The sequence below is a fragment of the Pseudomonas parafulva NBRC 16636 = DSM 17004 genome (genome assembly GCF_000730645.1).
GTDB classification, from domain to species: Bacteria; Pseudomonadota; Gammaproteobacteria; order Pseudomonadales; family Pseudomonadaceae; genus Aquipseudomonas; species Aquipseudomonas parafulva.
The window spans coordinates 57672-115342 of the sequence record NZ_BBIU01000013.1; the positions used below are offsets into that span (position 1 = coordinate 57672).

Below are 57671 nucleotides of genomic sequence, written 5' to 3' on the forward strand. Positions count from 1 at the left end.
AACAGATGCCGGGCCAGTAGCCCGGCGTTGCTGTCCGCATGTTCGACCGGCACCCAGCGCTCATCGGCCAGGCTGACCGTGACGTTGTTCCAGTCCAGAGGCTGGCCGGCCAGTTGTTCCAGGAAAGCCACCGGGCTGCGCCCACCCGACAACACCACGCAGGCATGCCCGTTGGCGGCAATGGCGGCGCGCAGGCGTGCAGCCACGTCTTCGGCCAGGGTGGCAGCCAGGGTACGGGCATCTGCCAGGGCGTGCGCTGTAGCGCTCGCGGGCAGTTGCAGTTCAGATATTGCCTCAGATGTCGCCATACCAGGCCCTCCCATCGCGTGTGATCAATGCAATCGAGCTCATCGGCCCCCAACTGCCGGCCGCATAAGGCTTGGGGGCGTCACCGGCGTTACGCCAGCCGGCGATCAGCTGGTCGCACCACTGCCAAGCGTGCTCGATCTCATCCTTGCGCACGAACAGGTTCTGGTTGCCACGCATCACTTCGAGCAACAAGCGCTCGTAGGCATCCGGAATCCGCGCACTGCGCCAGGCATCGGAAAAATTCAGCTGCAACGGGCCGCTGCGCAATTGCATGCCCTTGTCCAGCCCCTGCTCCTTGGTCATGACCCGCAACGAAATGCCTTCGTCAGGCTGCAGGCGAATGATCAGCTTGTTCCCCACCTGCAAACGTTGTTCCGGGGCAAAGATATAGTGGGGCGTCTCCTTGAAGTGGATGACGATCTGCGACAGTTTTTGCGGCATGCGCTTGCCGGTACGCAGGTAGAACGGCACACCCGACCAGCGCCAGTTGCGGATGTCGGCGCGCAAGGCCACGAACGTTTCGGTGTCGCTCTGGGCGTTGGCGTTGTCTTCTTCAAGGTAACCGGGTACCGGCTTGCCATCGCTGTAGCCGGCAATGTACTGGCCGCGCACCACACGGGTGCTCAGCCCATCGCCGGTGATCGGGGCCAGTGCCTTTAGCACCTTTACCTTCTCGTCGCGGATAGCGTCTGCAGACAGCTCGCTGGGTGGGTCCATGGCGATCAGGCACAGCAGCTGCAGCAGGTGGTTCTGAATCATGTCGCGCAGCTGCCCGGCCTTGTCGAAGTAGCCCCACCGGCCTTCGATGCCGACCTTCTCGGCCACGGTGATTTCCACGTGGGAGATGGAGTTCTGGTTCCACTGGGTTTCGAACAGGCTGTTGGCAAAGCGCAGGGCAATCAGGTTCTGCACCGTTTCCTTGCCCAGGTAGTGGTCGATGCGGTACACGCGGTTCTCCGGGAAGAACCGCGCCACGGCGTCGTTGACCCGGCGCGACGACTCAAGGTCGTGCCCGATGGGCTTTTCAAGCACCACACGGGTGCGCGCACTGAGGCCTGCGTTGTCCAGGTTTTCGCAGATCGCCCCGTACACCGCGGCGGCAGTGGCAAAGTAGGCAATCAACGGCTGCTCGCCCGGCACCTGCTCGGCCAGGGCCTGATAGCCCTCGGGCTGAAGAAAATCCAGGTGCTGGTAATGCAGCCGGGCCAGGAAGCGTGCGAGTGCCACCGGCTCCAGGTCCGCTTGCGCCACGTGCTGGCGCAGGTGCGCTTCGATGGTGCTCAGGTGGTCCTGGGCGCTGCCCGCCTCACGAGCCAGCGCCAGCAGGCGCGTCTGGGGGTGCAGCAGGTTGGCCCGGTCGAGTTGGTACAGCGCAGGAAACAGCTTGCGCAGCGCCAGGTCGCCCAAGGCGCCAAACAGGGCAAAGGTGCAAGGTTCGACACTGATTGCAGCCATGATGTTGGTTCTTTCCTAAAGTTGGACTAGGAATACCGCTTTCACATACGGTTTTCAAGGGCTAATGTAGTAAAAACCATAACATTAGACAGAAGTACGACAGACAAGTGGTGCGCAACCCGCACCGCCAGTACGATAGACGACCGTGCAAAAGGCCTGCTGCTCCCACAGCCGCCTGTCTTCCCGACCCAAGGACACCCCATGGACCGCGTGAGAAACCTCCTGGAACAGATCCAGGGACGCCTCGACGAGCTGAACAAGGCCGAACGCAAAGTCGCCGAAGTCATTCTGCTCAACCCGCAACAAGCCACCCGTTTCAGCATCGCTGCACTGGCCCAGGCGGCCAAGGTCAGCGAGCCTACCGTCAACCGCTTCTGCCGTTCGTTCGGCGTCAGCGGCTACCCCGAACTCAAGCTGCAACTGGCGCAGAGCCTGGCCAGCGGCGCCGCCTATGTCAGCCGGGCGGTGGAGGCCGACGATGACCCGGCGGCCTATACCCAGAAGATCTTCGCCAGCGCCATCGCTTCGCTCGACAGTGCCTGCCAGCAGCTCGACTCGCAGCAAGTCAGCCGCGCCGTGGACATGATGATCCAGGCCCGGCAGATCCATTTCTTCGGCCTGGGCGCCTCTGCCCCGGTGGCACTGGACGCCCAGCACAAGTTCTTCCGCTTCAACCTGGCCGTGTCGGCCCACGCCGACGTGCTGATGCAACGCATGCTGGCCTCGGTGGCGCATACCGGCGACCTGTTCGTGATCATTTCCTACACCGGGCGTACCCGCGAACTGGTCGAGGTGGCGCGTCTGGCGCGGGAAAACGGCGCCTCGGTACTGGGCCTGACTGCTGCCGGTTCGCCGCTGGCCAATGCCTGCAGCCTCAGCCTGCACATTCCACTGCCCGAGGACACCGACATCTACATGCCCATGACCTCGCGCATCATCCAGCTGACCGTACTCGACGTACTGGCCACCGGCATGACCCTGCGCCGCGGTGTGGACTTCCAGCCGCACCTGCGCAAGATCAAGGAAAGCCTCAACGCCAGCCGCTACCCCATCGAGGACGACGAGCTCAACTGAGCCGGTGCGCCTGCAGGCTCAGGTGCGCGCGCTGCCCCGGTGCCAGGCTCAGGCCTTCGTCACTGCCGCTGGCCGCTTCGACGCACACGAAGCGCTGGCACTCGCGGCCCGTCACACCCAGTAAAGGCCGGCTGCCCGGGTGCCAGACCACCGTGTCATCGCTGTCACCGGTGTCGATGCACAGCTCGCGCTGCCAGGCCGGGTCCTGCAACTGCACACGGGGTATGCCCGGGTACACCCGCTGGCAGCCGCCCTTGAGCTTCAAGGCGCCACCCTGGCGGCAGGCCTGACGGCTGAGCCGGTCATAACCTTCGATGTCTTCCAGCCCGGACAGCGCTATCTCGGACACGTCACTGATACGCCAGTACGCCAGCAGCGCATGGCTCAGTTGGCAAGGCTCGCTGTCCTGGTGCTCGGTACTCAGGCTCAGCTCCATGCGGCTGCCCAGCCGGGCGTGCAGGTCCACCTGCCAATCGCACAGTTCCAGCCGCCACCTGAGGCTGACCCCCTGCTCGTCCTCCTGGCTGTCTATCAGCTTCCAGTCCAGCAACCGCGCCCAGCCATGGGCTGGCCACAAATCCTCGCTAGGGTGGCGGCCATACCACGGCCAGCACACCGGCACACCGCCGCGGATGGCACCCACCTGCGGCCACTGCTCGGCGCACCACAGCCAGGGCCGCTCGCCTGCCGGTTGGAAGTGCAGCAGTTGCGCGCCCTGGCGGCTGAACACCGCCTGGCAGCGGGGATGATCGATGACCAGCACATCACGCTGCTGGTAACGCTCCCACTCGAACGTCGGCCGCGGCCGCTGCGAGGCAAAGAAGCGATGAAGCGGATGTTCCGGCATGGTTCAGGGCTCTTGTTGTTTGAGGTAGCGCTGTCTCGGCCTGTCCCCGCCACCCACTGCTGGGCAGTGGGTATGGGGCGCCAAAAAGGGATTGGCGTAAATTTACAACAAATGGCGTCAGAATGACGACTGAATCTTCAGGCCTGCGACCAGCGCGTTATCCACTTCGTCCACCCCGCCCGGGCTCTTGATGTACTGCAGGTTGGGGCGCACGGTCAGCCAGTTGGTCACGTGGAAACCGTAGTACAGCTCGGCGTTGTACTCGGTGCGCTGCAGCGGCACGAAGCCCGGGTTGTTGTAATCGTCGATGCCGCTTTGCGCGTTGAGCTGCTGCGCGCGCTTGCGCACATCGTCGTTGACATGGATACGCGCGATACCAAAGCCGATGTCGTCTTTGGGGCGTGCATCGAACGCGCCTTTGTACACCATGCCCACCTGCTGGTAGTTGTCCACCACGTTGGTGGCCTTGTCATGCACGGTGAAGTTGGCGAACAGGCTGAGGCCACGGTTGACGTCCCCGGCCTGGGCCGTGACTTGCTGCTGCGCCACCACCCACCAGCCATGCTTGCTGGAATGGGACTTGAAGCCCGACCCGCTGATGCCCTGGGCATTGCCGTTCACGTCCTTGTAAACGTCCTGGGCGTCGGCAGTGCTGTAGTAGTAACCCAGGCGGTACTCGCCCGGCAGACCGTTGACCTTGGGCGACCAGACCATTTCCACCGGCAGGATCGCCCCCTTGGTGCCGCTGCCGCTGAGCTTGAAGCCATTGCCGGTTTCCAGGTTGGAGGGGTTCTGCTCGTACGCGCCTACCTGCACGAAGAACTCCGGCGTGATGTTGTACTTGACCCGCAGCGCCCACTGGCTCACCGGCCAGTTGTACCAGATGCCGCCCACCCAGTTACCCACCTGCGAGCCGCAGAACGACAGGTTCTGGAAGTCGCACGGGAAGCTGTTGAAGTCCTCGCCCTCGCCAAACCGGCCGAATTTCACGTCCAGTGCGCCATCGAAGTACTTCTGCTTGACCCACATCTGGGTCAGGCGCCAGGTCTGGCCACGGCCCCATACTTCCTGCACCGAGCTGAACTGCCCGGCACGCGGGTCGCTGATGCGGTCGTTGGACAGGTTGCGGCCGCTGCGCTCGGTGATCGCCAGCTTGAACTCGGCATCGTGCCAGCCAAGAATCTTTTGCAGGTCCAGGTGTGCGCCCAGGGCAAACTGATCGCTGTAGCGCGCCGTCTTGTCGTGGTTGTAGCCGCCGCGCAGGTTACCGGCCACCTCCCCCACGTAGTCGACGGTGAAGTCGTAGCCCTTGTCGAGCAGCTCGGTACGGGTGCCACCCCAGTCCCCGGTCATCCATTTGGATTCACTGGAAAAGGCCTCGGCAGCTTGAGCGGCAGTGCTGCAGGCCATTGCCAGCGGTGCCAACAGGGCCAGTGAGCCCCAGGCGGTGGTGCGTTTGCGCTGTTCCATCCCTTTACGTCCTCTTTTTTCTTATTTGATGGTGTTGACGAGTCAACGGCCCGTACTGGCAGCCGCGTTGTCCATTACGCTTGCGGTGGTGCTGGCCAGGCGCAGCCGTTCGCCGCTTGCAGCGTCGAACAGCAGCACCCGTGCCGGGTCGAATTGCAGGGCAAGCGTGTCACCCACCCGGCACGCCACATCCGGCGCCAGTCGGCAACACACCTTGGTCTGGTTGAGGGTGACGAACACCAGCAGGTCGGGGCCGGTGGGTTCGGTAACCTGTACCTCGGCGCGGATGCCGGGCAGGCCATTGCCCTGCGCACCGCCCAGGGCGATCTGCTCGGGGCGGATACCCAATATGACCTCGCGCCCTTCCAGCTCGGCAGCAGCGCCGGCCAACGGCAATTCGCAACGCGCCTGGCCACTGTCCAGCACGGCCACCAGGCAGCCGCTCTGCGCCGTCACCCGCACGGGCACGAAGTTCATAGGCGGCGAGCCGATGAAGCTGGCGACGAACTGGTTGGCCGGGTCGTTGTAGATCTGCTGCGGGGTGCCGAACTGCTGGATGATGCCGTCCTTCATCACCGCCACCTTGTCACCCAGGGTCATGGCCTCGATCTGGTCGTGGGTGACATACACGGTGGTGGTCTTCAGGCGCTGGTGCATCAGTTTCATTTCGGTGCGCATCTCTACGCGCAGCTTGGCATCGAGGTTGGACAACGGCTCATCGAACAGGTAGATCTTTGGCCTGCGCGCCAACGCACGGCCCATGGCCACCCGCTGCTGCTGGCCGCCCGACAGCTGCGCGGGCTTGCGCGCCAGCAGGTGCTCGATCTGCAGCAGCTTGGCCACCCGCGCCACCTCTTCGTCGATGGCCGCCTGGGGCATCTTGCGGATCTTCAGGCCGAACTCGATGTTTTCCCGCACGCTCATGGTGGGGTACAGCGCATAGGACTGGAACACCATGGCGATGTCGCGGTCCTTGGGGCTCATGCCGCTGACGTCCTGCTGGTCGATCAGAATGGCGCCGCCAGTGATCTGCTCAAGGCCAGCGATGCAGTTCATCAGCGTGGATTTACCGCAGCCTGAAGGCCCTACCAGAATCAGAAACTCCCCGTCCTTGATGGCCAGCTGAATGTCCTTGAGGGTGTCCGGCAGGCCGCTGCCGTAGGTCTTGTTCACATTGCGAAGTTCGAGCGTTGCCATGACTTACCCCTTGACTGCGCCGGCCGTAAGCCCGCGCACGAAATATTTGCCTGCCACCACATAGACCAGCAGCGTCGGCAGCCCCGCGATCATTGCCGCGGCCATGTCGACGTTGTATTCCTTGGCCCCGGTGCTGGTGTTGACCAGGTTGTTCAGGGCCACGGTGATCGGTTGCGAGTCGCCACTGGAAAACACCACGCCAAACAGGAAGTCGTTCCAGATCTGGGTGAACTGCCAGATCAGGCAGACCATGATGATGGGCGTGGACATGGGCAGGATGATGCGCCGGAAGATGGTGAAGAACCCGGCCCCGTCCAGCCGTGCGGCCTTCACCAGTGCATCAGGGATGCTCACGTAGAAGTTGCGGAAGAACAGTGTGGTAAACGCCAGGCCGTAGACCACGTGCACCAGCACCAGCCCGGTGGTGGTGCTGGCCAGGCCCAGCTTGCCCAAGGTAAACGAGGCCGGCAGCAGTACGGTCTGGAACGGCAGGAAGCAGCCGAACAGCAACAGCCCAAAGAACAGCTGCGAGCCGCGGAACCGCCACATCGACAGCACGTAGCCGTTCAGCGCACCGATGGCAGTGGAAATGGCCACCGCCGGCACGGTGATCAATATCGAATTCCAGAAGTAGCCACTCACCGTGCCCCAGGCCTTGACCCACCCCACGGTGGTGATCGCCGTCGGCCAGCTCAGCAGGTTACCGGTGCCGATGTCTTCGGGGGTTTTGAAGCTGGTCAGCAGCATCACCACCAGCGGTACCAGGTACAGCAGTACCGCCACCAGCAGCACGGCATGGATGGCCAGCCGCGCCGGGCTCAAGGCCGGTTTGTCGACAGCGCTATGCATGGCGTTTGCTCCGCAGTTCGGAATACAGGTAGGGCACCAGGATGGCCAGCACGGCGCCCAGCATCAGAATGGCACTGGCCGAGCCCATGCCCATCTGCCCACGGCTGAAGGTGAACGAGTACATGAACATGGCCGGCAGGTCGGACGAATAGCCCGGGCCGCCTGCGGTCATCGCCGCCACCAGGTCGAAGCTCTTGATGGCAATGTGCGACAGGATCATCACGGCGCTGAAGAACACCGGGCGCAGGCTGGGCAGCACCACCTTCCAGTAAATGCGCGGCAGGCTGGCACCGTCGATCTGCGCCGCACGGATGATCGACGGGTCGACGCCGCGCAAACCCGCCAGGAACATCGCCATGATGAACCCGGAGGCCTGCCACACCGCCGCAATCACCAGGCAGTACACCACGCGGTCAGGGTCGATCAGCCAGTCCAGGCGAAACCCCTCCCAGCCCCAGTCGCGCAGCAGCTTGTCCAGGCCCATGCCCGGGTTCAGCAGCCATTTCCAGGCCGTACCGGTGACGATCATCGACAATGCCATGGGGTACAGGTAAATGGTGCGGATGAAGCCTTCGCGGCGGATGCGCTGGTCCAGCAGCACCGCCAGCAACACGCCGATGGCCAGGCTGATGGCGATGAACAGGCCACCGAACACCAGCAGGTTCTTGCTCGCCACCCACCAGCGGTCGTTGTCGAACAACCGCGCATACTGGGCCAGCCCCGCCCACTTGTAAGTGGGCAAGAAGGTCGAGGTGGTGAAGGACAGCACGAAGGTCCAGAGGATGTAGCCGTAGAACCCTACCAGCACGATGAACATGCTGGGCGCCAGTACCAGTTTAGGTAGCCAGCGCTGCAAGGCGTCCAGGGGGGATGCCCGCAGTTTCGCGGTTGCTGTAGTCATGGTGTGATTACCCGGGGCCTGGGCAGCCCCTTGTACAAGTCAGTACCGGCCCTGCCGCCAGCCAGCCCGCGCCACACAGGCATGCCTGCAGGCGCCGGCTGGCCGGCGAAACGGCCCTGAGGGCGTTACTTGGCCGCTTTGATCGCCGCCGCCAGCTTCTTCGCCGCATCGGCCGGGTCGGCCTTGGGGTCGTTGATGTAGTTGGTCACCACATCGAAGAAGGCCCCCTGCACGGCCAGCGTGGTGGCCATGTTGTGTGCCATGCTTGGCTGCAGGCCGCCATTTTTGGCGTCGGCCAGGAAGTCCTTGGCCGATGTCTGGGCGCAGGCATCGAAACCGTACTTGCCCATGTCGGCGAGCATGTCGTTGCGCACCGGGATGGACCCCTTGTTGGTGCTGAACACCTTCTGGAATTCCTCACCCATGACCTTGCGCGCGATGTCCTGCTGGCCTGCGGCGGTGCCGGCGTCCTTCTGCTTGAACACCACCAGCGAATCGATATTGTAGAGGAAGGCCTTGTCGGTACCCGGGAAGGGTACGCACTGGTAATCCTTGCCGGCGGTTTTCTTCGCCAGGGTCCACTCGCTCTTGGCCCAGTCGCCCATGATCTGCATGCCGGCCTTGCCGTTGATGACCTTGGCGGCCTCCAGGTTCCAGTCCTGGCCTTTGCCGTCCGGGTCCATGTAGGTGGCAAGCTTCTTGAGTTCGGCCAACGCCTTGATCATTTGAGGCCCGGTGAGGGTGGCGTTGTCCAGGTCGACGAAGGCCTTCTTATAGCCATCCGGCCCCATTACCGACAGCACCACGGTCTCGAACACCGTGCTGTCCTGCCAAGGCTGGCCGCCGTGGGCGAGCGGGATGATGCCGGCGGCCTTGAGCTTGTCGGCGGCTGCGTAGAATTCGTCAAGGGTAGCGGGCGCCTTGTCGATACCGGCTTTCTTGAAGGCTTCGGGGTTGATCCACAGCCAGTTGATGCGGTGGATGTTCACCGGCACGGCCACATAGTCACCGTCGTACTTGACCGTGTCGGCGACTTTTTTGTCGAGCAGCGAATCCCAGTTCTCTTGCTTGGCAACGTCCTTGAGCACGTCGCTGTCCAGCAGCCCGGTGGCGGCCCAATCCTGGATGTCCGGCCCCTTGATCTGGGCCACGCCCGGCGGGTTGCCCGCTACGGCACGGCTTTTCAGCACGGTCATGGCGGTGGCACCACCGCCACCGGCAACGGCGCCATCCTTCCAGGTGAAACCGTCTTTTTCGACCTGGGCCTTGAGCACATCGACGGCGGCTTTTTCACCCCCGGACGTCCACCAGTGCACCACTTCGACAGTGCCTTTGGCGTCGGCAGCTTGGGCAGAAAGGGGGGTTAGCGAGGCCAGCGAGATAGCGGCAGCGAGACGAAGGTAGGAAGTCATTGAAACACCTTATTGTTGTTATGCCGTGCAAGTCGGTCGCTTGCGTTGCATGGAGTCTAAACAGCGTGCGCGCCCCGCCAGGTAACGAAGCGATGCGCGATTGTCATCGTTTGGTTACATTGCCGGCCAACGCGGTGGCCAGGCTCGGGGCAAGCGGCAAGCCTGGCAGCAGCAAGGCCTGGTAGGCATGGTAGAGATCGGGCTTGCCTGGCCAGAGGGTGCCGGCCGGGCAGTTGTGCGGGTCGAGTTCGTGGTGCCAGCTGCCGCCGTGCAGGTCGATGAAATGCTCGGCGATGAAGTCCCAGCAGCGGCGGTACCACAGCTCGTAGCGCGAGTCTGCGGTTCGCTGCAGCAAGGCAGCCGCACAGGCGCAGGCCTCGGCGTGCACCCAGTGCAGGCGCGCCCGTACCAGCGGCTGGCCAGCCCAGTCCAGGGTGTAGGCAAACCCTGGGCTGCCATCGGCCTGCCAGGCCTGCTGGCAGGCCGCCTCGAACAGCGCCTGGGCGCTGTCCAGCAGCCAACCCGGCGCCGGCAGGCCAAAGCGCTGCAGGCTGGCCTCCAGGTGCAGCAGCAGCCGCGCCCACTCCAGGGAGTGACCGGGGGTGGTGCCGTAGGGGCGGAAGTGATCGGCCGGGTGGTCCTGGTTGTAGTCCTTGGCCGGCTGCCAGAAGGCGTCGAAGTGTTCGATCACCCGGTAGCCACTGGCGGCCGCATGGGTGTGGATGATGCGTTCGGCGATGCGTAGGGCCCGCTGCAACCACAGGCTGTTGCCGGTGACGTCGGCCAGGGCCAGGAACGCCTCGGTGCCGTGCATGTTGCTGTTGGCCCCTCGGTACGGCTCGGGCAGTTGCCAGGCGCGGGAAAAGGTTTCCTGAAGGGCGCCCTCTTCTTCATTCCAGAAATGCTGCTCGATGACCTGTATGGCGGATGTGAGCAGCGCCTGCGCACCGGCAACGCCGGCTACCACTGCCGAGCTGGCAGCCAGGGCAACGAAGGCGTGCAGGTAAGCGTCCTTGCCACTGTCTTCACGCCCTTCTGCATGAGCGAACCAGCCGCGGTAATGCTCATCCCACAGCGGGCCGCGCAATGCGGCCACGCCGTGTTCGGCATAGGCCAGACAACCCGGGATACCCTGCAAATGGGCAAGGGCAAAACAGTGGGTCATACGCGCGGTGGTCAGCGTTTCTGCGCAGGCACCCGGCGCCAGTTGGCCGTTGGCCTGCAGGTTGCCGAAGCCACCGGGCAGCCTTGCCGCCTTGGCGAAGGCCAGCAGCCGTTGGCCTTCGGCCAGGCGCCAGGCAGTATGCGCCGGGGCGTCCAGCCAGCTGTTCGAAGCGGTGTTGTGATTATTCATGGCCAGCTCGATCCTTGCCAGTCGTGGGGCGATTCTAGCCAGCGGGGCTGGGCGGGGTGTCACGAACGGGGGCATGTTTGTCACCAGTCAGTGACATGCCAACGCCAACGGCGGCGCGGGGGTCAGTCCATGCCCCGGGGCAGGTACAAGGTTACGCGCAGGCCACCCTCTCGCAGGTTCAGCAGGCTTACCTCGCCCCCATGGCTATGGGCGATATTGCGCGCGATACCCAGGCCCAGCCCGTACCCCTGCTGGTGCCCGGCAAGCCGCACATGAGGCTCGAACACTTCCTCCAACTGCTGCTGCGGCACGCCAGGGCCCTGGTCATCGACCTGCAGCACGAAGCCGGCCGCACCGTCGATGATGCGCAGCCGCGCCCGCTCGCCGTACTTGATGGCATTGTCGATCAGGTTGCCGATACAGCGGCGCAGCGCCAGCGGCTTGCCTGGGTAGGGCGCCAGTGCCCTGCCTTCCAGGGTGATGCGCCCATCGCGCAGATAGGGCTCGGCGAGAATCTCCAGCACCTGGTTGAGGTCCACCGGCTCGATGTTTTCATGGATGTCGGTATCTTTTACGCACTGCAACGCGCCCTTCACCAGCAGCTCCAGTTCGTCCAGGTCCTGGCTGAACTTGGCTTGCAGGTGCTCGTCCTCCAGCAGCTCCACCCGCAGCCGCAGACGGGTAATGGGGGTGCGCAGGTCGTGGGAAATGGCACTGAACAGCTGGCTGCGTTCGGTCAGGTAGCGGCTGATGCGCTCGCGCATGCTGTTGAATGCCCGACTGACTTCGATCACTTCGATGCCGCCCGCCTCGGCCACCGGCGGCACGTCCGCCCCCAGCGACAGCTCACGCGCCGCACGGGCCAGGCGCTTGAGTGGCCAGCTTTGCCAATGCACCAGCAAACCAATGAACAGCAACAGCAACGCCGTGGTCAGGACGATGAAGCCAAGCTGCTGGCGCGGCAGGCGCTGCGCCTCAAGGCTGGTGTAGGGCTCTGGCAGCAACGAGGCGATGTACAGCCACTCCCCTTCGCCCAGGCGGATCTGCGTGACCAGCACGGGCGGCTTGAGCGGCTCCAGGGTCAGGGAGTAATGGGCCCAGGAACGCGGCAGCTCGTCCAGCTTGAGCCCGCTATTGAAAATACGCAGGTCGTCCGGCCCGACGAATTCGACTGACACCTCCATCTGCGAACCCAGCCGTTCGTGCAGCACTTGCTGGAACACATCGATCACCGCCTGCTTGCGCGGCGTAACCGGCAGCACCGGCATGTCCAGCGGGCGGGCGTTGAGCGACACGAAGAAGCGTGTGCCCCCCATGCTGCGCAACTGGTCGAGCACCATTGGCCGGTAGGCCACCGGCAACGAGCGGAAGTAACTGACACTGGCGCTCATGGAGTGGGCCAGGCTGCTGGCACTGGCACGCAGGCCTTGCAGTTGGCTGGCGCGCAATTGCGCCACCCAAATGATGCTCGACAAGCCTTGGGCCAGCAGTACCACCAGCAAGGTCAGCAGCAGCATGCGCCCCAGCAGCGAGCGCGGCAGCAGGCGCCAGCGCCGTTCAGGGCGCATTGCAGACATGCGCCGCCAGCAGGTAGCCGCTGCCGCGCACCGTGCGGATCAACCGGGGAGGTTTGTCAGTATCGCGCAGCCGCTGGCGCAGGCGGCTGACCGCCATGTCGACGATGCGGTCCAGCGGCATGGGCTCGCGGCCCCGTGTGGCATTGCCGATGGTGTCGCGGTCGAGGATCTGCTGCGGGTGGTCGAGAAACAGCTTGAGCAGGGCAAAGTCGGCGCCAGACAAGATCACCTCTTCACCGTCACGGTGGAACAGGCGATGGCTGACGGTGTCCAGGCGCCACTCGTCGAACGCCAGCACGGCGGTGCCCGGCGCAGCCTGGCCAAATTCTGCACGGCGCAGCAGGGCCTTGATGCGCGCTTGCAGTTCACGCGGGCTGAAGGGTTTGCCCAGGTAGTCGTCGGCGCCCAGTTCCAGGCCGATGACCCGGTCGGTTTCGTCGGAGCTGGCCGTGAGCATGATGATCGGCACGCGGGCCTGGCGCGGGTGCTGACGCACCCAGCGGCACAGGCTGAAGCCATCTTCATCTGGCAGCATCACATCCAGGATCACCAGGTCGCAGGGCGTGGTTTCCAGGGCGTGGCGAAACCCTGCACCGTCGGCCTGGGCATTGACCTGGAAGCCCGAGCGGCTCAGGTAGGTTTGCAGCAGTTCACGGATTTCCTGATCGTCGTCCACCATCAGGATGGATTTGCCGGCAGCGCTCATGTCAGTGGTCCAGCGCCTGCTGCAGGTTCACCCCGGCCCCCAGCAACCCGGAAAACTCCGCGGTCACCAGCCACACCGGAATGCCGGGGAAGTACCCGCTCATGCAACCCTTGTCGGCGAAGCTGGCCGCAAACCCGCTGTGCAGGAACAGCTCGGCAAAGCGCGGCACCACGCCACCCACGATGTACACACCGCCACGGGCGCCCAGGGTGAGCACGTTGTTGCCGGCCACGCGGCCCAGAAAGCGGCAGAACTGCTCGACCACCGCCCGTGCCCGCGGCTCGCCACCCAGTGCCGCATCGGTAATGTGCGCGGGGGTCTGGTGTTTGGGCGTGTCGCCATCCAGCGCACACATGGCCTGGTACAGCCGCACCAGGCCACCGCCACTGAGCACGGTTTCGGCGCTGACATGGCCAATCTGCCCGTGGATATGCTGGTGAATCGCCGCTTCCCGGGCGTTGCCCACCGGCAGGTCGACATGACCGCCCTCCCCTGGCAAGGCATGCCAGCGCCGCTCGCCCAGGCGCAGCAGCGAACCCACGCCCAGGCCCGTACCAGGGCCGATCACCAGCGCTGGCCGGGACGGGTCTGCCTGGCCCGCGCATACCTCGTGAAACTCACCGTCGCGCAGCCGGGTCATGCCCAGGGCCATGGCGGTGAAGTCGTTGATCAGCAGCAACTGGCCAACCTGCAGCCGTTGGCAGAACGCGCTGCGGCTCAGGCGCCAGTGGTTGTTGGTGAAACGGAATTCATCGCCATTCACCGGGCCGGCCACCGCCAGGCAGGCAGCAGCAAGCCCGCCGCGTGGAATGCCCAGGCCTTCCAGGTAGGTTTCGATGGCCTGCTCCGGGCTGGTGTAGTCCTCGGTGGCGAAGACCCGCACCTCGTGCAACTGGTTGTCACGCCACAACGCAAAACGGGCATTGGTGCCGCCGATGTCGCCGACCAGCAGGTCCTTCATTTCAGGTTCTCCAGGGCAGAGGTAAAGGCGCTGGCGCCCTGCTCTGCCGGGCTGAACGCCATGCGCATGAAGCCGAACAGCTCACGCCCGCACCCCAGGTCGTTGCCTTGGGGGGCCGGCGGCAGGTCGCGGCTGGCCAGCACATCGGCCGGCACCATGACCTGTAGCGTACCTTCAGCGCCATCGACACGCACCCTATCACCCTCGCGCACCCGTGCCAGCGGCCCGCCGTCGTATGCCTCTGGGCACACATGGATGGCGGCCGGGATCTTGCCTGAAGCACCCGACATGCGCCCGTCGGTCACCAGTGCCACCTTGTAGCCGCGGTCTTGCAGCACGCCCAGGAACGGCGTGAGCTTGTGCAGCTCGGGCATGCCGTTGCAGCGCGGGCCCTGGAAGCGCACCACGGCAACGAAATCGCACTCCAGCTCGCCGGCCTTGAAGGCATCGGCCAGCGATTGCTGATCGTGGAAGATTCGCGCTGGCGCCTCGACCACGCGGTGTTCAGGGGCCACGGCGGACACTTTCATCACCCCGCGGCCCAGGTTGCCCTCCATCACCCGCAAGCCGCCTTCGGCCGAGAATGGCCGGGCCACCGGGCGCAGGATACTTTCGTCCAGGCTCTGCTGCGGGCCTTCGCGCCATACCAGCTTGCCGTTGTCGAGGAAGGGTTCCTGTGTATAGCGGCGCAAGCCATGACCCGCCACCGTGTTGACGTCTTCGTGCAGCAAGCCGGCATCCAGCAGTTCGCGGATCAGGAATGCCATGCCACCAGCGGCCTGGAAGTGGTTGATGTCGGCCTTGCCGTTGGGGTAGACGTGGGACAGCGTCGGCACCACGTCGGACAAGTCGGCCATGTCCTGCCAGGTGAGCTGAATGCCAGCGGCCTGGGCGATGGCGGGGATATGCAGGGTATGGTTGGTGGAGCCCCCGGTGGCATGCAGGGCCACGATGGCATTCACCAAGGCCTTCTCGTCGACGATTTCGCCCAGTGGCATGAAGTTGCCGCTGGCCTTGGTCATGCGGGTGACCTGCTGCGCCGCCTCGGCGGTGAGCGCGTCACGCAGCGGCGTATAGGGGTTCACGAATGACGCACCCGGCAGGTGCAGGCCCATCACTTCCATCACCAGCTGGTTGGTATTGGCGGTGCCGTAGAAGGTGCAGGTGCCGGGGCTGTGATAGGACTTCATCTCCGACTCCAGCAGTTCCTCACGGCTGGCCTTGCCCTCGGCGTAGCGCTGGCGCACGTCGGCCTTCTGCTTGTTGGAAATGCCCGACACCATGGGCCCGCCCGGCACGAACACGGTGGGCAGGTGGCCGAAGCGCAGGGCGCCCATCATCAGCCCCGGCACGATCTTGTCGCAGATACCCAGCATGAGCGCCGCGTCGAACATGTTGTGCGACAGGGCCACGGCGGTGGACATGGCGATCACTTCACGGCTGGCGATGGCCAGTTCCATGCCAGGCTCGCCCTGGGTGACGCCGTCGCACATGGCCGGCACGCCACCTGCAAACTGGCCGACCGAACCCACCTCGCGCAGGGCCTGCTTGATCTGCTCGGGGAAGTGCAGGTACGGCTGGTGGGCCGAGAGCATGTCGTTGTAGGCCGAAACGATGGCCACGTTGGCTGCATTCATCAGGCGCAGGGTCTGTTTGTCTTCAGTGCCGCACCCGGCCACCCCGTGGGCGAAGTTGGCGCACTGCAGGCTGGCACGCATCGGGCCCTCGCTGGCGGCGCCACGAATCAGCTGCAGGTAGCGTTCGCGGGTGGCGCGGCTACGCTCGACCAGCCGTTGGGTGACCTCAAGGATGCGCGGATGCATGTACTGGACTCCAGGCTAATTGTAAGGGCGGTTTACCAGGCGCCGGCGCCCCGCCGATTGCAGCCTAGGCTCATGGTAGAGCGTCGCGCGGCATCGGCAAGGCCAAGGGCCAAACCACTCGTTGTAGGTTTAAACAAAATACTGCCACTAAAAAGGCTTGTTTTCTATCTGCAAGTGAATAATCTTGTAATTCCAACAACAAAACCGTTTCAGTGAAGCATCTTTGTGCCACAGGTTTCACTCGGACTGCCAGAGGTATCGCCATGACCCTTCGCATCGCCATCAACGGATTCGGCCGCATCGGGCGCAACGTCCTGCGCGCACTCTACACCCAGGGCTACCGCCAGGACCTGCAGGTGGTCGCCATCAACGACCTGGGCGACAGCACCATGAACGCCCACCTGCTCAAGTACGACAGCGTGCACGGCACCTTCGACGCCACGGTCGAAGCCGACCACGAAAGCCTTACGGTCAACGGTGACCGCATTGCAGTCAGCGCCATCCGCAACCCCGCCGAACTGCCCTGGAAGGCCGAAGCCGTCGACGTGGTCTTCGAGTGCACCGGGCTGTTCACCGACCGCGCCAAGGCCGCTGCACACCTGGCGGCAGGCGCTGGCAAAGTGATTGTGTCGGCCCCCTCCAAAGGTGCGGATGCCACCGTGGTGTACGGGGTCAACCACGACGTGCTGCGCGCCTCGCACCAGGTCATTTCCAACGCATCGTGCACCACCAACTGCCTGGCGCCGATCGCCCAGGTGCTGCACCGCGAGTTCGGTATCGAGCAGGGCCTGATGACCACCATCCACGCCTACACCAACGACCAGGTGCTGACGGACATGTACCACAGCGATCCGTACCGTGCCCGCTCCGCCACCCAGTCGATGATCCCGAGCAAAACCGGCGCTGCCGAGGCAGTGGGCCTGGTGCTGCCGGAACTGGCAGGCAAGCTGACCGGCATGGCCGTGCGGGTGCCGGTGATCAACGTGTCGCTGGTGGACCTCACCGTCAACCTCAAGCGCGAAGCCACTGCCGAGCAGGTCAACCAGTTGTTCCTCGAAGCCAGCCAGCACTCCAGGGTACTGGGCTACAACGCCCTGCCGCTGGTGTCCTGCGACTTCAACCACAACCCGCTGTCTTCCATTTTCGATGCCAACCACACCCGGGCCAATGGGCGCATGCTCAAGGTGCTGGCCTGGTATGACAACGAGTGGGGCTTCTCCAACCGCATGCTGGACAACTGCCTGGCCCTTTGCCAGGCGCGCTAGAGGCCGCGCCGTGTCTGCGGGCACGGCGTTTACCTTTTCATGACATTTACCCGCTTGACCTGCGAAGGTGATGATAAGCATTATCATTAACCCTTCGTCGGCCAGGTTTCCCCGTGAGTCAGTCCCGGTTCAACTCCGTCTTTCTCGTTCAGCGCCTCTCCCTTCTGCGCACCTTGCAGCGCATGGTCGGTAACCGCAGCACCGCCGAAGACCTGCTGCAGGAAACCTACCTGCGGGTGGCCCGCGCGCTGGGTGAGCGACCCATCGAACACATCGAGCCCTTTGTGTTCCAGACGGCCCGCAACCTAGCACTGGACCACCTGCGGGCTCGCCGGGTGCAGGCACGCATGCTGGTGGACGATGTGCCAGAAGCCGTGTTGCACAACGTTGCCGCCCCGGCCAGCAGCAGCGAAGATGCCGCCCACGCCGAACAGTTGCTCAAGCACCTGAGCGTCAGCCTGAACCAGCTGAGCCAGCGCCAACAGCGCATCTTCATCCTCAACCGCCTGCACGGCGCCACCTACCTGGAAATAGCCGAGCAGTTGGGGGTGTCGTCCAGTACGGTGCAAAAGGAACTGAAACTGATCATGGCGATCTGCTTGGGAGTGGCCGAGCGGCTCGAATGAGCGTTACGGGCCTTTAGCAAACCCAGCCACTTGCCACGCCGTGCCGGAGCCCTGATCATCCGGAATCAACCACGCAAGGACTCACCGTGACAGACCACCCTGCCCCTCGCCCGTCACCTGCCGGGCCCAGCCCCCGTGCACGTGCCCAGGACGAGGCGCTGGACTGGCTGGTGCGCCTGCAGTGCGCCGACGCCGCCGACACCCAGGCGTTCGAGGCCTGGCTAAGCGCCGCGCCGGAAAACGCAGAGGCCTACGTTGCAGCAGAAGCCTTGTGGAACGGCGCAGCGGTGCACCACGCCGCTACCCGGCTGCACCGGCAACAGCGCCGCAGTTGGCGTGGCCGCGTACGCAGCCACTGGAAACCCCTGGCCACGGCAGCCTTGCTGGTGGCCGGGCTGTTCACGTTCGGCAACCTGCCCGTGCGCCTGCAGGCCGATCACCTCACTGTGGTGGGTGAACGCCAGCGTGTGGAGCTGCAAGGTGGGGCCAAGGTGCTGCTGAACACCAACTCGGCCTTTGCCAGTGACCGCAAGGGCGGGCGCGAAGTTGCCCGCCTGCTGCAGGGCGAAGCCTACTTCCAGGTACCCGAGGGCGCGCCGCAGCCGCTCGAAGTGCAGGCGGGGCCGTTGCGGGCACAGGCACGCGACACCGATTTTGCCGTGCGCTACCTGGGTGGTGAGGCACTGGTCAGGGTACAGCGCGGCGATGTCGACCTGCAGGGCGAACGTGATCAGCGCATCCGCCTGCGCGCGGGCGACAGCATCAGCGTGGGCCCGCAGGGCTTTGGTACACCCCAGCGCCTGGACATGCGCAAGGACCTGGCCTGGGTCGACGGCCGCCTGGTATTCGAGAACTGCCCACTCAGCCAGGTACTGGCCGAACTGCGCCGCTATTACCCAGGCTGGATCATCAACCGCAACGCACGCCTTGAAGACGTTGCGGTCACCGGCAACTATCGCCTGGACCAGCCGCTGGAAACCTTGCGCGCGCTGGCACATATCACCTCCGCACAGCTGCATGAATACCCCGCGCTGGTCATCCTGAACTGACCACTTTTCACCCGCAGCAGGCGCCGTGCGCGAATTATTTTTACGCACTCTGAAGGGCTCGTCCGTCTCGTCATAGCCAATGCAACTGATTCTTGTTCAAAACAAGAGCAGCCATCACCTATCACAGACCGCGCGTCAGGGAGCGCTTTCGATGTCCACAGGTACCCATTGCCCGTCCACCCGCCCTCACCGTTCGGGGCGTCTGTCTCTGCTGACCCTGGCGCTGCTCGCCTGCGGGGCCTGCAGCCTGCCGGCCTGGGCGGACCAGCCAGCTGCCAGCGCCAGCACCTCGCGCATGGGCGACTACCGCTTCAGCATCCACCAGCAACCCCTGGTATCGGCGATCAACACGTTCAGCCAGGTCACCGGTTGGCAGGTGGGTTTCAACGCCCAGCTGGCCGACGGTGTCGCGTCCCCAGGGGTGCAAGGCTCCCTGCCACCAGAAGCAGCACTGGAGCGCCTGCTGCGGGGCACGGGCCTGGCGTATCGCAAGATCAGCAACGGTAACGTGGTACTTGAAAGCAAAGCCGGTGGCAGCGTGGTCGCCCTGCAGCAGATGACCGTCAGTGCTACCCGCAGCGCCCAGGACGTGGCGCAGGTGCCCAGTACGGTCAGCGTGCATACCCGCGAGCAACTGGACCGCAACAACGTCAACAGCATCCAGGACCTGGTGCGCTACGAACCCGGTGTCTCGGTGGCCGGCACCGGGCAGCGCAGCGGCCTCAACGGTTTCAACATCCGCGGCATCGATGGTGAGCGCATTCTCACCCAGATCGACGGGGTGTCGATCCCGGACAGCTTCTTCTACGGCCCATACGCGCAAACCCAGCGTAATTACGTAGACCCAGAAATCGTCAAGCGCGTGGAGATCCTGCGCGGGCCTGCGTCGGTGCTGTACGGCAGCAATGCCATCGGTGGTGCCGTGAGCTACTTCACGCTGGACCCGGAAGACATCATCAAGCCCGGCCAGGACGCCGGCGCGCGCCTGAAAGCCGGCTACAGCTCGGCAGACGAAAGCTGGCTGACCTCCGCCACCGTCGCTGGGCGCCAGGGTGACGTGGACGCCCTGCTGCACCTGAGCCAGCGCAACGGCCACGAAACCGAGAGCTACGGCAACCATGGCGGCACCGGCCTGTCGCGCACCGAAGCCAACCCCATGGACGCGCGCACCACCAACGTACTGGCGAAGGTAGGCTGGAACCTGGCGGATGACGCACGGCTGGGCCTGACCTACGAACGCTACAAGGACGACCGTGACCAGAACATTCTGAGTGCAGTGGGCGGCCCGTTCATTCCCGGCTTTGGCGCCATGAATTCCTACCGCATGCGCACCGGCAACGACACCATCACCCGCGAGCGCTTTGGCATCAACCACCAGTTCGCGCTCGACAGTGTGCTGGCCGACCAGGTCAAGTGGAGCCTCAACTACCAGATCGCCAAGACCGACCAACGCACCGACGAGTTGTACGTGGCCTCCGGGCGGCAGGTGCTGCGCGACCGTCAGACCACCTACAAGGACCGCCAATGGGTCTTCGACGCCCAGCTGGACAAAGCCTTCAGCCTAGGCGAAACCGACCACCTGCTGACCTACGGCACGACCCTCAAGCACGAGAAGATCACCGGGTCGCGCAGCGGCACCGGCACTTGCGTGAACATCGGCGGCACCTGCCGTGGTATCGGCCAGGACAGTGCCCGCGATGGCCAGGCGCTGGTCAGCGATTTCCCGGACCCGACCGTGAACACCTACAGCCTGTTCGTGCAGGATGAAATCCGCTGGCACAACTGGACCTTCCTGCCCGGTGCCCGCTACGACTACACCCGCATGGAGCCGCGCTTCACCGAACGTTTTCTGCGCGGGTTGGAAGCCACCGGTACGGCGCCTACCTCCCAGGACGATTCTGCCCGCAACTGGCACCGGGTTTCGCCCAAGTTCGGCCTGACCTACGCGTTCTACGACCACTACACCGCCTATGGCCAGTACGCCGAGGGCTTCCGCACGCCAACCGCCAAGGCCATGTACGGTCGCTTCCAGAACCTGGACCAAGGTTACCGGGTTGAGGGCAACCCAAACCTGGAACCAGAAAAGAGCAAGAGCTTCGAAACCGGGCTGCGTGGCAATTTCGATGCGGGCCACTTCGATGTGGCGGTGTTCTACAACAAGTACCGCGACTTCATCGACGAAGACGCCGTGCAGAGCAGCAACCTGGAGCAGACCTTCCAGGCCAACAACATCAAGCACGCCACCATCAAGGGCGCCGAGGTCAAGGGCCGCCTGAACCTCGATCAGCTTGGCGCTGCGCCAGGCCTGTATGCGCAGGGCTCGCTGGCCTACACCTACGGCCGCAACGATGACAGCGGCCAGCCGCTGAACACTGTCAACCCGCTCAAGGGCGTGTTCGGCCTGGGCTATGACCAACAGCACTACGGTGGCCTGCTGAGCTGGACGCTGGTCAAGCGCAAGACCCGCGTCGACGACAGCACCTACTACGCCCCCGATGGCTCGGCATCGAAGTTCCGCACCCCCGGCTACGGCGTGCTGGATTTGACCGGTTACTACAAGGTGACCGACGACGTCACCATCAACGCGGGCCTGTACAACCTCACCGACAAAAAATACTGGCAGTGGGACTCGGTGCGCAGCTATGACGGCCAGGGTGAAGCAGCAGTGACCCAACCCGCCAACATCGACCGCCTGAGCATGCCGGGCCGCAATTTTGGCATCAACGTCGTCTGGGATATCTGACAGGCCCTCGGTGGAGTGAGCGTTGCTCGCGATGCGCCGCCCACGCGGCGCCCCACCAGACGGTCATCACTTTTTTTACGCACCCGCCCCCACTGCTTCGTCTTGTATTCAAACACCCCTCATCCAAGGATTGCCCCATGCCCGACCGCCCAGCCCTGCGCTCCCAGCGCCTGAACCAGGTCACCCACGCCCCGCACGCCGAGCTGGATGCCCTGGTCAAGGCCCACGCCCCCTTCGACAGCCGCGAAAGCTTTGCCCGCTTCGTCGTTGCCCAGTACCTGTTCCAGGCCGAACTGCAGCCCTTGTACAACGACCCCACCCTGGTTGCCATTGTCCCCGACCTCACCCAACGCTGCCGCGCCCAGCAGGCACTGCTGGACCTGGCCGACCTGGGCACGCAAGCACCCGCCGCCCTGCGTGGTCCCCTGCAGGCCCCCAGCCTGGGTGAAGCGATGGGCTGGATCTTCGTCTCCGAAGGCTCCAAACTGGGGGCTGCGTTTCTGATCAAGCGCGCCGCTGCGCTGGGCCTCTCCGACAGCTTCGGCGCCCGCCACCTGGGCGAGCCGCTAGGCGGACGGGCCGAGGGCTGGAAGCAGTTCACCCGCATTCTTGATGGCCTGGACCTTACGGCCGAGGAAGATGCGGCGGCAGAGCGCGGCGCAGTGGCTGCCTTTGCGCGTTTCACCGAACTGCTGAAACACGCCTACGCCGTGGACGCCCAGTTGGTCTGATACGCTGTACCTGGCACCTGACCGGTGGCCGAACCGTTTTTGCAGTGAGACCATGACCCAACCTGCCCGCTCGAAACTCGCCCGCCTGCTGTATGGAATCCTGGCTTACGTAAGCCTTGGGGTGGGCTTGGTCGCCATCGTCATTCCTGGCCTGCCGACCACCGAATTCATCCTGTTGTCGGCCTGGGCGGCGACGCGCAGCTCGCCGCGCCTGTCAGCCTGGCTGGAAAACCACCGCCTGTTCGGCCCCATCCTCTACAACTGGCGTAACGGCAAGGTGATCAAGCGGCGGGCCAAGGTCAGTGCCACGGTCAGCATGTTGCTGTGTGCAGGGCTGATGCTGGTGTTTCTCGAGCATCACTGGCCCGTGTACCTGGCCATTGCCGGCATGACCCTGGGCAACCTGTGGATCTGGTCCCGCCCAGAACACACCTGCCCGGCCCCCTCACAGGCTCAGCAGCCCTGAATACAGCGCGAACGCGGCCAGGCCCGCGCCTGCCAGCACCGCTGCGAATATCAGCTTTTCCCACGTGCTGAACAGCGCCAGCCCCCGTTCGTGCCTGGCCTTGGCAAACAGGATGACACCAGGCGCATACAGCAACGCCGACAACAGCAGGTACTTCAGGCCACCGGCGTACAGCAGCCACAGGGCATACAGCAAGGCCACCAGCGCCACCGCCAGGTCCTTGCGGCGCACAGCGGGCTGCCCTGCGTAAGTCTCTGCGCGTATGGCCAGCAACACCGCGTAGGCCGCCGACCACAGGTAAGGCACCAGAATCATCGACGATGCCAGGTAGATGAGGCTGGTATAGGTGCCAGCAGATACCAGCGTAATCAGCAGGAACCCCTGGATCATGCTGTTGGTCAGCCACAAGGCGTTGACCGGCACCTGGTTGTTGTTCGCCCTGGCGAGAAAGCGCGGCATGGTGTGATCCCGAGCCGTGGCATAGAGGATCTCGGCGCACAACAGCGCCCACGACAGCAAGGCACCCAACAGCGAAACCGCCAGGCCAAGGCTGATCAGCAACGCCCCCCACGGCCCGACGACATGCGCCAGTACCGCAGCCAGCGAGGGGTTCTGCAGCCCGGCCAGCTCGGGCTGGGCCATGATGCCCAGCGACAGCACGTTGACCAGCACCAACAACGCCAGCACACCGACAAAGCCGACCACCGTGGCCTTGCCCACGTCCGCCCGGTGCTGGGCCCGCCCGGAGTAGACACTGGCCCCCTCGATGCCGATAAACACAAATACCGTCACCAGCATCATGTTGCGCACCTGTTCCAGCACACTGCCCAGCTGTGGGCTGCCCTGGCCCCAGATATCCCGGGTAAAGATATCGGCGCGAAACGCGCAGGCCGCGATCACCACGAACAGCACCAGCGGCACCACCTTGGTCACGGTGGTGACCAGGTTGATGAACGCGGCTTCCTTGATGCCGCGCATCACCAGAAAATGCACGGCCCACAGCAGCACCGACGCGCAGCCGATGGCAGCAGGCGTATTGCCTTCGCCGAACACCGGGAAGTAAAAGCCCAAGGTGCTGAACAACAGCACGAAGTAGCCGACATTGCCCAGCCAGGCACTGATCCAGTACCCCCAGGCCGACGAAAAGCCCATGTACTCGCCAAACCCGGCCTTGGCATAGGCATAAACCCCTGAGTCGAGCTCAGGCTTGCGGTTGGCCAGGGTCTGGAACACGAATGCCAGCGCCAGCATACCCACCGCAGTGATCGCCCAGCCGATCAGCACCGCGCCGGCGCCGGCTCGCGCTGCCATGTTCTGCGGCAATGAAAAGATGCCGCCCCCAATCATGGAGCCCACCACCAACGCGATCAGCGCACCCAGCGGAAGTTTCTGCGTGTTTTCGCCCATGCTTCAAGCCACATCCTATCGCTGAACGGTCGTCATACAGATGTAACCGCATTATTGCTTATATAAGCCACTGTACGCATCGCGTATCCCACGCCGCTTACCTGCCCCATTCATAACCCAATTGTCTATGCAGCGCGCTTGTAAAAACCTCGCGTTTGCCAAGCCCTTCACACTAAACCGTTAAAACTTTTAATTTCAGAAAAAATTTGCGATCACGGCAAAACCGTCTAGTTTCAACCCTCGCAGGCCATCAAGAGCCACTGCTCTGGAATGACATGGAGGTGCCAGCACACCAGGCCTGCAGCCGAAGCAGTCGGCACTCTCCAGGAGCCCCGTGAAGTTTTTTTACTACTTCACACTGCTGTGCACTGATCCACATCAGGGCATGGCCACGGCGTCGGATTTAATCTGATGTCAACTTTCTCCTGGCAGGAGTTGTTAAATGTCTGATGGTTCGGGAAAACTTAAACTCGGTGCACTAGTTGCACTTGTGGTCGGTTCCATGATCGGTGGCGGCATCTTTTCACTGCCGCAGAACATGGCCGCCAGCGCAGGTGTTGGCGCCGTCCTGATTGGCTGGGCCATTACCGCCGTGGGCATGCTGACCCTGGCGTTCGTGTTCCAGACCCTGGCCAACCGCAAGCCTGACCTTGACGGCGGGGTGTACGCCTACGCCAAGGCCGGGTTTGGCGACTACATGGGCTTTTCGTCGGCCTGGGGCTACTGGATCAGCGCCTGGCTAGGCAACGTCGGCTACTTCGTGCTGCTGTTCAGCACCCTGGGGTACTTCTTCCCGCTCTTCGGCGAGGGCAACACACCTGCCGCCATCATCGGCGCCTCGGTACTGCTGTGGGCGGTGCATTTTCTGGTGCTGCGCGGCATCAAGGAAGCCGCCTTCATCAACCTGGTCACCACCGTGGCCAAGGTCGTCCCACTGGTGCTGTTCGCGCTCATCTGCCTGTTTGCATTCAAGCTGGATGTGTTCACGGCCGACATCTGGGGGGCTGGCACGCCCGAGCTGGGCAGCGTGATGAACCAGGTGCGCAACATGATGCTGGTGACCGTGTGGGTGTTCATCGGTATCGAGGGCGCCAGCATCTTCTCGTCCCGCGCAGCCAGGCGCGCCCACGTGGGCAAGGCCACGGTGATCGGCTTCATTACCGTGCTGCTGTTCCTGGTGCTGGTCAACGTGCTGTCGCTGGGCATCATGACCCAACCCGAGCTGGCCGGCCTGCAGAACCCGTCGATGGCGGCCGTGCTGGAGCATGTGGTTGGCCACTGGGGCGCGGTGCTGATCAGCGTCGGGCTGATCATCTCGCTGCTGGGGGCGCTGCTGTCGTGGGTGCTGCTGTGCGCCGAGATCATGTTCGCTGCCGCCAAGGACCACACCATGCCGGCGTTCCTGCGCCGCGAGAATGCCAACCAGGTACCCGCCAACGCCCTGTGGCTGACCAACGCCATGGTGCAGGTATTTCTGGTGATCACGCTGTTCTCCAACAGCACCTACCTGTCCCTGATCTACCTCGCCACCTCGATGATCCTGGTGCCCTACCTGTGGTCGGCTGCCTACGCCGTATTGCTGGCCGTGCGCGGGGAAACCTACCAACAGGCCCTGCGCGAGCGCCGCAAAGACCTGCTGATCGGTGGCATCGCCCTGCTTTATGCCATCTGGCTGCTGTACGCCGGCGGGGTGAAATACCTGCTGCTTTCGGCCCTGCTCTACGCCCCTGGCGCGATCCTGTTCGCCAAGGCCAAGCGGGAACTGGGCCAGCCAGTGTTCACCCGCGTGGAAAAGCTGATCTTCACGGCCGTGGTCATCGGCGCCCTGGTGGCAGCCTTTGGCCTGTACCGCGGTTTCCTCACGCTGTGACCCACGTTTTCAATCGTATGGAGGATAGAAACCATGTCCGCTGAGAAACAGAAATACGGTGTGCATTCCGAAGCCGGCAAGCTGCGCAAGGTGCTGGTGTGCGCCCCGGGGCTGGCTCACAAGCGCCTTACCCCCAGCAATTGTGACGAACTGCTGTTCGACGATGTGATCTGGGTGGACCAGGCCAAGCGTGACCATTTCGACTTCGTCACCAAGATGCGCGAACGCGGGGTGGATGTGCTGGAAATGCACAACCTGCTGACCGATATCGTGCAGCAACCTGAAGCGCTGAAATGGATACTGGACCGCAAGATCACCCCCGACACCGTCGGCGTGGGCCTGACCAACGAAGTGCGCAGCTGGCTCGAAGGCCTGGAGCCGCGCCACCTGGCCGAATTCCTGATCGGCGGTGTGGCGGGCCAGGACCTGCCCCAGAGCGAAGGGGCCGAAGTGGTCAAGATGTACAACGATTACCTGGGCCATTCGAGCTTCATCCTGCCGCCACTGCCCAATACCCAGTTCACCCGTGACACCACGTGCTGGATCTACGGTGGCGTCACGCTCAACCCCATGTACTGGCCGGCACGCCGCCAGGAAACCCTGTTGGCTACCGCCATCTACACGTTCCACCCGCAGTTCACCGGCGCCGATTTCCAGGTGTGGTATGGCGACCCGGACAAGCAGCACGGCCAGGCCACCCTCGAAGGCGGCGACGTGATGCCGATCGGCAACGGCATCGTGCTGATCGGCATGGGTGAGCGCACCTCGCGCCAGGCCATCGGCCAACTGGCCCAGAGCCTGTTCGCCAAGGGCGCGGTACAGAAGGTGATCGTGGCTGGCCTGCCGAAATCCCGCGCTGCCATGCACCTGGACACGGTCTTCAGCTTCTGTGACCGCGACCTGGTCACGGTTTTCCCGGAAGTGGTGAGTGAGATCGTGCCGTTCATCATCCACCCCGACGAGAGCAAGCCCTATGGCATGGACGTGCGCCGCGAACACAAATCGTTCATCGAGGTGGTGGGCGAGCAATTGGGCGTGAAGCTGCGCGTGGTCGAAACCGGCGGCAACAGTTTTGCCGCCGAGCGCGAGCAGTGGGACGACGGCAACAACGTGGTGGCCCTGGAGCCGGGCGTGGTGATTGGCTACGACCGCAACACCTACACCAACACCCTGCTGCGCAAGGCCGGCGTGGAGGTGATTACCATCAGCGCTGGCGAACTGGGCCGCGGCCGCGGCGGTGGCCATTGCATGACCTGCCCGATCGTGCGCGACCCGATCGACTACTGACTCCCTCACCCCGGCCGCCCCACCCGGTGGCGGCCGGCGCGTTCAGCACTCCAAGGAGAACCGTCATGGCGTTCAACATCCGCAACCGCAACCTGCTCAGCCTCGAACACCACACCACCCGCGAGCTGCGCTACCTGCTGGACCTGTCCCGTGACCTCAAGCGGGCCAAGTACACCGGCACCGAACAGCAACACCTCAAGGGCAACAACATCGCCCTGATCTTCGAAAAAACCTCCACCCGCACCCGCTGCGCATTCGAGGTGGCCGCCTACGACCAGGGCGCCAACGTCACCTACATCGACCCCAACTCGTCGCAGATCGGCCACAAGGAAAGCATGAAGGACACTGCCCGCGTACTCGGGCGCATGTACGACGCCATCGAGTACCGGGGCTTCAAGCAGGAAATTGTCGAAGAACTGGCCAAGTTCGCGGGCGTCCCCGTATTCAACGGCCTGACCGACGAATACCACCCCACCCAGATGATCGCCGACGTGCTGACCATGCGTGAGCACAGCGACAAGCCGCTGCACGACATCAGCTACGCCTACCTGGGTGATGCGCGCAACAACATGGGCAACTCCCTGCTGCTGATCGGCGCCAAGCTGGGCATGGATGTGCGCATCGCCGCGCCCAAGAGCCTGTGGCCCCACGATGACCTGGTGCAGCGCTGCAAGCAGTACGCCGAGGAAAGCGGCGCACGCATTACCCTCACCGAAGACGCCAAGGCTGCGGTCAAGGGCGTGGACTTCATCCACACCGACGTGTGGGTGTCGATGGGCGAGCCGATCGAAGCCTGGGGCGAGCGCATCAAGCTGCTCAAACCCTACCAGGTGAACCCTGAGCTGATGAAGGCCAGCGGCAACCCACGGACCAAGTTCATGCACTGCCTGCCGGCATTCCATAACAGCGAAACCAAGGTAGGCAAGCAGATCGCCGAACAGTACCCGGACCTGGCCAACGGCATCGAAGTGACCGACGACGTGTTCGAATCGCCCGCCTGCATCGCGTTCGAGCAGGCCGAAAACCGCATGCACACCATCAAGGCGATCCTGGTATCGACCCTGGCTGACCTCTAAACGCTTACAGCTGCAAGCTTCGAGCTCCAAGCCACAAGAAAAAGCGGCCCATTACGCGCCCCCGCCTCTCCTTGAAGCTTGAAGCTTGAAGCTTCCCTAACAAGGACATCTCCCATGCGTATCGTGGTTGCATTGGGCGGCAACGCCCTGCTGCGTCGCGGTGAACCGATGACCGCCCAGAACCAGCGGGCCAACATCCGTACCGCCACCGAACAGATCGCCAGGATCCACCCGGGCAACGAACTGGTGATCGCCCACGGCAATGGCCCGCAGGTAGGGCTGCTGTCCCTGCAAGGCATGGCCTACAAACCCGACGAAGCCTACCCGCTGGATGTGCTGGGTGCGGAAACCGAAGGCATGATCGGCTACATGATCGAGCAGGAACTGGGCAACCTGCTGGACGCCGAGGTGCCTTTTGCCACCCTGCTGACACAGGTGGAAGTGGACGCTGACGACCCTGCCTTCAATGACCCCACCAAATTCATCGGCCCGGTGTACAGCCAGGTCGAAGCCCAGCGGCTGGCGGCAGAAAAAGGCTGGGTGGTGAAGGCCGACGGCGACAAGTATCGGCGTGTGGTCGCCAGCCCCGCGCCCAAACGCATCTTCGAGATCCGCCCGATCAAATGGTTGCTGGAAAAAGGCACCATCGTGATTTGTGCCGGTGGCGGGGGCATCCCCACGCTCTACGATGAAAACGGCAGGCTCAAGGGCATCGAGGCCGTCATCGACAAGGACCTGTGCTCGGCGCTGCTGGCCGAACAACTGGAGGCCGACCTTCTGGTCATCGCCACCGACGTGGATGCGGCGTACATTGACTTTGGCAAGCCAACGCAGAAGGCCATTGCCCAGGCTCACCCCGAGGAGCTGGGCAAGCTGGGCTTCGCGGCCGGGTCCATGGGGCCGAAGGTGCAAGCGGCCTGCGATTTTGCCCGGCATACCGGGAAGGTGGCTGTAATCAGTTCACTGGCCAACATCGAAGACATCGTCAAGGGCACTGCCGGCACCCGCGTTTCAACCGCAACCCCCGGGATCAGCTACCGTTGATTGCAGTCGGCGGGCGTGCAGCGCCCGCCATAACCTTTGCGTAGGAGACCCCCATGGCCAAGTACGAGCCCGGTCACGTACACATCGAGCGCACGGCGCTCAACAAGAACGACCACAGTTATGACCTGAAAGTGGACTACGAAGCGTTTACCGACCCCACTGAGGGCCGTGGCATCCAGTTCCGCATGCACGGCAGCATCGAGGGTAAGCCGGTGGATGAGGCCTTCTTCCTGCCCAAGGACCAGGTACTGCCCAGCTTTCTCATGCAGCTGACGCGCAGGGCCCAGGCCCACCTGGCTGCACCGAAGAAATTCGAAAGCCTGGCCTCGCCCCACCGCATCTACGACTGGATGTTCGAAGACATCCGCGCAAAACTGGATGTGAAGTCTGGCGACCCGATCAAGCCCGAACACCTGGGGTAGGCCGGGGCCGTCACGGGCGCGGCGATGTTGAGGCATACTAGCGCCCTCCCCGGCCATATCCGATTGCCCCAATGCGTATCCACGTCAGCTTCATCGACCGTGTCGGCATCACCCAGGAAGTCCTGGCCCTGCTCGGTGCCCGCCACCTCAACCTGGATGCGGTGGAGATGGTGCCGCCAAATGTCTACATCGATGCCCCCACCCTGAGCCCGGCGGTACTCGAAGAGCTGCACGATGCCTTGTTCGACGTCGCAGGCGTGCAGGCCGTAGAGGTGGTCGACATTCTGCCGGGCCAACGGCGCCACCTGCAGCTCGATGCCCTGCTCACGGCCATGAGCGACCCCGTGCTGGCGGTGGACCGGGCGGGCAAGGTGCTGCTGGCCAACCCCGCCTTGATCGCCCTGTGCGGCCGCGAGTCCACAGGGCGGTCGGTGGGCGAGCTGTTCGGCGACCCGGCCTTGCTGCCCATGCTGCTGGAAAGCAACTTCCACCTGCCCATGCGCGAGATGCAGCTCAACGGCCAGAGCCTGCTGCTCGATGCCATGCCGATCACCCACACTGGCGGCCTGCTGACCCTGTACCCGCCAACACGCATGGGCGAGCGCCTGTCGGCCCTGCGCCACGACCACGCCGAAGGGTTCGATGCACTGCTGGGCGAATCGCCTGCCATTCGCACCCTCAAGGCGCGGGCCCTGCGGGTGGCGGCGCTGGACGCACCGCTGCTGGTGCATGGCGAAACCGGCACCGGCAAGGAGCTGGTGGCGCGCGCCTGCCATGCCATCAGCAGCCGCAGCAGCGCCCCGTTCCTGGCCCTCAACTGCGCCGCGCTGCCCGAGAGTCTGGCGGAGAGCGAACTGTTCGGCTACGCCCCAGGTGCCTTCACCGGCGCACAACGCGGCGGTAAACCGGGGCTGATGGAGCTGGCCAACCAGGGCACGGTGTTCCTCGATGAAATCGGTGAAATGTCGCCCTACTTGCAGGCCAAGCTGCTGCGTTTTCTCAGCGATGGCAGCTTCCGCAGGGTGGGTGGGGACCGGGAGGTGAAGGTGAATGTGCGCATCATCAGCGCCACCCACCGCGACCTGGAGCAAATGGTGGCCGAGGGCACGTTCCGCGAAGACCTGTTCTACCGCCTGAACGTGCTCAACCTGCAGGTGCCGCCGCTGCGCGACCGGGGGCAGGACATCATCATGCTGGCGCACTTCTTCATGCAGCAAGCCTGCACGCAAATCCAGCGCCCGGCCTGCCGGCTCACCCCGGAAACCCATTCAGCACTGCTGGCCAACCCATGGCCGGGCAACGTGCGCCAGCTGCAGAACGTGATATTCCGCGCTGCGGCCATCTGCGAGAGCAACCTGGTGGATATCGGCGACCTGGATATTGCCGGCACCTCGGTCGCACGTGGCCACGACGGCGACGTGGCCAGCCTGGCGCAGGCGGTAGGCGATTTCGAGCGCGAGCTGCTGCAACGCCTGTACGCCAGTTACCCCTCAACCCGTCAACTGGCGGCGCGCCTGCAAACCTCCCACACTGCCATCGCCCAGCGCCTGAAAAAGTACGGCATTCCGGGGAAAGGCTGATTTTGTCGGCAATTTCCCTGAATTGTTCAGACTTTTCCTAGGAGTTCGCCAGATACGCTCTGACGTGTGCCTCGTAGAATGACAGCAGTGCAATCCTGCCTGTCACCCCGCTAAACCGCCCAAGAGCGGTCTGTGGTTCGCTACTGGATATAACGAGAGTACCTGATGTTAGAACTCGATTTTTACGGCACGCTGGTGGCTGCCTCCCTGGTGTTGCTGCTAGGGCGCGGCCTGGTCGCGCGCATTGGTTTTTTGCGCGCCTACAACATTCCCGAGCCGGTGGCCGGTGGCCTGGTGGTGGCCATCGCGCTGCTGGCGCTGCGCAGTTTCGACCTGCACGTGCAGTTTGACACCTCCCTGCAAACCCCGCTGATGCTGGCCTTCTTCGCCACCATCGGCCTGAGCGCCGACTTCGCCAGCCTGAAAAAAGGCGGCAGGGCGGTAGGCGTGTTCCTGCTCGCGGTCACCAGCCTGCTGGTGGTGCAGAATGCGCTGGGCATCAGCCTGGCTACAGCGTTGGGCCTGGACCCACTGATGGGCTTGCTGGCCGGCTCCATCACGCTGTCGGGTGGCCACGGCACCGGTGCCGCCTGGGGCGCGACGTTCTCAGAAACCTACGGCCTGGCTTCAGCGTCGGAACTGGCCATGGCCTCTGCTACCTTCGGCCTGGTACTCGGTGGCCTGATCGGCGGCCCGGTTGCCCGCCTGCTGATCAAGCGGGTTACCCCACCCGGCCTTGCGGGCGATGCACCGCAACTGCCCACGGGTTTCGAGCAACCTGAAAAAGAACGCCTCATCACGTCCTTTTCCTTCATTGAAACCCTGGCCCTGATTGCCGTGAGCCTACTGGCAGGTACAGTACTGAACGGGCTGCTGAAAGGCACCCCCTTCGAGCTGCCGAACTTCGTGTGCGTGTTGTTTGTGGGCGTGGTGCTGCGCAACGGGCTCTCGGCCTTTGGTTTCTATCAGGTGTTCGAGCGGGAAGTATCGGTGCTGGGCAATGTCAGCCTGTCGCTGTTCCTGGCCATTGCCCTGATGTCGTTGAAGCTGTGGGACCTGTCAGCCCTGGCCCTGCCATTCTTCGTCCTGCTAGCCGCGCAGACCCTGGTGATGGCACTGTTTGCCATCTTCGTGACCTTCCGCGTGATGGGGCGCAACTACGATGCCGCCGTACTCGCTGCCGGGCACTGCGGCTTCGGCCTGGGCGCTACCCCAACGGCAATCGCCAACATGCAAGCGGTGACCCAGCGTTTCGGGCCGTCCCATGTGGCGTTTCTGGTGGTGCCGATGGTAGGGGCGTTCTTTATTGACCTGATCAATGTGGTCGTGATCAAGCTGTACCTGGCGTTGCCGTTTTTTCAGTGAGCCAAGCTGGCTTATGACGCTGCGGGTTATGCCGTGAACAAGCCCCTCACCCGGGTACGGGCGGGGGGCTTTAGATGAGGTCAGGCGTCTTTGAAGCCCGGCAGGCCTTGTTCTTGGCGCCACCTTTTTACTTCGTCGACCACGGCCTGGGGGGAATCAACGATACCTACCTCCCCCGGATAATAGATTAAATCAGACCCTGAGGGATGCTCACTCAGCCGCTCGAATTTTATAATGCCATTGGTGTGCGCCCTGTCCGAAGGATAGAGGACAGGGTCGGCATGATAGATACCATATACCAGCGTGTAAAATTCCCGCTCGGTGTAGTCGGCTATTTTATCGTTCATCATTTTTTCTCGCTTGATGCGCCTGAATGTGAAAAATTGGCGAAACAATAATCATGTTATCAACATCATAGACCTCACCCCCGTCAGCAATCCGCTCAACATGGTGGATTTCGTACTTTTTTCGCGCGCCAACTTGCTCAGCATGTCGCGCGGTAGGCGCACGCCCCCTTCTCATGGCTAACAATTCGGCGAGCTGAAACTGCCCTTCGAATAGGTGACTGCGGCCGACCATCTGCCAAAATCGTCGGCGAAAAGATCCCCAACTGCTGAACTTTTTACCTCGAAGTTTACTGGCAATTTGAGCAGGAACAGGTACACCCTCGCGAGCCCCCTCAACTAAAAACGTACCATCGATAAGTTTCCCTTTCCCGTCACGCCCCCCGAAAGGTTCCGGCGGCTCTTGAACATCACATAAAGCGGAGCCAACCCGGAGTCGATTGGGAAAATGATGACGTAGTCATCGAACCCGACGTCAGGCAGGTCCGGGTAAACATCCAGCCGACCTTCAAGCGGCTCCAGTGTCGGGCCTACCAGTTTGTTATCGCTGGGCGAGGTAGGTGGTAGTACTGTGGAGCTGCCCGACGACTCTACCGCAGGCGTCCAGACCACTGTTCTGGAGGGTATGTCGTCCGTGGTAACGGTGTAGCTGCCGGTCTGCGCGTCATACTGGGCGACCAGTACCGGCACCGCCGAAGGAAGGGCTGAGCCGTCGGTACGCGCGGCGAACAACTCTGCAGGGCCATTAAGGTCCTGCCTCTCGCCCATGCGAAATGGAAGGTCTAGCGCCCCACGTTCGACCGCCTCGGCCTGGGCCGTAGCATCAAGCTCAATCGAAAGCTCGCCCAGCGGCAGGGTGAGTAGATAGTTCCCCAAGGGCTTCGCTGGGCGCCGTCGTTCGGCATTACCCACTTTGGGCGCGTACAGCAGGGCGGCGAGGCCAACCAAAAACGGCGCGACCAGCGCCTCCACCGGCGCCACACTCAATGAGCTGACAGCAGACCTGATGGCACTCCCCAGCGCTGCGCCAGCGAGTACTGCGGACGGCGCACCGGACGACATGACCACTTTGGGCTCGGACACTGGCCCTGCAGGTGGCACAAGATAGGTATTGGCCTGCCGAATAGCCTGCTCTGCCAAGGCCTTTTCGGCAGCCGCCTTGGCTGCCGCAGCCTGCCGCGCCTCGGCCTCAGCCTGGGCTCGAGCCAGCGCCGCTGCGTGCGCCGCCTTCAGGGCTTCCTCATGGGCCCGGCGCTGAGCCTCCTCATGGGCCCGCGCCTGCGCCTCAGCCTCGGCACGGGCTTGAGCTTCGGCGTGGGCGCGAGCCTGGGCCTCGGCTAACCGTTCTGCCTCGGCCTGGATGGCAGCCTGGGCAATGGCATTCGCAACCTCTTGCCGCAGCGCCGCAAGCTGCCCTTCGAGCAGCTGAATTTCTGCATCGCGCAGCTGTACCGTATAAGCGGCGAGGTATGCATCGTTCAACGCCTGCTGCAGGTCCGATGACTTGATACGGCCCGACGCGATATTTTTTAATGCTGCATGAGCGTACGTCGATGGGTGCTTGCCCAAAGGGCTGGAACCGTAAAAGCGGTTGGCCAGTTCGGTGCGGTACGCGCGATCGGCATGTTTCAAGGCCAATAATTTTGATCGCGCCTGTATTGCATTGTTTAACCTTTCGACAACGGTTGCCGCGGGGGGCAGTGACGCTGCGGCAAGGGCATTGACTTCCTGTTCAAGCGAACTGGGCAGGCGGGATAATTGTTCTGAATAAAAACGTCTGGCAACTTCATCTGCGATCCTGAATGCATTGCCAGCGGTGGCAGTGAACCCATCCAAAATAGGACCTATTTGATTAGGTGTGTTACCTGAAGAGCTAGAGGCCCCTGGACGACTGGGTTGTGCCCCGACGAACGTCGGTGGCAGGGTAACCTGTCTTTTTTTACGAGACACGGCATGACTCCTTTTCAATTATTGAATAGTGCTTTCCCTCCTCATTAACCTGACCAATGCGAATATGAATTCCCAGCGTGCATAATTACCTAAGGAAACCCAACTAAGAACCGTGAACGAAGGTTACCCCATACCCGCTCGACAAATATTTCAGAAGCTGAATATGGGAAACTTCCGACTTATTTCTAAGTCGATTCCTAACATGAAGAATCAAACGAAAAGTCAACACACAATAAGAACAAGCACCAAGCCGTATCGAATTCGTAACGACGTAACGAAAACGAAACGAGCCTCATAAGGCGCACCCTCCCAACGGACTGAAGGGAAAAGGCTTTTCGGACCGAAGCTAATCGTAACGAATTCGCTACACACCGCCCCCACCAATAGCCCCATGACCCGCTCAACCCGCTGGTTTAAAGGGGCTTTCATCAGTTGGCCACATTATTGCTAGCAATCTTCTACCTAGAGCGCGAGCCCAATCGCGCCACTGTCCCGGTTCACGAGGAGCCCCCATGAGCGAGTTGCGTTTCACCGAAGATCACGAATGGCTGCGCGTCGAAGCTGATGGCACTGTGACTGTGGGCATTACGGCCTATGCTCAGAATGCCCTCGGCGATGTGGTCTACGTGCAACTGCCCGAACTTCAGCACTATGAAAAGGGTGCTGAAGCGTCCACCGTGGAATCGGTGAAAGCGGCCAGCGGGGTGTACATGCCCTTGGCCGGCGAGGTGGTCGCCGTCAATGACGCCCTCAACGACAGCCCTGAGCGGGTCAACGAAGCGCCCATGGGTGATGGCTGGTTCTTCCGCTTCAAGCCAGCCGACATGAGCGAGGTCACCGCCCTGCTCGACCAGCAGGCCTATGACCGCCTGCTCAACGCCAACGACGACGCCTGAGGAAACCGCCATGACCATCAACCTCGGCACTGCCAACGAATTCATCGCCCGCCACATCGGCCCGCGCACCGAAGACGAGCAGGCCATGCTCGCCACCCTGGGTTTCGACTCGCTGCAGGCCATGACAGACGCCGTCATCCCTGCGTCCATCAAAGGCACCAGCGTGCTGGGTGAGCACCAGGGCCAGAGCGAAGCTGATGCGCTGGCAGCGCTCAAAGCCATCGCCAGCAAGAACCAGCTGTTCAAAAGCTATATTGGCCAGGGTTACTACAACACCCACACCCCTGCGCCCATTCTGCGCAACCTGCTGGAGAACCCGGCCTGGTATACGGCCTACACGCCTTACCAGCCAGAAATTTCCCAGGGGCGCCTGGAAGCACTGCTCAACTTCCAGACGCTGGTCTGCGACCTGACCGGCCTGCCGATTGCCAACGCGTCCTTGCTGGACGAGGCCACCGCAGCCGCCGAAGCCATGACCTTCTGCAAGCGCCTGTCGAAGAACAAGGCCAGCCACAGCTTCTTCGCATCGGTCCACTGCCACCCGCAAACCCTCGATGTACTGCGCACCCGTGCAGAACCCCTGGGTATCAGCATCGAGGTGGGGGATGAACGTGAGCTGGGCGATGTCAGTGCGTATTTCGGCGCGCTGCTGCAATACCCGGCCAGCACCGGCGAAGTGCTGGACTACCGCGAAGTGGTGCAGCGGTTCCATGATGCCAACGCGCTGGTGGCCGTATCAGCCGACCTGCTGGCGCTCACCCTGCTGACCCCGCCTGGCGAATTCGAGGCCGACGTGGCCATCGGCAGCGCCCAACGGTTCGGGGTGCCGCTGGGCTTCGGCGGGCCACACGCGGCCTACTTTGCCACCCGTGACGCGTTCAAGCGCGACATGCCGGGCCGGCTGGTGGGCGTGTCCATCGACCGCTTCGGCAAAACGGCCCTGCGCCTGGCGATGCAGACCCGCGAGCAGCATATTCGCCGCGAGAAAGCCACCAGCAACATCTGCACGGCGCAAGTACTGCTGGCCAACATCGCCAGTATGTTTGCCGTGTACCACGGCCCCCAGGGCCTCAAGCGCATCGCCGAGCGCATTCATGGGCTGACCTCGGTGTTGGCAGCAGGCCTGCGTGCGCTGGGTATCGAGCCGGTGGGCAGCAGCGCGTTCGACACCCTCACCCTGGCCACCGGCGGCAATACTGCCAGCCTGCACGAAACGGCTCGCGCCCAGGGCATCAACCTGCGCCAGGTGGATGGCGGGCATGTGGGCATTTCGCTGGACGAAACCAGCACCCAGGCCGATGTGCAAAGCCTGTGGCAACTGTTGGGCGGCGACCAGCCTCAACCTGATTTCGATGCACTGGCCGCCACCAGCACGGCGCTGCTGCCAGAGACGCTGCTGCGCAGCTCTACCTATCTGGAACACCCGGTGTTCAACCGCTACCACAGCGAAACCGAACTGATGCGCTACCTGCGCCGGCTGGCCGACAAGGACCTGGCGCTGGACCGCAGCATGATCCCGCTGGGTTCATGCACCATGAAACTCAACGCTGCCAGCGAAATGATCCCGGTGACCTGGGCCGAATTCGGCAACCTGCACCCCTTCGCCCCGGCCGAGCAAAGCCAGGGTTACCTGCAGATGACCAACGAGCTGGAAGCGATGCTGTGCGCGGCCACCGGCTACGATGCCGTGTCGCTGCAGCCCAATGCGGGCTCACAGGGCGAGTATGCCGGCCTGCTGGCGATCCGCGCCTACCACCGCAGCCGCAACGAAGGGCATCGCGATATCTGCCTGATCCCATCGTCGGCGCACGGTACCAACCCGGCCACGGCCCACATGGCTGGCATGCAGGTGGTGGTCACCGCCTGTGACGCTCGCGGCAATGTCGATGTGGCCGACCTGCGGGCCAAGGCGCTGGAGCACCGCGACCGCCTGGCCGCGCTGATGATCACCTACCCGTCCACCCATGGCGTGTTCGAAGAGGCGATCGGTGAGATCTGCTCGATCATCCACAGCAATGGTGGCCAGGTGTATATCGACGGCGCCAACATGAACGCCATGGTCGGCCTGTGCGCACCGGGCAAGTTCGGCGGCGACGTGTCCCACCTCAACCTGCACAAAACGTTCTGCATACCCCATGGCGGCGGTGGCCCGGGTGTTGGCCCGATTGGCGTCAAGTCGCACCTGGCGCCGTTCCTGCCGGGCCATGCTGCGCTGGCCAACCCGACAGGGGCCGTGTGTGCGGCACCGTTCGGCAGTGCCAGCATCCTGCCCATCACCTGGATGTACATCCGCATGATGGGGGGCGCAGGCCTCAAGCGCGCCTCGCAGATGGCGATCCTCAACGCCAACTACATCGCCCGCCGCCTGGAAGAGCACTACCCGGTGCTGTACACCGGCAGCAACGGCCTGGTTGCCCACGAATGTATCCTCGACCTGCGCCCGCTCAAAGACAGCAGCGGCATCAGCGTGGACGATGTAGCCAAGCGGCTGATCGATTTCGGCTTCCACGCCCCGACCATGTCCTTCCCGGTGGCTGGCACGCTGATGATCGAGCCGACCGAGAGCGAGTCCCGGGAAGAACTCGACCGTTTCTGCAACGCCATGATCCAGATCCGCGAAGAAATCCGCGCCGTCGAGAACGGCACCCTGGACAAGGATGACAACCCGCTGAAAAACGCACCGCACACTGCCGCAGAGCTGGTGGGTGAATGGGCCCATGGTTACACCCGCGAACAGGCGGTGTACCCGCTGCCGAGCCTGATCGAGGGCAAGTACTGGCCACCGGTAAGCCGCGTCGATAACGTGTACGGCGACCGCAACCTGGTGTGCGCATGCCCACCCATCGAAAGTTACCAGGATGCATGAAGCCGTTGCCTGGCCTGGCCGTAGCCAGGTCAGCCAGCCCTCCCCGAGTCGCAAGGAGTCACTGATGTCCCAAGCACTGCTCAAGACCCCGCTGCATGCCCTGCACCTTGAACTGGGTGCGCGCATGGTGCCGTTTGCCGGGTACGACATGCCCGTCCAGTACCCACTGGGGGTACTCAAGGAGCACTTGCACACCCGCGAACAGGCCGGCTTGTTCGATGTTTCACACATGGGGCAGATTCTGCTGCAAGGCAGCGATGCCGCCCGTGGCCTGGAAACCCTGGTACCGGTCGATATCCTCGACCTGCCGGTGGGCCTGCAGCGTTATGCCATGTTCACCAACGAACAAGGCGGTATTCTCGACGACCTGATGGTGGCCAACCTGGGCAATGACACCTTGCTGCTGGTGGTCAACGCTGCGTGCAAAGACCAGGACCTGGCCCACCTGCAAGCACACATTGGCGCGCGCTGCAGCGTGCAGCCCCTGTTCGAGCAGCGTGCCCTGCTGGCCCTGCAAGGCCCCGCAGCAGCGCAGGTGCTGCAGCGCCTGGCACCCGAAGTGGCCGGGATGACGTTCATGCAACTGCATGCGGTGCGGTTGCTGGGCGAAGACTGCTGGGTCAGCCGCTCCGGCTACACCGGGGAGGACGGCTACGAAATCTCAGTGCCGGCCAGTGCAGCCGAGGCCTTGGCGCGCAGGCTGCTGGCCGAACCCGAGGTACAGCCGATCGGCCTGGGGGCACGTGACTCCCTGCGGCTAGAGGCCGGCCTGTGCCTGTATGGCCACGACATGAACCCCGAAACCACGCCGGTAGAAGCCAGCCTGCTGTGGGCTGTGTCCAAGCCGCGCCGTGCGGACGGTGCCCGTGCCGGGGGCTTCCCAGGCGCTGAGGCCCTGTTCAGGCAGCAGCGCGAGGGCGTCGCACGCAAGCGCGTGGGGCTATTACCGCAGGAACGCACCCCCGTACGTGAGGGCGCCGATATCGTGGATGCCCATGACAACCCAGTCGGCAAAGTGTGCAGCGGCGGTTTTGGGCCGACACTCGGTGCACCCGTGGCAATGGGTTATATCGACAGTGAACACGCGGCAGTTGATACGTCGTTGTTTGCAGTTGTCCGCGGTAAGAAAGTGGCCCTGAAGGTGAGCAAAATGCCTTTTGTGACGCCACGTTACTACCGCGGTTGATGGGCATTGGGGCAGGTGACAAAACCCCGTTGTATAGACGTTTTCGAACCTGCCTAATAACTTTTTGAACAGGGCGCCAGGCCAGCCACCATGCCGTTTCCGACACATTGGTCGGTAACGGGCAAGGCGCCAATTTTAGCCCCTGCGCAGGGCTTGTTTTTCGTTCGAGAGTTGGCGTAGAGTCACCTCACTGTGTTTGCATGGGTCGCAACAGTTCGTGACCTGGGCCAGTAGCCGCATTCTGCTACAACCCGTTCGACGTCTCTTACTTTCCTGCAACCCAGCCCGGTAATCTTTCGCGTACTCATAACGTGAAAGAAACTGTCATCAAAATTTAAGCGTCATAGGAAATAAGACAATGGCTGAGCGTCAGAACGGTACCGTCAAGTGGTTCAATGACGAAAAAGGTTACGGTTTCATCACCCCAGAAAGCGGTGCTGATCTGTTCGTGCACTTCCGCGCCATCGAAGGCAACGGCTTCAAGAGCCTGAAGGAAGGCCAGAAAGTCTCCTTCGAAGCTGTCCAGGGCCAAAAAGGCCTGCAGGCAGACAAGGTCCAGGTGCTCGGTTAATCCGCACCAGACCCATAGAAAAGCCCCTACCAAGTGCAGGGGCTTTTTTTTGCCCGTAGAATAGGGCTCCGTTTTCTGGAGCTGTCCTGCATGTCCAAGCCTCTGCTGTTACCTCAGGGTGATTTTCCGCCGGTTGGCCTGGGCCGACGCCTGGCTGCAATGTTCTATGATTTTTTGCTGTGCACGGCACTGCTGATCGTCACTGCCGGCGCCTACAAGATGATCCAGATGGCGATCATCGGCGAAGCACGCATGCGCACGCTGACCGAGGCCGGTGCACTGGATGGCGACCCGCTACTGTCCACCGTGCTGGTGTTCGTGCTGTTTGGTTTCTTTGCCAAGTTCTGGACCCACGGCGGGCAGACACTGGGCATGCAGGTGTGGGGGATACGGGTACAGAACCCGGATGGTACAGCCATCAGCCTGTGGCAGGCGCTGCTGCGCTTCGTGGTGTCGATAGCCTCGTGGCTATGCCTGGGGTTGGGGTTCTTCTGGGCGCTGGTGGACACGCGCAAACGGGGCTGGCACGACATCTATTCCGAGAGCCAGTTGGTGCGGGTGCCGAAGCGGCGCTAGGGTGTCAGGGGCTTGGGGCTGCTGGGCAGCCCATCGCGACCTGCGGTCGCTCCTACAACGGGACCGCAGGTCGCTGGGGGTATCAGCCTGCTCTACGCAGTAACCACAACCCGGCCAAGGCACAGATGCCGGCCGGCAACACCACGGCCAACAAGGGCGGGAAGCCGAACACCTGGCTGGATGGCCCCAGCAGGTCCTGGGCAATGCGGAACACGAAGCCCACCAATACCCCGGTGAACACGCGTTGGCCCAAGGTGACCGAACGCAGTGGCCCAAAGATAAAGGAAATGGCCATCAGTACCAGCGCTGCGGTCACAGCCGGTTGCAGCACCTTGGTCCAGAACGCCAGCCAATAGCGTGCGTTGTTCAGGCCCTGGTCGGACAGGTAGTGGATGTAGTCCCACAGGCCGGTGATCGACAGCGACTCCGGTGCCACGACCACGGTATTGAGCAACTGCGGCGTAACCGACACATCCCACTTCTCTTCAGGCGCCTGCACTACCTCGGTATGGTCGCCGCGGAAGAACGTGGTACGCACATCGCTGAGTACCCACTGCTCGTTTTCGTAACGGGCCCGGCGCGCGAAGCTGGAACTGATGATCTTGCGCTGGTCGTCGAAACGGTAGCGGGTCACCCCCAGCAGCAGGTTGTTCGGCTGCACCGAGTTGATGTGCACGAACTCCTCGCCCTGGCGGTGCCACATGCCACGCTTGGAGCTCTGCGCTTCACCGCCACCTTGCGCCAGTGAGCGATCGGCCTGGGCCGTATTCTCGGTGACCGGCGCCACGTATTCGCCAATCAGCAGGCCGACCAGCATCAGCACCAGCATGGGCTTCATCACCGCCCAGACGATGCGGCCGATGGAAACACCCGCCGCACGCATGATGGTCAGCTCGCTGCTGCTGGCCAGGGTACCCAGGCCAATCAGGCAGCCGATGAGCGCCGCCATCGGCAGCATGTCGTACACCCGGCGCGGGGCGGTAAGCAGCACATACTTGCCTGCATCCATCACCGTGTAGGTATCGCTCAGGTCGCCCATCTCGTCGATGAAGGCAAACAGGGACGCCAAACCGAGGATGATCCCCAGTACGGCCAGAATGGCCATGAGCACGCTCTGGCCGATGTAGCGGTCGAGCTTAGCCACGGGTCACCTCCGCACGGCGGGCAGCACGCTTGAGGCGCAGGGGCTCCCAGTACATGATCCCCAGCCCGATCAGCAGGAACAGGCCGTGGACCCACCACATGCCCAGGCCAATGGGCAGCTTGCCTTTCTCGAGGGCACCGCGAACGGAAATCAGCATTGTCAGGTAAGCCATGTACAGAAGAATTGCCGGCAGCAGCTTGAGGAAGCGCCCCTGCCGAGGGTTGGCGCGGGACAGCGGCACCGCCAGCAGGGTCACGATGAAGACCAGGATGGGCAGCGACAGCCGCCACTGCAGCTCGGCGCGCTCGCGCAGGTCCGTCGAGCCGAACAGCTCGGTAGTGGGGATGGCTTCGCGCTCGGTGACCTCTTCGCTCACCTCCGGCTTGGGCAGCAGCACACCGTAGGTGTCGTACTTGATGGCGCGGTAATCGGCCTGGCCCGGGTTGCCGTCGTAGCGGTAGCCGTTTTCCAGCACCAGGTAGCGGTTGCCGTCGGCCTGGATTTCCTGGTGACCACGCTCGGCCACCAGCACCGAGGGGGCGCGGTCCTTGGTCTTGTCCTGGTTGAAGCGTTTTTCCGAAATGAACACCCCGGCCAGGTTCACCCGGTCATCCGACAGCTGTTCGGTGTAGGTCACCCGGGAACCGTCGCGCAGGGTCTGGAAGCGGCCCGGCACCAAGGTGTCGAACTCGGTCAGGGCGTCCTGCTGGCTGATGATCTTCTGCACCTGGGCAACGCCCAGCGGCGCCAGGCTCAGGCTCAGCCAGGCAACCAGCAGTGCCACCAGCGCGGCGGGCGCCATGGTCATGCCCAGCAGACGCTGCTGGCTCATGCCCGTGGCCGACAGCACGGTCATTTCGCTTTCCAGGTACAGCCGGCCATAGGCAAGCAGGATACCCAGGAACAGCCCCAGCGGCAGGATGAGTTGCAGGAAACCTGGCAGGCGGAAGCCCATGATCAGGAACAGCACGCCCGGGTCGAGCACGCCCTGGGCAGCCTGGGCCAGGTACTTGATGAAGCGGCCGCTCATGATGATCACCAGCAGCACTGCGCTGACGGCGCTCAAGGTCACCAGGACCTCGCGGGACAGATAACGAAAGACGATCAAACCAGACACTCCTGGGCTGTCAGCACGGACTGCCATTGAATGGCACCAGACGATGACTTAGTACATCCAAGGCCAATGCGGGTTCGCCACAGGCGAACCTTCATATAAAGTGCGCGCATTATCCTGTGATTGACCGCCCCTGTCACTTGGTGCGCATCAAGCCGCACAACGGGGTTGTCAGCACGCTTGCCGCAGGCTCAAACTGGCAGCTTTCCGCTGGCGCGCCATGGCGCGGCCAGCCCCGTCCAGAGCGCCGGCACACACGGCGCCACACGTATCGATCATTCGGGGACCCTGACATGGAACTGGTTGTAAAAAGCGTAGCCGCTGCATCCGTAAAAACTGCAACGCTGGTGATCGCAGTTGGTGAAAAACGTACGCTGGGCGCCGTGGCCAAGGGCGTAGACCAGGCCTGCGAAGGCGCCATCAGCGCCGTGCTCAAGCGTGGCGACCTGCTCGGCAAGCCGGGCCAGACCCTGCTGGTGCACAATGTGCCGGGCCTCAAGGCCGAACGTGTGCTGCTGGTTGGCTGCGGCAAGGATGAAGCCCTGGGCGACCGCGCCTGGCGCAAGCTGGTGGCAAGCGTTGCCGGCGTACTCAAGGGCTTGAATGGCGCCGATGCCGTGCTGGCCCTGGATGATATCGCAGTCAGCAACCGCGACGCCCACTACGGCAAATACCGCCTGCTGGCCGAAACCCTGCTGGACGGCGAATACGTATTCGATCGTTTCAAAAGCCAGAAAGCCGAGCCCCGCGCCCTAAAAAAAGTCACCCTGCTGGCCGACAAGGCAGGCCAGGCCGAGGTCGAGCGTGCCGTGCAACACGCCAGCGCCATCGCCACCGGCATGGCCTTCACCCGCGACCTGGGCAACCTGCCGCCAAACCTGTGCCACCCAAGCTTCCTGGCCGAACAGGCCAAGGACCTGGGCAAAGCCCACAAGGGCCTGAAGGTCGAAGTGCTGGACGAGAAGAAAATCAAGGACCTGGGCATGGGTGCGTTCTATGCCGTGGGCCAGGGCAGCGACCAGCCGCCACGCCTGATCGTGCTGAACTACCAGGGCGGCAAGAAGGCCGAGAAGCCGTTCGTGCTGGTGGGCAAGGGCATCACCTTCGACACCGGCGGCATCAGCCTCAAGCCAGGTGCCGGCATGGACGAAATGAAATACGACATGTGCGGCGCGGCCAGTGTGCTGGGCACGCTGCGCGCCGTGCTGGAACTGCAACTGCCGATCAACCTGGTGTGCCTGCTGGCCTGTGCCGAGAACATGCCCAGCGGGGGCGCAACCCGCCCGGGCGACATCGTCACCACCATGAGCGGGCAGACGGTTGAAATCCTCAACACCGATGCCGAAGGCCGCCTGGTGCTGTGCGACACCCTGACGTACGCCGAGCGCTTCAAGCCCCAGGCCGTGATCGACATCGCCACCCTCACCGGCGCCTGCATCGTTGCCCTGGGCAGCCACACCACCGGCCTGATGGGCAATGACGACGCGCTGGTGGGCCAGTTGCTCGATGCCGGCAAGCGTGCCGACGACCGCGCCTGGCAATTGCCGCTGTTCGACGAGTACCAGGAGCAGCTGGACAGCCCGTTCGCCGACATGGGCAACATCGGTGGGCCCAAAGCCGGCACGATCACGGCTGGCTGCTTCCTGTCGCGCTTTGCCAAGGCCTACCAGTGGGCGCACATGGACATCGCGGGCACCGCCTGGGTCAGCGGCGGCAAGGACAAGGGCGCCACTGGCCGCCCGGTCCCCCTGCTCACCCAGTACCTGCTGGACCGCGCCGGCGCCTGACGCCCTCAGCCGGTGGCGCGCGGTGCGCCACCGGCCGGCGATATTCCCATGAGCAAAGTCGATTTCTATATCCTGCCCACCGACGCCCTGTCGGCGCGCCTGGATTTCGCCTGCAAGCTGTGCGACAAGGCCTGGCGCCTGGGCCACCGTGTGTACCTGCACTGCCAGGATGAGGCCCAGCGCATGGCACTGGACCAACGGCTGTGGGCGTTCAGGGGTGAAGCCTTCGTGCCCCACGACATGGCCGAGGCCCAACCCGATGCCAGCGTGGCGCTGGGTCTGGGCGAAGACGCAGGCGCGCACTGCGACCTGCTGATCAACCTGGGGGCAGCTGTGCCAAGCTTCGTCGGGCAGTTCGAGCGGGTGGCGGAAATCGTCGTGGAAGAGCCCGGCATCCGCCAATCAGCCCGTGAGCGATTCCGTTTCTACCGTGAACAGGGCTATGCTCTGCAAGACCACCGCTTACAGCGATTTTGACGACGATGGACAAGCACTCCCCCCTGCCAGATTCCAACCATTTGCTCGATGACCTCGAGTCGATCCGCCAGCTACTCGGTGATGCCGACCTGCAGCCACCGCTGCTCACCGACACTGTGGAGCAGATGCCGTTGCACCTCGACGAGCCGGCCGGCAACGCTGCCCCCGCGGTTGACGGGCAACCCGCCGCAGCTGATGACAACCCGCAAGCGCGCCGCCAGGACACCCTGTTGCACCTGGAAAGCGAACTGCGCGCTGCCGCACAGATGATCATGCAAGATGTGATCAACGACTTCACCCCGCACATCGAGAACGAGATCAAGCGCCGGCTGGACGCGCGCATCGAGCGGTTGATCAAGCGTTCGGAGTAACTCCAGTATTCGGCGGCGCCTGCTTCGCGGGTGAACCCGCTCCTACAGGGCATCAAGCTGTTGCGGGCCGGTGTGCGCAGGTTTACCCGTGCAGGCTGCCCCTGCCCCGCCAGATAGCAGCAGCCTGTCGCCTGCGGCCCCCAGCTTGGTTATACTTCTCGGCTTTCCCGAATTAATGCACAGGGTCCCGCCGCGCATGGATAAGACCTACCAGCCGCACGCCATCGAAACTTCCTGGTACAACACCTGGGAGGCCGAGAACTATTTCGCCCCACAAGGTGCAGGCGAGTCCTACACCATCATGATTCCGCCGCCGAACGTGACCGGCAGCCTGCACATGGGCCACGGCTTCAACAACGCGATCATGGACGCCCTGATCCGTTTCCGTCGCATGCAGGGCCGCGACACCCTGTGGCAACCTGGCACCGACCACGCCGGTATCGCCACGCAGATGCTGGTCGAGCGCCAGCTCGAAGCGAAAGGCCAGAACCGTCATGACCTGGGCCGCGAACAGTTCCTGGAAAAGGTCTGGGAGTGGAAGGACCAGTCCGGTGGCAACATCAGCCGGCAGATCCGCCGCCTGGGTTCGTCGGTGGACTGGAGCCGCGAGCGCTTCACCATGGACGACGGCCTGTCCGACGCTGTCAAGGAAGCCTTCGTGCGCTTGCACGAAGACGGCCTGATCTACCGCGGCAAGCGCCTGGTGAACTGGGACACCAAGCTGCACACGGCCATCTCCGACCTTGAAGTGGAAAACCACGACGAGAAGGGCCACCTGTGGAACCTGCGTTATCCGCTGGCAGACGGCGCCACCACGGCCGAAGGCCTGGGCTACCTGGTGGTCGCAACCACCCGCCCGGAAACCCTGCTGGGCGATGCGGCCGTTGCGGTGAACCCGGCTGACGAACGCTACCAGGCGCTGATCGGTAAATTCGTCGAACTGCCCCTGGTCGGCCGCCGCATTCCGATCATCGCCGATGACTACTGCGACCCGGCGTTCGGCACCGGCTGCGTGAAGATCACCCCGGCTCACGATTTCAACGACTACGAAGTGGGCAAGCGCCACAACCTGCCGCTGCTGAATATCTTCGACAAGAACGCCATGGTGCTGGGTGCCGCGCAGGCGTTCAACCTCGACGGCAGCGTCAACGAGCAGGTCGATACCCGCCTGCCAGCCCAGTACGCCGGCCTGGACCGCTTCGTCGCTCGCAAGCAGATCGTCGCCGACCTGGATGCCCAGGGCCTGCTGGTCAGCATCGATGACCACGCGCTGAAAGTGCCCAAGGGTGACCGCTCGGGCACCGTCATCGAGCCGTGGCTGACCGACCAGTGGTATGTCTCTACCAAGCCGCTGGCAGAACCTGCGATCGCCGCCGTGGAAGACGGCCGCATCCAGTTCGTGCCCAAGCAATACGAGAACATGTATTTCTCCTGGATGCGCGACATCCAGGACTGGTGCATCAGCCGCCAGCTGTGGTGGGGCCACCGCATCCCGGCCTGGTACGACGAAGCCGGCCAGGTGTATGTAGGCCGCAACGAGCAGGAAGTCCGCGCCAAGCACAACCTGGGCGCCGAGGTGAACCTGCGCCAGGACGACGACGTGCTCGACACTTGGTTCAGTTCGGGCCTGTGGACTTTCTCCACCCTGGGCTGGCCGGAGCAAACCGAATTCCTCAAGAAATTCCATTCCACCGATGTGCTGGTCACCGGGTTCGACATCATCTTCTTCTGGGTGGCGCGCATGATCATGCTGACCATGCACCTGGTGAAGAACGAGGACGGCACCCCGCAGGTACCGTTCAAGACCGTGTACGTGCATGGCCTGGTGCGTGATGGCCAGGGCCAGAAGATGTCCAAGTCCAAGGGTAACGTGCTGGACCCTCTGGACATCGTCGACGGTATCACCCTCGACGCCCTGCTGGAAAAACGCACCAGCGGCATGATGCAGCCCAAGCTGGCCGAGAAGATCGCCAAGCAGACCAAGGCCGAGTTCCCCGAAGGTATCGCCAGCTACGGCACCGACGCCCTGCGTTTCACCTTCTGCTCGCTGGCCTCCACAGGCCGTGACATCAAGTTCGACATGGGCCGCGTCGAAGGCTACCGCAACTTCTGCAACAAGATCTGGAACGCCGCCCGCTACGTGCTGGACAAGGGTGAAGACTGTGGCCAGAACGGCGAAGCCTACGAGCTGTCGCTGGCTGACCGCTGGATTATCTCGCAGTTGCAGCGCACCGAAGCCGAGGTGACCCGCCAGCTGGAGCAATTCCGCTTCGACCTGGCCAGCCAGGCGCTGTACGAGTTCATCTGGAACCAGTACTGCGACTGGTACCTGGAGCTGTCCAAGCCTGTGCTGTGGGACGAGAACGCCCCGGTCGAGCGCGCCCGTGGTACCCGTCGCACCCTGGTGCGCGTACTGGAAGTGGCACTGCGCCTGGCGCACCCGTTCATGCCGTTCATTACCGAAGAAATCTGGCAGCGCATTGCGCCGCTGGCCGGCATCGAAGGCAAGACCATCATGCTGCAGCCATGGCCGGTAGCCGTTGAAGCCCGCATCGATGCCGCGGCCGAAGGCGACATCGAATGGCTCAAGGAACTGATGGTAGGCCTGCGTAACATCCGCGCCGAAATGAACATCGGCCCAGGCAAGCCGCTGCCGCTGTTCCTGAAGAACGCCAACGCCGACGACCAGCGCCGCCTGCAGGAAAACGAAGCGCTGCTGAAGAAGCTGGCCAAGGTCGAGTCGTTCACCGTGCTGGGTGATGCTGACGAAGCACCTTTGTCGGCCACTGCCCTGGTGGGCGACCTGCAGGTACTGGTACCCATGGCGGGGCTGATCGACAAGGATGCCGAGCTGGCACGCCTGAACAAGGAAATCCAGCGCCTGCAAGGCGAAGTGGCGCGCGTGGGTGGCAAGCTGTCCAACGCTGCCTTCGTCGACAAGGCACCGCCTGCGGTGATCGAGAAAGAGCGTGCGAAGCTGGCGGAGTCCGAACAGGCGCTGGCCAACTTTACCGAGCAGCACGCGCGGATTGCAGCGCTGTAACCTGACATTGCGGATGTGACCGGCGGGGGCAATGCCCTCGTTCGCGGCCAAGGCCGCTTCCAAGGGGACGAACATCCCAGTGGAAGCGGCCTTGGCCGCGAATGGGCCGGCACCGTATCACCGGACCCAACCATGACTGAAAAGCCCACCCTGCACCCGCGTAACCGCCATCAGGGCCGTTATGACTTCCCCAGCCTGATCAAGGCACACCCCGACCTGGCCCGCTTCACCATCACCAACCCCTACGGCAAACCCAGCATCGACTTCGCCAACCCCGAAGCCGTGCGGGTGTTCAACCGCGCCCTGCTCAAGGCGCAGTACGGCATCCAGCATTGGGACATTCCCGCGGACTACCTGTGCCCGCCTATCCCGGGCCGCGCCGACTACCTGCACGTGGCCGCCGACCTGCTGGCGGAGGACAATGGCGGCGAAATCCCCAGAGGGGCCCAGGTACGCGTTCTGGATGTGGGGGTGGGGGCAAACTGTATCTACCCGTTGCTGGGCCACAGCGACTATCGCTGGCGCTTTCTGGGCTCGGACATCGACCCCGTCGCGCTGGCCTCGGCCAAGGCCATCGTGCAGGCCAATGGCCTGAGCAAGGCCATAGCCCTGCGCCAGCAGGCAAACGCTGCGCATATCCTCACCGGGCTGCTGCAAGCGGACGAGCGCCTGGCATTGACACTGTGCAACCCGCCCTTCCATGCCTCACGCGAGGAAGCCACCCGGGGTAGCCAGCGCAAATGGAAGAACCTTGGCAAGCAGGACCCTAAACGCAAGTTACCTGTGCTGAACTTTGGTGGCCAGAACAACGAGCTGTGGTGCGAGGGGGGTGAAATCCGCTTCGTCACCCAACTGGTTGGCGAAAGCGTGCAGTACGCCCAGCAAGTGCTGTGGTTCACCAGCCTGGTGTCCAAGGCCAGCAACCTGCCCGGCATCGAGGCCGCGCTGAAAAAAGCCGGGGCGAAGGCGGTACGCATCAGCGAAATGGGCCAGGGGCAAAAGCAGAGCCGCATGGTGGCCTGGAGCTACCATGCGCAAGCGGCGCGCCAGGCCTGGTACGCCCGACCAGAATCGAAGGCATGAAAAAACCGCGCCCGGGCAAGCCGGGCGCGGTTTAGTCAAACCAACAAGAATTACTTGTTGATAGCGTCGGTCAGCACTTTGGCTGGCACGAACTTGACGACTTTCTTGGCAGCGATTTCGATGGCAGCGCCAGTCGAAGGGTTGCGGCCGGTACGGGCAGGACGCTCGGAGACTTTCAGCTTGCCGATGCCTGGCAGGGTGATTTCAGCGCCGTTTTCCAGCTGGTCGGCAACGATCTGGCCCAGTTGCTCCAGAGCGTTCTTGGCGGTGGCTTTCGGTGCAGAGATCGATTCGGCGATATCGGCAATCAGTTGGTCTTTGGTCAATGCCATGGTGGTGTTCCTTCCCTATCAAATTCGATGGTTTTGCAGCGAACGACGACGTTATCGGGCCAGCCCCGTCAACTTGGCGGGCCGCGCCAATTGGGTATGTAGATACACAAATCGGCGTTTGGTTCGACGTGGCGAGCGTGCGCTGCCAGCAATGCGCCACAGCAGGGGCGCAAGACCGCGCAAAGCTATCACACGAATGAACAAATATCCGCTGCGCACCCTGATTTAATGCGGGTTTTTCGGGGGTTTTTCGCCTTAAAGCCACAAAGTTGCTTAAAAAACGAGCAACTGGCATTTGCGCCAACTTCTGGCCACTGCATCGCCCTGCGTCTGAGGTAAACTTCAGGCCTTTTGCAGCCCGTTGAGAATCCCATGCCAATCCGCCATTGCATCGTTCACCTGATCGACAAAAAGCCCGATGGCAGCCCCGCTGTGCTGCACGCCCGCGACACTGAACTGGCCGCCTCCGACGCCATCGAAAACCTGCTGGCCGACCTCAATGACAGCTACAACGCCAAACAAGGCAAGGCCTGGGGCTTTTTCCACGGCGAGTCCGGGGCCTACCCTCTGAGCGGCTGGCTTAAACAGTACCTGGATGCAGACAAGGATTTCACCGCGTTCAGCCGCATGGCCGTCGAACACCTGCAAAAGCTGATGGAAGAGTCCAACCTCTCAACGGGCGGGCACATCCTGTTCGCTCACTACCAGCAGGGCATGACCGAGTACCTGGCCATCGCCCTGCTGCACCACAGCGAAGGCGTGGCCGTGAACGCCGAACTCGACGTCACGCCATCACGGCACCTGGACCTAGGCCAATTGCACCTGGCAGCACGCATCAACCTGTCGGAATGGAAGAACAACCAGAACTCCAAGCAGTACATCTCGTTCATCAAGGGCAAGAACGGCAAGAAGGTATCGGACTACTTCCGTGACTTCATCGGCTGCCAGGAAGGGGTCGACGGCCCGGGCGAAACCCGCACGCTACTCAAGGCCTTCAGCGATTTCGTGGAGAGCGAGGACCTGCCTGAAGCGTCCGCCCGGGAAAAAACCCAGACACTGGTGGAGTACGCCACGACCCAGACCAAACTGGGCGAACCGGTCACCCTGGAAGAATTGTCCAGCCTGATCGACGAAGAGCGCCCCAAGGCGTTCTACGACCATATCCGCAACAAGGACTATGGCCTGTCGCCGGAAATCCCTGCTGACAAACGTACCCTCAACCAGTTCCGCCGCTTCACCGGGCGCGCCGAAGGGTTGTCGATCAGCTTCGAGGCCCATCTGCTGGGTGACAAGGTGGAGTATGACGAAGCGGCAGGGACGCTGATCATCAAAGGCTTGCCGACCACCCTGGTCGACCAGCTCAAGCGGCGCAAGGACTAAGGCCCAGGCTACCCTAGACAGCGGCGGGTGCGGTATAGGAGGCCACCAAGGCCTCCTTCGCCGACTTGCGCAGCCGTTTGACCAGCCGCTCCTGCCGCAGGGCCTCGCCCTTGTCCGGCCATTGCTCCACATACACCAGCGCCTGGGCCGGGCTGGTCTTGAAATACCGCGCCCCCCTGCCGTTCTGGTGCGCCACGAAGCGCCGCTGCGGGTCGTCGCTGATACCGCAGTACAGCGAACCGTTGGCGGCCCTGACCAGGTACACATACCAGGGTTTTATTGCCTGACCCGGCACTTGTTCACTCACGACGCCTGCCCTTTCCATCATTAATTTGATGAGCCCACACATCGAGGGCTTCATCATGCTCGCTTGTAAAACCCGTACGTGGCTGACCGTCGCACTGCTGGCGGCAGCCTCTGCCACTCAGGCGTCCATCGGCGAGAAAACCGCGCAGCGCATGCAGCGCAACTACGACGCTACCCCAGCACAGTGCGAAGGTAACGCCGTACCAGCCCATGCCTGCTCGGGGGTACTGCTCAGATCCACCCGGCCATCCCCGCACTATCACACCTGGCATCATAGCCAGAACAGCAAGGACAAGGGCGGGGTTTCGTTCTCGTACCTGCGTCGCGATTTGCCTGTCACCCGGCTGGCCGCCGACGGGCGCAGCGGCTTCACCCTCTACCCCCTGCTGCAGCGACCCAAGGGCTCGCTGCACTACGAGATGCTGTGCGCCTGGCCCACCGACGGTGACACCTGGGAGCGAGACAACCGGGGCTGCGGCGATAACCGCCAGACCCCTGAACGCGAAGCCGCCTGCCACGAGCAGGGCGTGCTTAGCGCCGAGGACTGGATAGCCCACTACAGGAAAACCGGCGACTACAAACGCCAGTGCGCCTTCGACATCCGCCGCACACGCGTACCGGAGCGGGCCGACGCCTTTTACCAAAGCCTGCGCGGCCAGCAGCTGTTCGCACAGGAAATGCCGTTCCCCTGGAACGAAGTGGTGGTAGGCGCCTGGGAAGAAGCCAGCGCCAATACCCTGCCCATCCAGTCGTTCTTCCACATCGAGGGCGAGTATGGTGCCTTGCAGCAGGCTCAGGCCGACCAGCAAGACTGGCACAAGACCTACGGCGGCTTCATACCGGTGATACGCATCCGCCTGCCGCAAGATGGCACTGAACGCGCCACCTTCAATTACTACGAAAGCGATCAGGCCGTCGCGCTACCTTGAGCATGCTGGAACGCTCGCAGGCCCTTGAAGGCCTGCTGGCGTACCTTACCCTGCAGCCAGGGTGTCCAGCCCAGCAGCAAACCCGGCGTGCCCAGCGCCTGGCGCGACCACCCCCACAGGTCGAAGCTGTCGTCGTGCTGGTAGATCAGCCCGTCCCGAATCAGAAAACGCGCCTGAATGCGGTTGACCACCGTGCGCCCGGTCTGGGCAAACGTGTAGGTCGCCACCCACTGCGCCGCCCCGCCGTGCTCATCCGCCCGCACCTTGTCGAAGTTAAGGGAGAACGCCTTTGCCCGCTGGGTGAGCATGCGCCACATGTCTGCGGCATCCTTGCCGCGCAGGGTGCCGAACACCGGGTCACTGAAGACGACATCGTCGCTGTAGCAGGCAGCCATGGCCTCGGCATCGAGGCGCTGGAAGGCCTGGTAGAAGCGGGTGATCAGTTCACGGTTGGCGTCGCTCATGGGCTCAAGGTCCTGGGAGGGCAAAGCCGCACGATAATCTGCCCGGCTCGCGTGCGCCAGCGGCCTTTCAGACCTTCTCGCTGGTGACCTGGACATGCAGGGCACGCCCGGCCCCCAGGCCGAACACGATGGCCCCCAGGCCGATAATCGCAAATACCCAGCCCAGGGCTGCCCAGCCACCGGTCAGGTCGTGCACCAGCCCTACCGCGAAGGGCCCCATGGACGCCAGGGTATAACCCACGCCCTGAGCCATGCTCGACAGGTTCGCCGCCACATGGGCATCCCGGGAGCGCAGCACGATCAAGGTCAGCGCCAGGGCGAACGTGCCACCCTGCCCCAACCCCAGCACCACCGCCCAGCCCCACAGCCCGGAGAGCGGCGCATACAGGCAACCGAACAACCCGCAAAGGGTCACCAGCATGACTAGCACGATCGCCAGCCGCTGGTCTTTGCCACGCGTGGCCAGCCAGGGGACTGCAAGGGAGCTTGCCAGTTGCACGATCACCGAACCCGACAGCACCAGCCCCGCTTGCGTGGGGCTAAGGCCACGCCCGATCAGAATCGACGGCAACCAGCCAAAGACGATATAGGCCAGTGACGACTGCAGGCCCATGTACAACGTCACCTGCCAGGCCAGCGGGTCGCGCCACAGGCCGCGCACGCGGTAAGCAACCTTGTGCTGGCCGTGGCCTTGGCGAGCCTGGGGCAGCCACACCAACATGGCCACCAAGGCGGGCAGCATCCAGAACCCCAGCCCCAGGGCCCAGCTGTCATCGAAATACTGGGCCAGCGGCACCGTGGCCCCGGCCGCCATGGCTGCACCGAGGCACAGCGCCATGGTGTACACGCCCGTCAGGGTGCCAGCATGCTGAGGGAAGTCACGTTTGACGATACCGGGTAGCAAGACCCCGATAATGCCGATGCTGGCCCCTGCCACCAGGCTACCCATGAACAGCCCTGTTGCCCCCAGCGTACTGCGCAGCACAATGCCCAGCGCCAGGGTGACAAGAATCACCAGCACCACGCGCTCGCTGCCCAGACGACGCGCCAGTACCGGCGCCAGTGGCGCGAACAGGCCCAGGCACAACACCGGCAAGGTGGTCAGCAACCCGGCCTGGGCGGCGCTGAGCCCCAGCCCGTCGGACACCTGGCCCAACACGGGTGCCATGCTCGACAACGCCGGGCGCAGGTTCAATGCCACCAGCACCAGGCCGAGCAGCAGCAGCCAGGGGCGCGGCGTAACCGCCGGTTGCGCCTGCACCTGCTCGTCATCGGCCTCGGCATCGATCAGCAACGGGTCGAGGTCCGCCGTGCCGGGTGGGTTGGTACGGATCGTGGAATCAGACATGGGCTTCTCGTATCAGGATTCGATGAGGGTACGGCTCAGGCGCTTGGCCCGCTGGGCATCGCGTTGTTCGATAGCGTCGAGGATTTGCCCGTGCAGGTCGAACGTGGCCTGGCAACGGGGAACCGTGGCCATGTTGTGCTGCAAGGCCGCAGCCACCACACCGGAAAAATAGCGGTACAGCTCACTGAGTGCCGGGTTGTGGGCCGCATCGACCAGACGCTGGTGGAACACCAGGTCGCAGGCGACGTAGGCGTCCACATCACCGTGGAAATGGCCGGCGCTCCCCTGCAAGGCCTCCCGCAGGCGCTGCAGATCCGTGTCGGTACGGCGCAGGGCTGCCAGTGCAATGGCCTCGGTTTCCAGAATGTGGCGGGTTTCCCGTGCCTGCTCAGGGGTGCACTGGGTCATGGCCTGTACGGCGTGCAGAGGGTCCTGAGCGGTGCGCAGGTAGCTGCCATCCCCCTGGCGAATTTCCACCAGGCCACTGAACGCCAGCACGCGCATGGCCTCGCGCACGGTATTGCGGCTGATCCCCAACTGAAGCGCCAGTTCAGGCTCGGTGGGCAGCCGCTCACCGACCAACCAGGCGCCTTGCGAGATACGCTCGCGCAACTGGTCCACAGCCTGCTCGACCAACGAGCGTTTTATCAACAAGGACATCGGTACATCCAGTCATCGGATGAATTAGCGATCAAAATAAAGCATCTCTGATCGCTCAACAATCGTTTATTGCCAGATAAGGTGGGGTAGCCGGTTGGCACCGCACCTTATCCCGGTGAGCCCCTAACTGTGTGTCAGCCCAGTGCATCCAGCAACGCCTGGTTCATCTCAGGCGTACCGATGGTAATGCGCAGGAACTGATCAATACGCGCCTGCTTGAAGTGGCGCACGATCACGCCTTGCTCGCGCAAACGCGCCGCCAACTCCCCGGCATCCTGTTGTGGATGGCGAGCGAATACAAAGTTGGCAGCAGACGGCAGCACTTCGAAGCCCTTGGCCTGCAGCTGCGCGACCAGCTTTTCGCGGCTGTCGATGACCTTGCGGCAGGTCTGGTCGAAATAGGCGCGGTCCTCGAATGCCACTGCCGCGCCGACGATGGCGGCGCGGTCCAGCGGGTATGAGTTGAAGCTGTTCTTGATCCGTTCCAGTGCCTCGATCAGGTCCGGGTGGCCCACCGCCAACCCAACCCGCAGGCCGGCCAGCGACCGCGATTTGGACAGGGTCTGGGTCACCAACAGGTTGTCGTAGCGGTTTACCAGGCTGATGGCCGTTTCGCCGCCAAAGTCGATGTAGGCTTCATCCACCACCACCACCGAATCCGGGCTGGCCTGCAGCAACTGCTCAACTGCCTGCAGAGGCAACAGGCAGCCAGTGGGCGCGTTGGGGTTGGGGAAGATGATGCCCGCGTTCGGCTTGCGGTAATCCTCCACGCGGATCTGGAACTGCTCATCCAGCGGCACCTGTTCGAAGGTGATGCCATACAGGCCGCAGTACACCGGGTAGAAGCTGTAGCTGATGTCCGGGAACAGCAGCGGCCCGTCGTGCTGGAACAGGCCATGGAAGATGTGCGCCAGCACCTCGTCCGAGCCGTTACCTACGAATACCTGCGCCGGGGTAACGCCGTAGTACTCCGCGACCGCCTGCTTGAGGCGGTCACCGTTGGGGTCCGGGTACAGGCGCAGGTTGTCGCCCAGCTCCCCGCGCATGGCTTCCACCGCTTTAGGCGATGGGCCGTAGGGGTTCTCGTTGGTATTGAGCTTGACCAGGCGCGCCAGCTTGGGCTGCTCGCCGGGGACGTAAGGCACCAGGTCCTTGACGAAAGGGCTCCAGAATCGACTCATGCTCAGTTCCCCTTCTCTTGGCTCAGGATGCGGTATTCGGCGCTACGGGCGTGGGCCGTCAGGGACTCACCACGGGCCAGCACCGAGGCAGTGCGACCCAGTTCGGAGGCGCCTTGCTCGGAGCAATAGATGATCGACGAACGCTTCTGGAAGTCGTACACCCCCAGCGGCGACGAGAAGCGCGCAGTGCCGGAGGTGGGCAGTACGTGGTTGGGGCCTGCGCAATAGTCGCCCAGCGCTTCGCTGGTGTGGCGGCCCATGAAGATCGCACCGGCGTGGCGAATGTGCGGCAACCAGGCCTGCGGGTCAGCCACCGACAACTCCAGGTGCTCAGGGGCGATACGGTTGGCCACCTCGATTGCCTGCTGCATGTCCCGCACCTGGATCAGGGCGCCGCGACCATTCACCGATTTCTCGATGATCTCGGCGCGTTCCATGGTCGGCAGCAACTTGCTGATGCTGGCTGCCACGCGGTCGAGGAAATCGGCATCCGGGCTGACCAGAATGGCCTGGGCGTCTTCGTCGTGCTCTGCCTGGGAGAACAGGTCCATGGCGATCCAGTCCGGGTCGGTCTGGCCGTCACACACCACGAGAATTTCCGACGGCCCGGCGATCATGTCGATGCCTACCTGGCCGAACACGTGGCGCTTGGCGGTGGCCACGTAGATGTTGCCCGGGCCGACGATCTTGTCCACCTGGGGCACGCTCTCGGTGCCATAGGCTAGGGCAGCCACCGCCTGGGCGCCGCCCACCGTGAACACTCGGTCCACACCGGCAATGCAGGCTGCGGCCAGCAC

Annotated in this window: 52 protein-coding genes (2 of these 52 cut by a window edge); 26 read left to right on the plus strand and 26 right to left on the minus strand. The window is 63.3% G+C overall.

The genetic code is table 11. The features are described from left to right. Together pgl and zwf are read right to left on the minus strand one after the other, a co-directional pair. Positions 1-323, minus strand: the start of a protein-coding gene (pgl, locus tag PPA02S_RS09690) for a 6-phosphogluconolactonase (RefSeq protein ID WP_028631467.1). The gene continues 418 nt to the left of window position 1, outside the view; the window shows 323 of its 741 coding nt (coding positions 1-323); the start codon lies at positions 321-323; the stop codon falls past the left edge of the window. After that, positions 295-1764: a glucose-6-phosphate dehydrogenase gene (gene zwf, locus PPA02S_RS09695; RefSeq protein WP_028631468.1), complete on the minus strand. Its 1470-nt coding sequence runs from the start codon at positions 1762-1764 to the stop codon at positions 295-297. The genes pgl and zwf overlap by 29 nt, the downstream gene beginning before the upstream one ends. 210 nt (positions 1765-1974) lie before the next feature. Between zwf and hexR the strand changes: the two genes are divergently transcribed. Continuing rightward, on the plus strand, positions 1975-2838 hold the full coding sequence (gene hexR / locus PPA02S_RS09700; protein WP_174435881.1) for a DNA-binding transcriptional regulator HexR: 864 nt from the start codon (positions 1975-1977) through the stop codon (positions 2836-2838). Here hexR and PPA02S_RS09705 read toward each other — a convergent pair. The 11 genes from PPA02S_RS09705 to edd all read right to left on the minus strand — a co-directional run bounded on the left by PPA02S_RS09705 (position 2831) and on the right by edd (position 15935). Beyond that, entirely contained in the window at positions 2831-3685 is an 855-nt protein-coding gene (locus PPA02S_RS09705) for a D-hexose-6-phosphate mutarotase (RefSeq protein WP_028631470.1), read from the minus strand. The two genes, hexR and PPA02S_RS09705, sit on opposite strands and share 8 nt — an antisense overlap. Positions 3686-3802: 117 nt before the next feature. Then, positions 3803-5095 carry a carbohydrate porin gene (locus PPA02S_RS09710; RefSeq protein ID WP_245614665.1) on the minus strand — a complete coding sequence of 431 codons (1293 nt, stop codon included), beginning with the start codon at positions 5093-5095 and terminating at the stop codon, positions 3803-3805. Between the two features lie 102 nt (positions 5096-5197). Further along, positions 5198-6352, minus strand: coding sequence for an ABC transporter ATP-binding protein (locus tag PPA02S_RS09715; RefSeq protein WP_028631472.1), 1155 nt, complete (start codon positions 6350-6352; stop codon positions 5198-5200). 3 nt (positions 6353-6355) lie between these two features. Further along, entirely contained in the window at positions 6356-7201 is an 846-nt protein-coding gene (locus tag PPA02S_RS09720; protein WP_028631473.1) for a carbohydrate ABC transporter permease, read from the minus strand. Further along, positions 7194-8102 (minus strand): carbohydrate ABC transporter permease, encoded by a 909-nt coding sequence (locus PPA02S_RS09725; protein ID WP_028631474.1) that lies wholly within the window; start codon positions 8100-8102, stop codon positions 7194-7196. The genes PPA02S_RS09720 and PPA02S_RS09725 overlap by 8 nt, the downstream gene beginning before the upstream one ends. Positions 8103-8227: 125 nt before the next feature. Then, positions 8228-9514, minus strand: coding sequence for an ABC transporter substrate-binding protein (locus tag PPA02S_RS09730; protein WP_028631475.1), 1287 nt, complete (start codon positions 9512-9514; stop codon positions 8228-8230). Between the two features lie 103 nt (positions 9515-9617). Continuing rightward, positions 9618-10868 (minus strand): D-mannose isomerase, encoded by a 1251-nt coding sequence (locus tag PPA02S_RS09735; protein WP_028631476.1) that lies wholly within the window; start codon positions 10866-10868, stop codon positions 9618-9620. Positions 10869-10990: 122 nt separating this feature from the next. Then, complete coding sequence (locus PPA02S_RS09740) at positions 10991-12445, minus strand: ATP-binding protein (protein ID WP_028631477.1); 1455 nt, start codon at positions 12443-12445, stop codon at positions 10991-10993. Then, a complete protein-coding gene (gene gltR / locus PPA02S_RS09745; protein WP_028631478.1) occupies positions 12426-13151 on the minus strand; it encodes a two-component system response regulator GltR in 726 nt (241 codons plus the stop codon). The genes PPA02S_RS09740 and gltR overlap by 20 nt, the downstream gene beginning before the upstream one ends. A 1-nt stretch (position 13152) precedes the next feature. Beyond that, positions 13153-14112 carry a glucokinase gene (locus tag PPA02S_RS09750; protein ID WP_028631479.1) on the minus strand — a complete coding sequence of 320 codons (960 nt, stop codon included), beginning with the start codon at positions 14110-14112 and terminating at the stop codon, positions 13153-13155. Beyond that, on the minus strand, positions 14109-15935 hold the full coding sequence (gene edd / locus PPA02S_RS09755; RefSeq protein ID WP_028631480.1) for a phosphogluconate dehydratase: 1827 nt from the start codon (positions 15933-15935) through the stop codon (positions 14109-14111). The genes PPA02S_RS09750 and edd overlap by 4 nt, the downstream gene beginning before the upstream one ends. Positions 15936-16198: 263 nt before the next feature. Between edd and gap the strand changes: the two genes are divergently transcribed. From gap to PPA02S_RS09785, 6 genes are all read left to right on the plus strand, one after another. Further along, positions 16199-17200, plus strand: a complete 1002-nt coding sequence (gene gap / locus PPA02S_RS09760; protein ID WP_028631481.1) for a type I glyceraldehyde-3-phosphate dehydrogenase — start codon at positions 16199-16201, stop codon at positions 17198-17200. A gap of 113 nt (positions 17201-17313) precedes the next feature. Then, on the plus strand, positions 17314-17826 hold the full coding sequence (locus PPA02S_RS09765; protein WP_028631482.1) for an RNA polymerase sigma factor: 513 nt from the start codon (positions 17314-17316) through the stop codon (positions 17824-17826). An 86-nt stretch (positions 17827-17912) separates the two neighbouring features. Further along, entirely contained in the window at positions 17913-18875 is a 963-nt protein-coding gene (locus PPA02S_RS09770) for a FecR family protein (RefSeq protein ID WP_028631483.1), read from the plus strand. A gap of 151 nt (positions 18876-19026) precedes the next feature. Further along, positions 19027-21618 (plus strand): TonB-dependent receptor, encoded by a 2592-nt coding sequence (locus PPA02S_RS09775; RefSeq protein ID WP_028631484.1) that lies wholly within the window; start codon positions 19027-19029, stop codon positions 21616-21618. A 137-nt stretch (positions 21619-21755) separates the two neighbouring features. Beyond that, complete coding sequence (locus PPA02S_RS09780; protein ID WP_028631485.1) at positions 21756-22349, plus strand: biliverdin-producing heme oxygenase; 594 nt, start codon at positions 21756-21758, stop codon at positions 22347-22349. A gap of 52 nt (positions 22350-22401) precedes the next feature. Beyond that, a complete protein-coding gene (locus tag PPA02S_RS09785) occupies positions 22402-22815 on the plus strand; it encodes a YbaN family protein (protein WP_028631486.1) in 414 nt (137 codons plus the stop codon). On the opposite strand, the gene arcD (PPA02S_RS09790) is transcribed toward PPA02S_RS09785, so the two are convergent. Continuing rightward, a complete protein-coding gene (gene arcD, locus PPA02S_RS09790; protein ID WP_028631487.1) occupies positions 22795-24222 on the minus strand; it encodes an arginine-ornithine antiporter in 1428 nt (475 codons plus the stop codon). The genes PPA02S_RS09785 and arcD (PPA02S_RS09790) overlap by 21 nt on opposite strands. Before the next feature lie 442 nt (positions 24223-24664). Between arcD (PPA02S_RS09790) and arcD (PPA02S_RS09795) the strand changes: the two genes are divergently transcribed. The 7 genes from arcD (PPA02S_RS09795) to gltS all read left to right on the plus strand — a co-directional run bounded on the left by arcD (PPA02S_RS09795) (position 24665) and on the right by gltS (position 32866). After that, a complete protein-coding gene (gene arcD, locus PPA02S_RS09795; RefSeq protein ID WP_028631488.1) occupies positions 24665-26092 on the plus strand; it encodes an arginine-ornithine antiporter in 1428 nt (475 codons plus the stop codon). A gap of 33 nt (positions 26093-26125) precedes the next feature. Next, positions 26126-27379 (plus strand): arginine deiminase, encoded by a 1254-nt coding sequence (arcA, locus tag PPA02S_RS09800; RefSeq protein ID WP_028631489.1) that lies wholly within the window; start codon positions 26126-26128, stop codon positions 27377-27379. A gap of 65 nt (positions 27380-27444) precedes the next feature. Then, positions 27445-28455, plus strand: coding sequence for an ornithine carbamoyltransferase (locus PPA02S_RS09805; RefSeq protein ID WP_028631490.1), 1011 nt, complete (start codon positions 27445-27447; stop codon positions 28453-28455). A 114-nt stretch (positions 28456-28569) separates the two neighbouring features. Further along, positions 28570-29499, plus strand: coding sequence for a carbamate kinase (gene arcC, locus PPA02S_RS09810; protein WP_028631491.1), 930 nt, complete (start codon positions 28570-28572; stop codon positions 29497-29499). Positions 29500-29552: 53 nt separating this feature from the next. Further along, the gene (locus tag PPA02S_RS09815) at positions 29553-29921 is read left to right on the plus strand and encodes a DUF5064 family protein (protein ID WP_028631492.1); all 369 of its coding nucleotides are present in this window, start codon (positions 29553-29555) and stop codon (positions 29919-29921) included. Between the two features lie 71 nt (positions 29922-29992). Further along, positions 29993-31501, plus strand: a complete 1509-nt coding sequence (gcsR, locus tag PPA02S_RS09820) for a transcriptional regulator GcsR (protein WP_028631493.1) — start codon at positions 29993-29995, stop codon at positions 31499-31501. Between the two features lie 165 nt (positions 31502-31666). Continuing rightward, positions 31667-32866: a sodium/glutamate symporter gene (gltS, locus tag PPA02S_RS09825; RefSeq protein WP_028631494.1), complete on the plus strand. Its 1200-nt coding sequence runs from the start codon at positions 31667-31669 to the stop codon at positions 32864-32866. 80 nt (positions 32867-32946) lie between these two features. On the opposite strand, the gene PPA02S_RS09830 is transcribed toward gltS, so the two are convergent. The 3 genes from PPA02S_RS09830 to PPA02S_RS09835 are packed head-to-tail and all read right to left on the minus strand — an operon-like array spanning position 32947 to position 35046. Next, a complete protein-coding gene (locus PPA02S_RS09830; RefSeq protein WP_028631495.1) occupies positions 32947-33216 on the minus strand; it encodes a bacteriocin immunity protein in 270 nt (89 codons plus the stop codon). Continuing rightward, entirely contained in the window at positions 33203-33568 is a 366-nt protein-coding gene (locus tag PPA02S_RS23490; protein WP_369403350.1) for an HNH endonuclease signature motif containing protein, read from the minus strand. Before PPA02S_RS23490 ends, PPA02S_RS09830 begins: the two co-directional genes overlap by 14 nt. After that, positions 33550-35046, minus strand: a complete 1497-nt coding sequence (locus tag PPA02S_RS09835; protein ID WP_154660040.1) for an S-type pyocin domain-containing protein — start codon at positions 35044-35046, stop codon at positions 33550-33552. Before PPA02S_RS09835 ends, PPA02S_RS23490 begins: the two co-directional genes overlap by 19 nt. A gap of 626 nt (positions 35047-35672) precedes the next feature. On the opposite strand from PPA02S_RS09835, the gene gcvH reads away from it, so the two are divergent. The 5 genes from gcvH to PPA02S_RS09860 all read left to right on the plus strand — a co-directional run bounded on the left by gcvH (position 35673) and on the right by PPA02S_RS09860 (position 41255). Further along, complete coding sequence (gcvH, locus tag PPA02S_RS09840; RefSeq protein WP_028631497.1) at positions 35673-36056, plus strand: glycine cleavage system protein GcvH; 384 nt, start codon at positions 35673-35675, stop codon at positions 36054-36056. 10 nt (positions 36057-36066) lie between these two features. Next, entirely contained in the window at positions 36067-38922 is a 2856-nt protein-coding gene (gene gcvP, locus PPA02S_RS09845; protein WP_028631498.1) for an aminomethyl-transferring glycine dehydrogenase, read from the plus strand. Between the two features lie 64 nt (positions 38923-38986). Beyond that, positions 38987-40108 (plus strand): glycine cleavage system aminomethyltransferase GcvT, encoded by a 1122-nt coding sequence (gene gcvT, locus PPA02S_RS09850; protein WP_428829795.1) that lies wholly within the window; start codon positions 38987-38989, stop codon positions 40106-40108. Between the two features lie 358 nt (positions 40109-40466). Continuing rightward, positions 40467-40679 (plus strand): cold-shock protein, encoded by a 213-nt coding sequence (locus PPA02S_RS09855; RefSeq protein WP_028631500.1) that lies wholly within the window; start codon positions 40467-40469, stop codon positions 40677-40679. Positions 40680-40769: 90 nt separating this feature from the next. After that, the gene (locus tag PPA02S_RS09860) at positions 40770-41255 is read left to right on the plus strand and encodes an RDD family protein (RefSeq protein ID WP_028631501.1); all 486 of its coding nucleotides are present in this window, start codon (positions 40770-40772) and stop codon (positions 41253-41255) included. A gap of 82 nt (positions 41256-41337) precedes the next feature. On the opposite strand, the gene lptG is transcribed toward PPA02S_RS09860, so the two are convergent. Both lptG and lptF read right to left on the minus strand, forming a co-directional pair. Then, positions 41338-42399 carry an LPS export ABC transporter permease LptG gene (gene lptG / locus PPA02S_RS09865; RefSeq protein ID WP_028631502.1) on the minus strand — a complete coding sequence of 354 codons (1062 nt, stop codon included), beginning with the start codon at positions 42397-42399 and terminating at the stop codon, positions 41338-41340. Then, positions 42392-43507, minus strand: coding sequence for an LPS export ABC transporter permease LptF (gene lptF, locus PPA02S_RS09870; protein WP_028631503.1), 1116 nt, complete (start codon positions 43505-43507; stop codon positions 42392-42394). The genes lptG and lptF overlap by 8 nt, the downstream gene beginning before the upstream one ends. Before the next feature lie 299 nt (positions 43508-43806). Here lptF and PPA02S_RS09875 point away from each other — a divergent pair, with 299 nt between their 5' ends. The 5 genes from PPA02S_RS09875 (at position 43807) to rlmF (ending at position 50274) form a co-directional block, all read left to right on the plus strand. After that, entirely contained in the window at positions 43807-45300 is a 1494-nt protein-coding gene (locus PPA02S_RS09875; protein WP_028631504.1) for a leucyl aminopeptidase, read from the plus strand. A 48-nt stretch (positions 45301-45348) separates the two neighbouring features. Continuing rightward, entirely contained in the window at positions 45349-45777 is a 429-nt protein-coding gene (locus PPA02S_RS09880; RefSeq protein ID WP_028631505.1) for a DNA polymerase III subunit chi, read from the plus strand. 5 nt (positions 45778-45782) lie between these two features. Next, positions 45783-46148, plus strand: a complete 366-nt coding sequence (locus tag PPA02S_RS09885; protein WP_028631506.1) for a hypothetical protein — start codon at positions 45783-45785, stop codon at positions 46146-46148. 196 nt (positions 46149-46344) lie between these two features. After that, on the plus strand, positions 46345-49191 hold the full coding sequence (locus PPA02S_RS09890) for a valine--tRNA ligase (RefSeq protein ID WP_028631507.1): 2847 nt from the start codon (positions 46345-46347) through the stop codon (positions 49189-49191). 132 nt (positions 49192-49323) lie between these two features. Beyond that, positions 49324-50274, plus strand: coding sequence for a 23S rRNA (adenine(1618)-N(6))-methyltransferase RlmF (rlmF, locus tag PPA02S_RS09895; RefSeq protein WP_028631508.1), 951 nt, complete (start codon positions 49324-49326; stop codon positions 50272-50274). Positions 50275-50324: 50 nt separating this feature from the next. Here the strand turns inward: rlmF and PPA02S_RS09900 are convergent, their stop codons facing one another. Further along, a complete protein-coding gene (locus PPA02S_RS09900; protein WP_028631509.1) occupies positions 50325-50606 on the minus strand; it encodes an HU family DNA-binding protein in 282 nt (93 codons plus the stop codon). A gap of 372 nt (positions 50607-50978) precedes the next feature. Between PPA02S_RS09900 and yejK the strand changes: the two genes are divergently transcribed. Continuing rightward, complete coding sequence (yejK, locus tag PPA02S_RS09905; protein ID WP_028631510.1) at positions 50979-51986, plus strand: nucleoid-associated protein YejK; 1008 nt, start codon at positions 50979-50981, stop codon at positions 51984-51986. A gap of 13 nt (positions 51987-51999) precedes the next feature. Here yejK and PPA02S_RS09910 read toward each other — a convergent pair whose 3' ends face one another. Then, the gene (locus tag PPA02S_RS09910) at positions 52000-52293 is read right to left on the minus strand and encodes a GIY-YIG nuclease family protein (protein WP_028631511.1); all 294 of its coding nucleotides are present in this window, start codon (positions 52291-52293) and stop codon (positions 52000-52002) included. 28 nt (positions 52294-52321) lie between these two features. On the opposite strand from PPA02S_RS09910, the gene PPA02S_RS09915 reads away from it, so the two are divergent. Continuing rightward, complete coding sequence (locus tag PPA02S_RS09915) at positions 52322-53221, plus strand: hypothetical protein (RefSeq protein WP_050577074.1); 900 nt, start codon at positions 52322-52324, stop codon at positions 53219-53221. Here PPA02S_RS09915 and PPA02S_RS09920 read toward each other — a convergent pair. From PPA02S_RS09920 to hisD, 5 genes are all read right to left on the minus strand, one after another. Further along, the gene (locus PPA02S_RS09920; RefSeq protein WP_028631512.1) at positions 53200-53685 is read right to left on the minus strand and encodes a nuclear transport factor 2 family protein; all 486 of its coding nucleotides are present in this window, start codon (positions 53683-53685) and stop codon (positions 53200-53202) included. The two genes, PPA02S_RS09915 and PPA02S_RS09920, sit on opposite strands and share 22 nt — an antisense overlap. 67 nt (positions 53686-53752) lie before the next feature. Next, a complete protein-coding gene (locus PPA02S_RS09925; protein WP_028631513.1) occupies positions 53753-55033 on the minus strand; it encodes a CynX/NimT family MFS transporter in 1281 nt (426 codons plus the stop codon). A gap of 12 nt (positions 55034-55045) precedes the next feature. Continuing rightward, on the minus strand, positions 55046-55693 hold the full coding sequence (locus PPA02S_RS09930) for a FadR/GntR family transcriptional regulator (RefSeq protein WP_028631514.1): 648 nt from the start codon (positions 55691-55693) through the stop codon (positions 55046-55048). 134 nt (positions 55694-55827) lie between these two features. Beyond that, positions 55828-56874, minus strand: coding sequence for a histidinol-phosphate transaminase (hisC, locus tag PPA02S_RS09935; protein ID WP_028631515.1), 1047 nt, complete (start codon positions 56872-56874; stop codon positions 55828-55830). Positions 56875-56876: 2 nt separating this feature from the next. Continuing rightward, positions 56877-57671, minus strand: partial view of a histidinol dehydrogenase gene (hisD, locus tag PPA02S_RS09940; protein WP_028631516.1) — the 3' portion only. It continues 531 nt past the right edge of the window; 795 of the gene's 1326 nt are visible here — the last part of the coding sequence; the start codon falls outside the window, past its right edge — the gene reads right to left on this strand; its stop codon occupies positions 56877-56879.

Bases quoted from the DNA above. Each gene is read 5' to 3' on its own strand.
- PPA02S_RS09705 (WP_028631470.1), bottom strand. From the start codon at position 3,685: ATGCCGGAACATCCGCTTCATCGCTTCTTTGCCTCGCAGCGGCCGCGG.
- PPA02S_RS09725 (WP_028631474.1), bottom strand. From the start codon at position 8,102: ATGACTACAGCAACCGCGAAACTGCGGGCATCCCCCCTGGACGCCTTG.
- gcsR (WP_028631493.1), top strand. From the start codon at position 29,993: ATGCGTATCCACGTCAGCTTCATCGACCGTGTCGGCATCACCCAGGAA.
- edd (WP_028631480.1), bottom strand. From the start codon at position 15,935: ATGCATCCGCGCATCCTTGAGGTCACCCAACGGCTGGTCGAGCGTAGC.
- PPA02S_RS09855 (WP_028631500.1), top strand. From the start codon at position 40,467: ATGGCTGAGCGTCAGAACGGTACCGTCAAGTGGTTCAATGACGAAAAA.
- PPA02S_RS09715 (WP_028631472.1), bottom strand. From the start codon at position 6,352: ATGGCAACGCTCGAACTTCGCAATGTGAACAAGACCTACGGCAGCGGC.
- PPA02S_RS09900 (WP_028631509.1), bottom strand. From the start codon at position 50,606: ATGGCATTGACCAAAGACCAACTGATTGCCGATATCGCCGAATCGATC.
- hisC (WP_028631515.1), bottom strand. From the start codon at position 56,874: ATGAGTCGATTCTGGAGCCCTTTCGTCAAGGACCTGGTGCCTTACGTC.
- PPA02S_RS09890 (WP_028631507.1), top strand. From the start codon at position 46,345: ATGGATAAGACCTACCAGCCGCACGCCATCGAAACTTCCTGGTACAAC.
- PPA02S_RS09785 (WP_028631486.1), top strand. From the start codon at position 22,402: ATGACCCAACCTGCCCGCTCGAAACTCGCCCGCCTGCTGTATGGAATC.
- arcA (WP_028631489.1), top strand. From the start codon at position 26,126: ATGTCCGCTGAGAAACAGAAATACGGTGTGCATTCCGAAGCCGGCAAG.
- arcC (WP_028631491.1), top strand. From the start codon at position 28,570: ATGCGTATCGTGGTTGCATTGGGCGGCAACGCCCTGCTGCGTCGCGGT.
- rlmF (WP_028631508.1), top strand. From the start codon at position 49,324: ATGACTGAAAAGCCCACCCTGCACCCGCGTAACCGCCATCAGGGCCGT.
- gap (WP_028631481.1), top strand. From the start codon at position 16,199: ATGACCCTTCGCATCGCCATCAACGGATTCGGCCGCATCGGGCGCAAC.
- PPA02S_RS09710 (WP_245614665.1), bottom strand. From the start codon at position 5,095: ATGGCCTGCAGCACTGCCGCTCAAGCTGCCGAGGCCTTTTCCAGTGAA.
- PPA02S_RS09750 (WP_028631479.1), bottom strand. From the start codon at position 14,112: ATGAAGGACCTGCTGGTCGGCGACATCGGCGGCACCAATGCCCGTTTT.
- PPA02S_RS09780 (WP_028631485.1), top strand. From the start codon at position 21,756: ATGCCCGACCGCCCAGCCCTGCGCTCCCAGCGCCTGAACCAGGTCACC.
- PPA02S_RS09930 (WP_028631514.1), bottom strand. From the start codon at position 55,693: ATGTCCTTGTTGATAAAACGCTCGTTGGTCGAGCAGGCTGTGGACCAG.
- yejK (WP_028631510.1), top strand. From the start codon at position 50,979: ATGCCAATCCGCCATTGCATCGTTCACCTGATCGACAAAAAGCCCGAT.
- arcD (WP_028631488.1), top strand. From the start codon at position 24,665: ATGTCTGATGGTTCGGGAAAACTTAAACTCGGTGCACTAGTTGCACTT.
- PPA02S_RS09720 (WP_028631473.1), bottom strand. From the start codon at position 7,201: ATGCATAGCGCTGTCGACAAACCGGCCTTGAGCCCGGCGCGGCTGGCC.
- PPA02S_RS09860 (WP_028631501.1), top strand. From the start codon at position 40,770: ATGTCCAAGCCTCTGCTGTTACCTCAGGGTGATTTTCCGCCGGTTGGC.
- arcD (WP_028631487.1), bottom strand. From the start codon at position 24,222: ATGGGCGAAAACACGCAGAAACTTCCGCTGGGTGCGCTGATCGCGTTG.
- PPA02S_RS09740 (WP_028631477.1), bottom strand. From the start codon at position 12,445: ATGTCTGCAATGCGCCCTGAACGGCGCTGGCGCCTGCTGCCGCGCTCG.
- PPA02S_RS09735 (WP_028631476.1), bottom strand. From the start codon at position 10,868: ATGAATAATCACAACACCGCTTCGAACAGCTGGCTGGACGCCCCGGCG.
- gltS (WP_028631494.1), top strand. From the start codon at position 31,667: ATGTTAGAACTCGATTTTTACGGCACGCTGGTGGCTGCCTCCCTGGTG.
- PPA02S_RS09915 (WP_050577074.1), top strand. From the start codon at position 52,322: ATGAGCCCACACATCGAGGGCTTCATCATGCTCGCTTGTAAAACCCGT.
- PPA02S_RS09880 (WP_028631505.1), top strand. From the start codon at position 45,349: ATGAGCAAAGTCGATTTCTATATCCTGCCCACCGACGCCCTGTCGGCG.
- PPA02S_RS09730 (WP_028631475.1), bottom strand. From the start codon at position 9,514: ATGACTTCCTACCTTCGTCTCGCTGCCGCTATCTCGCTGGCCTCGCTA.
- PPA02S_RS09775 (WP_028631484.1), top strand. From the start codon at position 19,027: ATGTCCACAGGTACCCATTGCCCGTCCACCCGCCCTCACCGTTCGGGG.
- PPA02S_RS09885 (WP_028631506.1), top strand. From the start codon at position 45,783: ATGGACAAGCACTCCCCCCTGCCAGATTCCAACCATTTGCTCGATGAC.
- PPA02S_RS09815 (WP_028631492.1), top strand. From the start codon at position 29,553: ATGGCCAAGTACGAGCCCGGTCACGTACACATCGAGCGCACGGCGCTC.
- gcvT (WP_428829795.1), top strand. From the start codon at position 38,987: ATGTCCCAAGCACTGCTCAAGACCCCGCTGCATGCCCTGCACCTTGAA.
- gcvP (WP_028631498.1), top strand. From the start codon at position 36,067: ATGACCATCAACCTCGGCACTGCCAACGAATTCATCGCCCGCCACATC.
- PPA02S_RS09920 (WP_028631512.1), bottom strand. From the start codon at position 53,685: ATGAGCGACGCCAACCGTGAACTGATCACCCGCTTCTACCAGGCCTTC.
- gcvH (WP_028631497.1), top strand. From the start codon at position 35,673: ATGAGCGAGTTGCGTTTCACCGAAGATCACGAATGGCTGCGCGTCGAA.
- PPA02S_RS09830 (WP_028631495.1), bottom strand. From the start codon at position 33,216: ATGATGAACGATAAAATAGCCGACTACACCGAGCGGGAATTTTACACG.
- zwf (WP_028631468.1), bottom strand. From the start codon at position 1,764: ATGGCTGCAATCAGTGTCGAACCTTGCACCTTTGCCCTGTTTGGCGCC.
- PPA02S_RS09875 (WP_028631504.1), top strand. From the start codon at position 43,807: ATGGAACTGGTTGTAAAAAGCGTAGCCGCTGCATCCGTAAAAACTGCA.
- PPA02S_RS09805 (WP_028631490.1), top strand. From the start codon at position 27,445: ATGGCGTTCAACATCCGCAACCGCAACCTGCTCAGCCTCGAACACCAC.
- PPA02S_RS09925 (WP_028631513.1), bottom strand. From the start codon at position 55,033: ATGTCTGATTCCACGATCCGTACCAACCCACCCGGCACGGCGGACCTC.
- gltR (WP_028631478.1), bottom strand. From the start codon at position 13,151: ATGAGCGCTGCCGGCAAATCCATCCTGATGGTGGACGACGATCAGGAA.